Consider the following 46312-nt stretch of genomic DNA (forward strand, 5'->3'; position numbering starts at 1 on the left):
GGGCGGGGTGGGGGAAGGGGTGGGGAAAGGTGTTGAAAAATGGGGCGGTTCCCCATATTATTAATGACGTCGACAGGCGGGGTGGTTCCCCGCGTACGTGCCATCTGAGTAACCGAGGGGAGGGCGCACATGGGAATGACTGGTGCATACGAGCGCAATCTCGATGCAAAAGGTCGTCTGTCCCTGCCTGCACCCCTTCGCGAGGAGCTTGGAGAGCACGTTCGCGTGTTCAAAGCCCTGGATGTCGATGCTCTGTACGTGTTCTCTGCCGAGGCCTTCGATAAGTGGGTCGAAGGACTCTTCGCGGGTCGTGAGGGCCACGAGGGTTTTAACCCGCGTGACATTAATGACCAGAAGCTCATGAGGGCGATCAACAAGCGCACCACGTCGATGGACGTGGACAGCGCCGGTCGTATCGGTCTTTCCGAGTCTCTCCGCAAGCAGGCGAACCTCGACCGCGAGGTCACGGTTGTGGGCAACTACGACCACCTTGAGGTTTGGGATCGCGCCGCGGCCGATGAGGACGATGACGATGAGGCCCTGCTGGACCTCTTCTTCTCGTAAGGGCAAGGCACGGGTAACGGATGGAGCGTGGGATCTTGACACAAGAATATCGGCATGAACCTGTCATGCTCGGCGAAGTGCTTGAGTCGCTGCGGCTAAAGAGCGGCTCCGTTGTCTGCGATTGCACCCTTGGCGGTGCCGGCCATTCGGTAAAGATGGCCGCGCAGGTGGGGGAGACGGGCCTTTTGCTCGGCGTCGACCAGGACGACATGGCCCTCGAGGCCGCTGGCGCCCGTCTGGACCGCGAGGTTCCCGGCGTTCCGCACCAGCTGCTGAAGGGCAACTTCGGCGACTTGGACGAGCTGCTTTGCTCGGCCGAGGTGCCCGGGGTCGATGGCTTCCTGTTCGATTTGGGCGTTTCGTCGCCGCAACTCGATATCCCTGGCAGGGGCTTTTCGTATAACGAGGACGCCCCATTGGACATGCGGATGGATCCGGGTAATAACACCTTAAACGCAGCTGAGGTCATCAACACCTATAACGAACACGACCTCGCCCGGATTCTACGCGTCTACGGCGAAGAGAAGTTCGCCTCGCAGATCGCGCGCGAGATCGTGCGCCGCCGCGAGCAAGAACCGATCGAAACCACCGGCCAATTTGTCGAGATCATCAAGGCAGGTATCCCGGCTGCCGCTCGTCGGCATGGCGGACACCCGGCCAAGAAAAGTTTCCAGGCCATTCGCATCGAGGTCAATCACGAGCTCGATGTGCTCGAACGAGGGCTTGATGCCGCCACCAGGTGGCTCAACCCGGGCGGACGTATCTGCGTCATCTCGTATCACTCGCTCGAGGACCGTATCGTAAAGAACCACTTTAAGGAGATGAGCCAGGGGTGCACGTGTCCGCCGGAGATTCCGGTGTGCGTGTGCGGCAACGTGCCGATACTCAAGGTCATCACCCGCAAACCCTTGGTTGCCCAGCCTGATGAGGTTGAGCGCAACCCTCGGGCGAGATCAGCCAAAATCCGCGTGGCGCAGCGTCTGTAGGCACGACCGCGCGATATTGGACCTCCCGCTCGCACCATAAACGAAGCTTAAACACACTACCAACGTACTCGGGATGGGAGGCGGCATATCATGGGCTACAACACTTCAAGCGCAGCACTCGCCTATGATATGAACGCCATGCCCGCCTATCGTGAGACGCCGCAGGCCCCCGTTGCTCCCCGTGAGCAGCGCACGCCGCGCTTTGATGTCTACACGGGCGCGGGCCGTCAGGCAAACCAGGCGGTAAGCCCGGTTTTCATGAGCGTTCTTAAAACGTTTTGCATCATTGCGGCCATCTTCATGACGATCGGCGTCGCCCGCGTGGCGCTCGCCGGCGTTACGGCCCAGGTGCTCAACAGCAACGCCGAGCTTACCAACACGCTCGAAAAGGCGACCGATGAGAGCTCCGACCTGGAGGTCATGCATTCGGTCTATGGCGCCGACACGCGTATTCGCGACCTTGCGGGCGCTTATGGCATGGTGGAGCCCAGCGAGAGCGTTACACTTGACTTTTCGCAGGATGCAGCCGCGGGCGCCAACGCGACCGCGACCGCTCAGTAGCAAGACGGTAGCTGAGTATGACAAATGACTATCGCCGCGGTTCCGATGGGGGCCGCGGTTCTGGACGTCCCTCGTCGCGGGGACGTTCTGGTTATCAAGGAACGGGTCGGCAATCTTACAACGCCGGGCAGTCCCGTGGCAACGACCCGGCGTCGCGACTTCGCGGCTCGGGCGGCCCTCAAGTGCATAACACCAGGTCGCGCAAGAGTTCGTCGACCGAATGGCTCACGGGCACGCCTCTGCCTCGCCGCAAAGCCGTCATGGGCTTCATTGGGCTTGGCTTGGGCTTGGGCGTCTTTCGCCTTGCCGACTATCAAATTGTCGAAGCCGATAAACTGCGCGAGCGTGCCGATGCGCGCCGCCTGCTTGCGCAGACCCTCTATGCCAAACGTGGCACCATCTACGACCGCAACGGTAACGTGCTGGCGTCGTCGGTCGAATGTCGCAACATCGCCGTGAACCCCCAGCTTGTCGAGGATGTTGACAAGACGGTGTCGGCGCTGGTCAAGGCAACTGGAATCGATAAAAAGACCTGCCGTAAGCTCGTTGAGTCCGATGGAACCTGGGTGTATATCAAGCGCCAGGTGGACGAAGACGACGCTGCGGCGCTGGAGAAGAAGAACCTGCCCGGCGTGCTTTTTGAGCAGGCCATGAAGCGCGTATATCCATACGGCAATCTGGCATCGCAGGTGCTGGGTGTAGTGAATGTAGACAACGACGGCTTGACGGGTCTCGAAAAGCAATACAACAAGCTTCTGACCGGCACGAACGGTTCTCTCGTACGCGAGCGCGCGAGGGACGGCAGCTATATCGCGGGCGGTGCCTATAAAAAGGTGGCTGCGGTCGACGGCGTTGATATCGTGACGACGCTCGACGTCAATATCCAGCGTGCGGCCGAGGATGCCCTGGCAGAGGCTGTCGAGAAGACAAAGGCCAAGAACGGCTCGGCGCTGGTCACCGATCCTACGACAGGCGAGATCTTGGCAGCCTGCTCGTATCCGACCTACGACCAGACCAATTTGGAAAACGCCAAGACCGAGGATATGAACCTGCGCCTGGTCACCGACGCCTACGAGCCCGGCTCGGTCTTTAAGACGCTCGTGGCGGGCGCCGGCTTCGACTTGGGCGTCGTGCGGTCGAGTACGTCGTTTGAGGTGCCGGCGAGCATCAAGGTGGGCGACGATACCGTCACCGATGCCGACAAGCGCGACTACGCCATGACCATGGATGTGCGCGAGATGATGCGCCGTTCGTCCAACGTGGGATTTGTCCTGGTGGGGCGCAAGATCGGTGCCGACGACTTTGCCGCCTATGTGGACAAGTGGGGCATCGGTCACAGCTCGGGTGTCGATTTTCCGGGCGAGAGTCTGGGCATCGTCAAGGAGCGTGACCAGTATGACGGCGCCACGCTGGGCTCGATGAGCTTTGGACAGGCGCTGTCTGTCTCGCCGATTGAGATCGCACGTGCCGTGGGCGGCATCGCCAACGGCGGCGTGATGATGACCCCGCACTTCTATAAGTCCAGCAAAGGCGACGAGAAGGACTGGGGCGAAGGCGAGCGCGCGATTTCGGAGGACGCCGCATCCCAGGTGACATCGTGCATGCAGACGGTCGTGTCGGAGGGAACGGGCGTTGGCGGCGCGGTTGACGGCTATGACGTGGCGGGTAAGACCGGTACGGCCGAACGTGCCGACGAGAACGGCGGCTACCTCAAGGAGAACTACATGTCGTCCTTTATGGGCTTTGCACCGGCACAATCGCCCAAGGTGCTGTGCTATATCACGCTCGACGGAACGCCGAGCGGCTCAGATGCCGCTGCGGTGCCGTTCCAGTCCATTATGGCCAACGCGCTCGACGTGCTGGGTATCCCGCACACGAAGTAGGGGGTTACAATCTTTGGGGCGTGGTTTGTTGTCCCATATGAGGGGTGTTCACATGCCCTGCACCACGCATGCGCGGCGCTGGGATACAATACGCCGATAGCATTATTTAGGTTTACAGGGGAGCTGCAATGATAGAGATCGCCGTCAACAACCTCGCGGCCGCAACAGGGGCCCGAACCGTGACGGGAGAAGTCGATCGGGTATGCCGCGGGTGCGTTATCGACTCGCGCCAGGTCGAGGAAGGGACGATTTTCGTCGCCTTTCCCGGTGAAAACGTCGACGGCAATGATTTTGCTTCCCGTGCCGTCCAGTCGGGTGCCGGCGCCGTCGTGATGACGCGTGAGCCCGAGGCCGAGCTGGTCTCGCTGGCGCAGGACAAGGGCTGTGCCATCTTGCTGACCGATGATCCCGAGGAGTTTCTGCTGCGTTTGGCGCACGTGTATCGCCTGGAGCTTGGCTGCCTGGTCGTTGGCATTACCGGTTCCATCGGCAAGACGACGACCAAGGACGTTCTCGCCGCTGTGCTCGCCAAGCGCTATCGTGTCTGGGCCACCAAGGGCAATTTCAATAACCTGATCGGCATGCCGCTCACGGTGCTTTCCGCTCCGGCCGATACCGAGGTCCTGGTGCTCGAGATGGGCATGAACCATTTCCACGAGATCGAGCGCCTGTCCCAGTCCGCCAATCCCAACCTTGCCATCGTGAGCAAGATCGGCACCTCTCATATCGGCATTTTGGGCAGCCGCGAGAACATCGCCCGCGCTAAAGCCGAGATTGTCCAGGGCATGTGCGCCGCCGGCGACTATTTGCCGCTGCTGGTTTTGGGCGGCGAGGACGATTTTACGCCGTTCATTCGCGATACGTTCGCCCAGCCTGCTGGTATCGACGTGATGCTGGCCGGTGTCTCTGACGATGATGAGGTCCGCGCCCGCGACGTTCGCGTTGATGACGAGGGCCGTCCGGTCTTTACGCTCGATTTTGGTCAGGGCGAGACAATCGATACCATGCTTGCCATCCCCGGCGTGCAGTCCGTTCCTAATGCCGTTAAGGCCGCCGCGGTTGCCTATCGCCTGGGCGTGACGCCCGAGCAGATCGATGCTGCCTTTAGGGGCCTCACGATCACCGGGCACCGCCAGGAGATCAAGCGCGCCAAGAGCGGTGCACGCATCATCGACGATTCCTATAACGCCAGCGCCGAATCGATGGCAGCCGGCCTCGATCTGCTGTGCTCGCTTTCGTGCACGGGGTCTCGCATGGCGATTCTGGGCGAGATGGGCGAGATGGGCGATGAGGCTCCTCGCATGCATGAGCTCGTGGGCGCCTATGCCGCCGCCAAGAAGCTCGACATGCTGGCGTGCGTGGGTGGTGAGCTGGCCCAGCTTATGGCCGATGCCGCGCGCATGATGGGTATGGACGAGGACCGCATCCAGGTGTTCTCCGATTATCAGCAGGTGCTCGAACGCATGGGCGGCGCGCTTGAAAAACATGATGTTGTACTGGTCAAGGGTTCCCGCTTTGTTGAGCTCGACCGCTTTGTGGAAGGTGTGTGCTAGCCCATGTTCGGCAATCCCTCGTATCCAACGTATCAGGCTTTTTTGGGGCTTGGCATCGCCGCTGCCATTGCGCTGCTGCTCATGCCGTGGTGGATCAAGCTGCTCAAGGTCGAGGGTATCGGCCAGCAGGTTCGTGCCGACGGCCCCAAGCGTCATTTGGTTAAGCAGGGAACGCCCACCATGGGTGGCGTTGTCATCCTCGTCGCGATCTCGCTGACCTGCCTGCTGATGGGCAAGCTCACCACCGAGCTCGTGCTTGTGCTGCTCGCCACGCTGGCGACCGGCGTGCTGGGCCTGATCGACGACCTGACCTCCGTTACGCATGGGCGCTCGCTCGGTCTGACGCCTCATGCCAAGATGATCGGCCTAACCATTATCTGTGTCACCTTTACGGTACTTGCCGTCAACTGGTGCGGCGTCGCCCCCGAGATTCGTTTTCCCGGCGGCCTGACGATCGACCTCGGCGTGCTTTCGACCACCATCTGCGGCTTTTCGTTCCCGTGGCTCTACATTGTTTTTTGCTGGCTGATGATCGCCGGTCTTTCTAATGCCGTGAACCTGACCGATGGCCTTGACGGTCTTGCTGGCGGCACCTCCATGATCGCCATGCTCGCCATGGCTGCGATGGCGTTTTTGCACGGAGACGTGAACCTGTCCATCTTCTGCACCGCGTGTGCCGGTGCCTGCTTGGGCTTTCTGTGGTTCAACTGCTATCCGGCGAGCATCTTTATGGGCGATACCGGCTCGCTTGCCCTGGGCGCCGCGTTTGCCTGCACGTCCATCATGACCAACACCGAGGTCGTCTCTCTCATCATCGGCGGCCTGTTTATCGTTGAGACCCTGTCGGTCATGATTCAGGTTGTCTACTTCCACTTTACGCACAAGCGCGTCTTCCTTATGGCGCCCATCCATCATCATTTCGAAAAGAAGGGCTGGGCCGAGACCAAGGTCGTCATCCGTTTTTGGATTATCGCTGCGGCCTTTGGTGCCGTTGGCCTTGCTTTGTTCTTCCAGTTGGGATAGTGGTCTTTCATGCCTCTTGCTGATGTCTTTAGCCTGCTCGTTTTGGGTCAGGGCAAATCCGGTCTCGATGTCGCCCGCTGGGCGCTGGCACATCCCGAGCGCGTAAGTGCCGTTACCGTGTATGGCGGCGGCACCTCTGAGCCCAATGACGCCACACGTGCGCTCGAGGCTGCTGGTGCGTCGTTTGTCTATGGGACCGAACAGGTCGAGGGCGCCTATGACGTATGCGTGACGTGCCCGGGCATCTCGGAGTTCTCGGGCTTCTTTAAGGCCGGGCGCGAGCATGCCGCCCAGATTATGGGTGAGCCCGAGTTTGCCTATCGCCTGTCGCCCGATAACTGGATTGCCATCACTGGCACCAACGGCAAAACGACCACCACGTCGCTGACTGATTATCTGCTCAAGGCTGCCGGCGAGGCCAGCGTTGCTGTCGGCAACATCGGCGAGCCGCCGGTCAACGAGATTGACGGCCGAGCCCACAACGAGTGGTTTGTGGCTGAGCTCTCGAGCTATCAGATTGCTACGACCACCGAGCTCCACCCGCGCGTGGCGGTGCTGCTCAACATCACTCCCGACCACTTGGGCTGGCATAAGAGCCATAAGAACTACGCGCTTGCCAAGGTCAAACTGTTTGACAATATGGTCGATGACGATCTGGCGGTTGTCGACGTCGAAGACGCCGGCATTCACGAGTTCGATGAGTACATCTACACGCCGGGTCGTCGCATCTGCAAGGTCGCTTTTGACGAGCCCGAGGGCGAGGATGCCGCCTTTGTGCGCGACGGCAAGATGGTCGTGCGCCTGAAGGGCGTCGAGACCCCGCTCATCGCTGCATCCGAGCTCAAGATCTCGGGCCATCACAATGTTATCAATGCCCTGTGCGCTGCCACGGCTGCCCTGGCAGTCGGTGCCGATGTCGATGGCGTCTGCCGCGGTCTGGCCTCGTTCCAGCCGCTCGAGCACCGCGTGGAGCCGTGTGGCGAGATTGACGGCGTGCGCTACGTCAACGATTCCAAGGCGACCAACACCGATGCGGTCGAGAAGGCCCTGACGGCATTTCCCGATGACGATGTGATCTTGCTGCTCGGCGGCCACGATAAGGGCACGCCGCTCACGGACTTCGCGCGCGTCGTTATGGACAACGTGCGCTCGGTCGTCTGCTTTGGCGATGCGCGTGAGCGCTTCACCGCCGCTATGGACGAGGCCGATGTCGATGGCGATGTGGATATCGCCCAGGCGGATGACCTACGCGACGCCGTGGACGTCGCCCGTTCGCTGTCGAGCCGTGGTGACGTGATCTTACTTTCCCCTGCCTGCTCTTCGTTCGATGAGTTCTCGGGCTATGAGGAGCGCGGCCGCGTGTTTAAGGACTACGTGGCCCAGCTTGCCGCTGCAGCGAAATCACAAATGGAATAGGGGTTGCGGTGAGAGAGGAGAGCCCCCGACAAGGTATGAGGAGGCCCGACTCGGACCGTGCTTCCTCGCGGCGCATAACACCGCGTTCCGGCCGCGGCGGGCAGTCGTTTAGCGAACGCTATATTGCCGGCGTTCCCGCCCGTATCATGCGCCCCCGTTTGATATTCATGGCCTGCCTGTTTACTTTGGTGTGCTTTGGCCTGCTGATGGTGTACTCGGCGTCTTCGGTCGAGGCGCTGCACGAGAATGGCTCGGCGACGTTTTTTCTGGGTCGACAGGCCGCGTTTGCCGTGGTCGGTGTTCTGGCGCTGATTGCCATCGTGCGCATCTTGCCGGACAGCTGGTTTGGGGAGGATGTGCTCAGGATCTTCCTCATCGGCATGATGGGGCTACTGCTTCTGGTGTTCTTGGTGGGCAGCGGCAGCCGTGGCGCCACGCGCTGGCTCAACATCGCCGGTATTCAGTTCCAGCCTTCCGAGTTTTTAAAGCCATTTGCCATTGCGTATTCGGCCATCATGCTTGATCGCTTCTTTTCGCCCGGTGGCAACATCAACGAATTCCTTCGCAAGATGGGCATCTACCTGGGCATTTCGCTCTTTCTGATCTTTATACAGCCCGATTTCGGTACTGTCCTGATCATCCTGTTGACCCTCATGTGCATGGCGTTGTTTGCGGGTCTCGACCCCAGATTTATCATCGGCGTGCTAATCTTCGGCATTCTCGTGATCGTGATTGCGCTTGTCGCAGAGCCGTACCGTATGGTGCGTATTCAGGTTGCCTTGAACCCTTGGGCCGACGAGTATGGTGACGGCTATCAGGCCACGCTTGCCATCATGGCCTTTGCCTCGGGCGGTCTGTTCGGCCGTGGCATCGGCAACTCAACCATGAAGTACTCGTATCTGCCCGAGGCGCACAATGACTACATCCTGGCCATCATTGGCGAGGAAGTCGGTTTTGTCGGAACCGTGCTGTTCTTCTTGGTGTTTGCGATGCTGATCTACTCGGCGTTTCGCATTGCCGAGCAGGCGACCGATCGTCGGGGCGCGCTTATGGCGTCTGGCTCCGCGGTCATTCTCGCGGTGCAGTTTTTGATTAACGCGCTGGGCATCCTCAACGTGTTTCCCATGACGGGCAAACCGTTGCCGTTTATTAGCTACGGCGGTTCGTCGATTATTGTGTCGCTTATGCTTGCCGGGTTGGTCCTGCGCGTTTCGTACGAGAGCGCCCGTCGCGATGAGTACGACCGTCGCCGCGAGAGCTTTGCCGTTATGGATGAGAGTACCGCCGGCGTGCCCCACGTGCGCGGCGAGCGATCTTCGCGTAACGGTTTTACCGTCCTGGATGGCTCTGCGACCGAGCTGGCAGCCCGCCCGCGTCAGCGAACGGCGCCGCAAGGTCGTCCTCAGCGCCCCAGCCCTCGCAACGCGGGCGGCGGATATAATCGAATCGATTTGAACTCGGACCCGTCGGCGCGTCTGCGCACCGACGACCAGGGACCGCGTGTACGAAGGGACTACCATGACCGATAAGATGACCGTTGCTATTGCAGCCGGCGGCACGGCAGGACACATCAACCCCGCGCTCGCCTTGGCCGAAGAGCTGCGTGACCGTGGCCACCACGTTGTGTTCGTGGGCCAGTCGCGCAAGCTCGAGGGTCGTCTGGTCCCCGAGGCTGGGTTTGATTTTGTGCCCATTACGGTCACGGGCTTCGACCGCTCCCGTCCTTGGACGGCGCTGACCTCGCTGTGGCGTGTCAACAAGGCCAAGCGTGCGCTCGCCAGTCATTTCTCAAAGGTCGGCAAGCCCGATGCCGCCATCGGTTTTGGTGCCTATGTCGAGGTTCCGCTGCTGGGGTGGTGCAAGGGCGCAGGCGTTCCGTATCTGCTGCATGAGCAGAACTCTGTTCCGGGCCTGGCCAACAAGATGATGAACTCCCACGCCGCCCGCGTGTGCATCTCGGTGCCGGCAGCGCGTTCGGTCTTTGAGCGCGAAGGTGACCCTGACCACGTGCTCATGACCGGCAACCCCGTACGTCGCTCGGTAATCGAGGGCGATCGCGCTCGCGGCCGCAAGGCGCTTGGCGTTCCCGAGGACGCTACGCTGCTGCTCGTCTTTGGCGGTTCACTTGGCGCCCAGCACCTCAACGAGCGCGTGGTTTCGCTCAAAAACGAGCTGCTTTCGCGCAAGAACCTCTATGTGTTGCATTCGACGGGTGCCGACGGCTTTGAGGAGACCGAGCGCGCTTTGGCGCTGACGCCCGAGGAGGCGGAGCGTTACCGCGTCCAGCCTTATATCGACAACATGGGCGATATGCTGGCTGCTGCCGATTTGGTGCTCTCGCGTTCGGGCGCATCGAGCGTGGCCGAGATCGCTGCGCTCGCCGTGCCCTCGGTGCTCGTGCCGTATCCGCATGCGACGGCCGACCACCAAACCACCAATGCCCGTTATCTGGTCGACGCCGGGGCCGGTGTGCTCTGCGCCGATGCCGATATCGACGGTTCTGCCTTTGCCGATGAGCTGCTGCACTTGGTCGATGACGCGGCGGCGCGCGACGCCATGCGTCAGGCGGCACGTGGTCTGGCTCAGGATAGGGCCGCCGCTCTTCTGGCGGATGCGGTAGAGGGTTTGCGTTAGTTAGACGGGATATCGTCGGTCGCCCTCGCGCTGATGCGGTAGGTGCGGTACAGTTAACGGGTTACAGGCAGTGTTTACGCAAGGAGTACACGAGCACATGGCTGATTCCCAGACTGCAACCTCCGCGCCCGAGTTTAAGAGCGCCCACTTTATCGGTATCGGCGGCGCCGGCATGAGCGGCATCGCCCTCGTTCTGCACGAGCGCGGTTATGCCGTTACCGGCTCCGACCTTAAGACGTCACGTTATATCCGCCAGCTTACCCGCGCTGGTGTGAAGGTGCATGTGGGCCATGAGGCCGCCACGATCGACGAGGTCAAGCCCGACGTGGTTGTTGTCTCCACCGCTATTCCGGAGTCCAACCCTGAACTTGTGCGCGCTCGCGAGCTTGGTATTCCCGTGTGGCCCCGTGCCAAGATGCTCTCTGCTTTGGGCCACGGCTACACCACCGTCGCTGTTGCCGGCACGCATGGCAAGACCACCACGTCTTCGATGTGCGCCACCATGCTCGACCGCATGGGTCTGGATCCGAGCTTCCTGATCGGTGGCATCGTCGAGGGCTATGACACGAACGGCAAGAACGGCTCGGGCGACTACTTTGTCGCCGAGGCCGACGAGTCCGACAGCTCCTTCCTGTTCCTGAACCCCAACGTGGTCATTGTGACCAACGTCGAGGCCGACCACCTCGATCACTACTCGGGTATCGAGGAGATCGAGGCGACTTTCGCCAAATTCATGAGCCTGGTGGGCGAGGACGGCACCGTCATCGTCTGCGGTGAGGACCCGCATCTGGTCGAGCTCGCCAAGTCGACGGGCCGTCACGTGCTTTCCTACGGCTTTGCCGAGAGCAACGACATCGTCTGCATGCACCCGGATGTCAAGGGCATCCAGAGTGACTTTATCGTTCGCTTTGAGGACGGCACTGAGCACGCTGTGGAGATCAAGAGCAATCCCGGTCGCCACAACATGCTCAACGCCACGGCGGTGCTCACCGTCGCCCATGTCCTGGGCCTTGACATCGACGCCGCCGCCAAGGCACTCTCGAGCTTTGAGGGCGTCCGCCGTCGCTTTACCCACGTGGGCGATATCGATGGCATCACCGTGGTCGATGATTACGGCCATCACCCCACCGAGATCAAGGCGACGCTTGCTGCCGCTTCGTCGCTGGGCTACAAGCACGTCGACGTCGTGTTCCAGCCGCACCGCTATTCGCGCCTGCAGGCCCTGTGCGACGACTTTGCCGATGCATTTGCCAATGCCGATAAACTGCTGCTGATCGATGTGTTCTCGGCTGGCGAGATGCCCATTCCGGGTGTCACCTCTAAGATGCTCGCCGATACCGTGCGCGCCAAGCATCCTGGCAAGGAGGTCGTGTACTGTTCCAGCCGTCTTGAGCTTAATCAGGAGCTCGAGCAGATGGTGGGCGAGGGCGACCTGCTGCTCACTATGGGTGCCGGTGACGTTACGACCGTCGGTCCCGAGTTCATTGAGTATCTGACTGCCAAGAAAGACGCTTAAGTCTAATGGGTCTGTTTAACGCCGTCATGGCGCTCTCGGGCATGATCGACACGGATGTGATCGAGGACGAGCGCCTTGCGCGTCATACGAGCTATCGTATCGGCGGCAAGGCCGACCTCTTTGTGACGTGCCATAGCTATCATGCCCTTCGCCGCGCCGTGGCGGTGCTCGATCGCGAGCAGGTGCCGTGGGTCATCATCGGCAAGGGCTCCAATCTGCTGGTTGCCGATGGCGGCTATCGCGGTGCCGTCATTTCGCTCGGACGTGAGTTTCAGCGCACGGTTGTTGCCGATGACGGTTGTACGCTGACGGTCGGTGCGGGCGTGATGTTTGCGCGCCTGGTCAACGATGCCCTGTCGCGTAGCCTCTCGGGCCTTGAGTTTGCCGTTGGCATCCCTGGCTCGGTCGGCGGTGCGATATCTATGAATGCCGGCACACGGACCGAGTGGATTGGCTCGCTGGTTGAGGATGTCATAACGTTTGACCCGGCATCCGGTATCAAGCATTATGCGGGGTCCGAGATCACTTGGGGCTACCGCGAATGTAGCCTTCCCCGCAACGAGATCATCCTCGAGTGCGTGCTCAAGCTTAAACCGGCGCCCAAGGCCGACATTCGCGAGCGCATGGAGCGGTACCTGACGAGGCGCAAGCGTACGCAGCCCATGGGTCGCGCATCCTGCGGGTCGGTCTTTCGCAACCCGCCCGATGAGAGTGTGGGCAAGCTTATCGAGGATTGTGGATTAAAGGGTTTTTCGATTGGCGGCGCGGAAGTTTCGCCCGTTCACGCTAATTTTATCGTTAATAACGGAACTGCCTCGGCCGATGACGTTGCCGCGGTTATCAGACATGTGCACGGAAAGGTGAGGGAGGCGTATGGCATCGAGCTCAGACCGGAAGTTAAATTCCTCGGCTTCTAGAGCATCGAAACCCACCTTCCGCCGCGCCGGAGGGCGTTCCGGCGCGCCTGCCAAACCTCAACGCAATACCGTCGCGCACTCTAAGTCTGTCGGGCATGTTCGACAGGCCAGTCGTCCGGTCGTCGGCTCGCAGCTCGGTAATCGTCCGGCCGCAAAAAAGTCCTCGCGTCCCTCGGTGACGTCAAAGCCTGTTATGGGCGTCAAGCCTGCCCGTCCCATGGCAACTCCTAAGCCCTCGACGGGAGCTAAAGCGCCGCGTCCAGGTCGTACGCTGGGCGCATCGAAACCGCGCTCGCTGACATCGGTGCCGGCTACCGCCAAGAAGCCTTCGAGTAAAAAAGGCGTCAACCCGTTGTCTTCACTTGGGGCGATGGTAAATAAAACATCAGATGCCGCTTCTGTCGTTACAGGCAAAGGCAAAATCGTGGGCGGCGTTCTGGCCGTCTTGGCTGTGCTCGTCGTCGTTGCCATCGTGGTGATTAACTCTGGATTGTTTACCGCCACTGATATTCAGATTCAAGGCAGCGAGCATGTGACGAAGCACGATGCTATCCAGCTGATCGATTTACCCGAGGGAACGTCGCTTTTTAACGTCGATCCCGAGCAGATTACCGAGGACCTCAAGCAGAACCCGTGGGTCTCGGGCGTGGATGTCCAGCGTCAGTTCCCGCATACGCTCATCATTACGCCGATGGAGCGCAAGGTCATCGCAATTGCCTATATCAGCTCCGATGACCTTGCCTGGGCCATCGGGGATGATGACACCTGGATCGCCCCACTGTCGACGTCGGTCGAAGTGGACGACCAGGGCAACGTCATCACGACAGGGCAGGGCTCAAATACCCTGACCGGCATTGATGCCGCGCTGGCGCTCGCTAAGCATTATGGCGCGGTGTTGTTGACTGATGTCTCGGCGGATGTCGCTCCGGTTTCCGGCCAGGCAGTGAGCTCCAAGGCCGTTAAGGCCGGCTTGGATTATGTGCGTGGTTTTTCGAGCGAGTTCTTGGGACAAGTCAAGGACATTTCCACGCCTTCGGTCGAAGCCATCTCGGCAAACCTCAATAACGGCATTGAGGTGTCGCTGGGCGATTCGGACGATATCGCCAAGAAGGAACGCATAGTCACCAAGTTGCTTTCGCAGGTAGAGGGCGTAACGTATATCAATGTGCGCTCTCCGGGCAACTACACATTTAGGAATGCTCCGACCTCGTAGCGCTGGTTGATGCTTTGTTGAGGGGCCATACCACGCCGTTTATCTGGTTTGTTTGGTTTTCACGGTCAATTATTTGACTGATACGTTCATAATGTGCAAACATAATACGGTTTACCTTTGCATTTACTTTCAACCTGAAGGTTAATGTGCGCAGGGGTCGACCCATGCTATGGCTATAACCTTTGTTCGGAGGACCGACATGCACGAGACAGAGATCAACAACTACCTTGCCGTCATTAAGGTGGTCGGCGTCGGCGGCGGCGGTACCAACGCGGTCAATCGAATGATCGAAGAGGGCATCCGCGGCGTCGAGTTTGTTGCCATCAACACCGATGCTCAGGCACTCGCGATCTCTGATGCCGATATCAAGGTGCACATCGGCACCGACCTTACCCGCGGCCTGGGCGCCGGCGCCAACCCCGAGGTTGGCCGCAAGGCTGCCGATGAGTCCCGCGACGACATTGCCGAGGCGCTCGCTGGCGCCGACATGGTGTTCATCACCTGCGGCGAGGGCGGTGGCACCGGTACCGGCGCTGCTCCCATCGTTGCCGATATCGCGATGAACGAGGTCGGCGCACTGACCGTCGCCGTCGTGACCAAGCCCTTCACCTTCGAGGGCCGCAAGCGCAAGAAGAGCGCCGAGGAGGGCATTAAGACCCTCTCCGATTGCGTTGACACCATGATCGTCATCCCCAACGATAAGCTGCTCGACATCGCCGAGAAGAAGACCACCATGCTCGAGGCCTTCGCGATTGCCGATGGCGTCCTTTCCCAGGGCACCCAGGGCATCACCGACCTCATCACCGTCCCCGGTATCATCAACCTGGACTTCGCCGATGTTAAGACCATCATGAAGCAGGCCGGTACCGCCATGATGGGTATCGGTACCTCTTCTGGGGACACCCGTGCCGTCGATGCTGCCCAGCAGGCCATCTCCAGCCCGCTGCTCGAGAGCTCCATCGATGGTGCCACGCGCGTGCTGCTCTCCATCGCCGGTTCCAAGGACCTGGGCATCCAGGAGATCAGCGACGCCGCCGACGTTGTCGCCAACGCTGTCGACCCCGAGGCCAACATCATCTTCGGTACCGTTGTCGACGAGTCCCTGGGCGATCAAGTGCGTATCACCGTCATCGCTACGGGCTTCTCCGACTCCAACGTCAACCGTCAGGACGAGCTCTTTGCTGCTCAGCAGTCTCAGAGCAAGGCAGCTGCCTCCGCCGAGCCGCAGCGCACCGTTCCGGCCACCAGTCCGGCTCAGGCCGCTCCGACCCGCAACGTCGGTGGCACCGAGCTTCCCAACTTCGGCAACGATCAGTTCGAGCTTCCCGACTTCCTGAAGCGCGGTAGCTTCTAGTTCGTTTATCTCAACGACCTGCACGGGGTGTGTCCATTTGGATGCACCCCGTTTTGATTCTCGTTTGTAAACGAAAGCCTCCAATCTCCTTACGTTCCCTTTACGTTTGGTCCCTACCGCTGCGGGTATCCTTTTAGAGAAGTATGACAGCCGTATAAACGCGGGCTGTAGCGGCGATGCCGCGGTACTTGTGTTATTAGGAGGCTTTAGTATGGCAGCACGTGCGGACAAAGTTTCGCGTGTCGACCATGATGGAGTTACGTTGGTGGAGGGCGCGACACCCGATGTTCGCTTTGCCTTCACCGAGCGCGCCGGTGGCGTTTCCGAAGATGCGTACTCCTCACTCAACTTGGGCTCGCATGTTGGCGATGATCCCTTTGCTGTTCAGGAAAATCGTCGCCGCGCACTAGAGGCTATGGGTGCCGCCGAGTGCGAGCACAACCTGCTCGTTCCCAATCAGGTCCATGGTGACCATATCGTTGCGGTGACCTCGAACGGCGCCGACGATCTTGAGGCTGTTCGCGAGCAGATTGCCGAGGGCTGCGACGCCATCGTCTGTACGGCCCATGACGTGCCCGTGCTGCTCTGCTTTGCCGACTGCGTTCCCGTGGTGCTGGTGGCCCCCAGCGGATTTGCCGTGGTGCACTCCGGTTGGAAGGGCACGATTGCACGTATTTCTGCCAAGGCGTGCCAGGCGCTTTGCGATGCTGCCGGCTGCGATGCGAGCGACGTTTCCGCCTATATCGGGCCCCATATCCTGGGTGACGAGTACGAGGTTTCCCAGGAGCTCATGGATCGCTTTGCCGCCGAGTTCTCTTGGATCGATGCGAGTACCTCTCGCATGCTCGATCTTTCCGCTGCCATTTGCGAGGCGCTGGTAGATGTCGGTGTCGACGCGGATAATATCGTGGATACCCAGCTTTCGACCGTGCGTCAGAACGACCGCTTTTATTCCTACCGTAACGAGGACGGCACCTGTGGGCGCCATGCCGCGATCGGCGTGATGCTATGAGAAAGATCGTATCGGTCCTGAGCGCCGCTGTGCTTACGCTTACGCTGTGCGCCTGTTCTTCGGGATCTTCTACCTCTTCCATTACTGTGGCCGGCTCCACGACCTGCCTTCCTATCGCCGAGATTGCGGCAGAGGGCTTTAAGGAGGAGACCGGCATCGACGTGCTCGTTTCCGGTTTGGGTTCTTCCGCTGGCATCGAAGCCGTCAGCGCTGGCACGGCCGATATCGCCAGCTCCTCCCGTGGACTCAATGCCGACGAACAGGATTTGGGCCTGACTCCCATCGTCATTGCCCACGACGGTATCGCGGTCATCGTGAACGACGATAACCCGGTCGATAACCTCTCGACCGAGCAGCTCCGCGATATTTACGCCGGCAAGATCACCAACTGGAAAGAAGTCGGTGGCGAGGACCTGAGGATTCAGGTCATCAACCGAGATGAGGCGTCCGGCACGCGTGAGGCCTTTCGCACCATCGTGATGGACGGCACCCCGTTCGATCGCCGCTCGGCCGTTCTTTCGGGCACGGGCCAGGTGCGCGACGTGGTATCTCGTTCGCGCGGTGCCATTGGCTACATTTCGCTGGGCTTCGTCGATAGCCTCAACGCCAAGACCTCGGTCAAGGCCGTCTCGGTCAATCATGTTGAGGCGTCCGAGAAGACGGTCGCGAGCGGCGGCTATCCCATCTCACGCGACCTTTACTTCTTTGTGAAGGGTGCGCCTTCGCAGCAGGCGCAGGATTACATCGACTACGTGACGTCCGAAAAGATGGACAAGCAGATTCGCGAGGCGGGCTTTATCCCCGTCACCAACGACGAGAAGGGGAGTGAGTAGCATGGAAGCACAGGAAAACTCCCAGACTGAGCGGAATGTTCAGACGCCCAAGAAGCGCGAGCTGGCGCTCGTATCGCGCAGTACCTATATCAAGGAGAAGGCGCTGCAGTGGATCTTCTTTGCCTGCGCGTTCTTGGCGGTCGTTACCGTCATCCTGATTTTTGTCTTTACCACGTACTCGGCGCTGCCCGTCTTTACCGACATCGGTCTGGCGGACTTCTTTAGCTTTACGTGGGCGCCCTCTGAGGGTCACTACGGCATCGTGTCGCTGCTTGCCGGCTCGGGTCTGGTGACCGTCGGTGCGCTCGCCATGGGTGTGCCCCTAGGCGTGGGCACGGCCGTGTATCTGGTCGAGATCGCCAGCAAGCGCGTGCGCAAGCTCATCAGCCCTGCCGTTGACCTGTTGGCCGGCATCCCTTCTATCATCTATGGCTTCTTTGGCATGATCATCATCCGTCCATTTATCGCGCAGCTGACCGGTGGTCTTGGTTTTGGTGCGCTGACGGCGTGGTTCGTGCTTGCCATCATGATCGTCCCTACCATCACCACGCTCACCATCGATGCCCTCAATTCCATTCCCATGGGCATTCGCGAGGCATCGTATGCCATGGGCGCCACCAAGTGGCAGACCATCTATAAGGTCGTGTTACCTGCCGCCAAGCTGGGTATCGTGGATGCCATCGTGCTGGGTATGGGCCGTGCCATCGGCGAGACCATGGCCGTGCTCATGGTCGTGGGTAACGCCCCGGTTATTCCCGACAGCATTGCGAGCCCCATCTCGACGCTCACGAGCCAGATTGCGCTCGACATGAGCTATTCCTCGGGTCTGCATCGCTCGGCGCTGTTCGGCATGGGCGTGGTCCTGTTTATCATTTCCGCCACGCTGGTGGGCATCGTCCGTCTGATTTCCAAGAAGAAGAGGGGGTAGGCTATGTCCGATTCCGTTGACACGACGGTCGATACGACCTCGTCGCGCGAGCGCATCAAGCGTGCCCTTTCCCACGGCAAGAAGGGCCGCATCAACAAGGACCTGTCCAACAAGATCATGCTTGGCGTGTTCCGTGCCGCGGCATACATCACCACGCTGGTGCTGGTCGCTATCATCGCCTACGTGGTCATCAACGGCCTGCCACACATCTCGCTCGACTTTATCTTCGGTTGGCCCCAGGGCGTCAACGCCGAGGGCGGTATTTGGCCCACGATCGTCTCGACCGTCTATGTGACGGCGCTCGCCATGCTTATCTGCACGCCGATCGCTGTGCTGGCAGCCGTCTATCTGGCCGAGTACGCCAAGCAGGGCAAGATCGTCGAGCTCATTCGCTACGCTGCTGACGCTTTGGCCTCGGTGCCCTCCATCGTTATGGGCCTGTTTGGCTACGCCTTGTTTGTCGAGGCTATGGGTCTGGGCCTTTCGATGGTCTCGGCCGCTCTGGCGCTCGCGCTCTTGATGCTTCCCATCGTCATGCGCACCACCGAAGAGGCCATTCGCGCCGTTCCGCGCTATATCCGTTGGGGCGCGTATGGCCTGGGCGCCACCAAGTGGCAGGTTGTCTCCAAGATCGTGCTTCCTTCTGCCTTTGGCCGTATTGCCACGGGCATTGTCCTTGCCATCGGCCGTGCCATTGGCGAGACCGCCGTGGTGCTCTACACCATGGGCCAGGCCATCAATCTACCTATCTCGCCGCTCGATTCCGGCCGCCCCATGACCGTTCACCTGTACCTGCTTGCCAACGACGGCATCAACATGAACGCAGCCTACGGCACCGCGCTCTTGCTGATGGTGATCATTCTGGCCTTCAACCTGTTTGCGCGCTTCCTGTCGCGCAAGCGTCGCTAGTTAAGGAGTCCCATGTCCGTTTATCAGTCCGCTCCCACGCTGGAGCAAGCGGCCATTACGGCCAAGGATTTCAACTTTTGGTACGGTGACTTTCATGCGCTGACGGGGCTCGACCTCAACATCGCCAAAAACGCCATCACCTCCTTCATTGGCCCTTCGGGCTGCGGTAAGTCGACGTTTTTGCGCTGCATCAACCGCATGAATGACCTGATCGAGGGTACGCGCGTCGAGGGCACCATGACGCTCGACGGCAACGATATCTATGCCGAGGGCGTCGACCCGGTCGACCTCCGTCGCCGCGTGGGCATGATTTTTCAGCAGCCCAACCCGTTTCCCAAATCCATCTACGATAATGTCGCCTTTGGCCCTCGTCTGCAGGGCGTGACTAGCAAAAGCGACCTCGATGACATCGTGGAAGAATCGCTCAAGCGCGCCAACCTCTGGAAAGAGGTATCCAATCAGCTCAACAAGGATGGTTTGGCGCTCTCGGGCGGTCAGCAGCAGCGTCTGTGCATCGCGCGCGTGCTTGCGGTGCAACCCGATGTCCTCCTGATGGACGAGCCCTGCTCCGCCATCGACCCCACGTCCGTCTCTAAGGTCGAGGATTTGATGGCCGAGCTGGCGCCCGAGATGACGATCATCATCGTCACGCATTCAATGCAGCAGGCAGCTCGTATCAGCGACTACACCGCATTCTTCTTGCAGGAAGTTGCCGGTGAGCCTGCCACGCTCATCGAGTATGGTCAAACCGACGCGATCTTCACCAGCCCGGTGGACTCGCGGACGGAAGACTATATCACCGGCCGCTTTGGCTGATCGGTGCGACTAGTCCCAAGCCGATCGGACCTGGTCCGGTGCGTATTCACTGTGCGGGCGGCATGACCGCACCCAACTGATTGGAGTGAACCATGCGTAAACTGTTTTCCCGTCAGCTCATCGAGGCCCGCCACGAGATGCTGAGCATCTACGAGGCCGTCGATCTGGCCCTCCACGATGCCGTTAAGGCCTATGTGACCGACGACCGCAAGCTCGCCACCAAGACCAAGAAGCGCACGCTTTCGATTGACGCGCGCTGCGCCAACTTGGAGGCCGTGTGCTACAACCTGATCGCCACGCAGTCGCCGGTCGCCTCCGACTTCCGCTTGCTGCAGACGATTATCTACGTCGACTTTAACCTGCAGCGCATGACCGATAAGGTTCGCCAGATCTGCCGCGCCACGCGTCACATGGTCAAGGCCGACATCTCGCTGCCCCAGGAGCTCGTCGGTACGGTTGAGGCCGAGGCCGAAGCTGTTTACCAGGTGCTGGGCTCTTCGCTTTCTGCGCTCGTTACCAATGACATGTCCATCATCTGCAACCTGGCCGTCGAGGACGAGCCAGTGCACGCCGCCTACGAGAAGTTCTTCCGCACCTTTAACCGTATGGATACGGGCGACTTTATGGACGACGACGGCAACTATGACGACCTGCGCCGCGCCATCATGGTTTCGCGCTATCTCGATCGCATCGCTTCGATTTCCATCGATGCCGCTTGCCGTCTGACCTTCCTGTTGACTGGTCAGCGCATGAACGCCGGCGATATCGCCCGTGTGGACGAGGATGAGCTCGAGAGCATGCGCGTGCCTTCGGGCGAGGGTGTTATCATGAGGCCCGCCGTCGACGCGCACTACGTTGCCAAGGTGCCCGCCAACGAGCTCAGCGAGGGTCTTCGCTACCTGCTCGATCATCTTGAGGACGAGGACGATGGCGAGGACGACGAGGAGTAACTAGCCCCGTTCGTCGAAAGATTGTAAATACCTAAGTGAGCGCGGCCTTGCACATGCGGGGCCGCGCTCTTGCGTTAGCATGGGACTACTTGTTTGGCTGTCAGCGGAGGCGATTGGCAATGGATAACTATTTGGACTTGATGCGCGCTCGCCGCGAGCAGATTCTGGAACGTTTTTATGCGGCGCTCGATCACGCGGGCCGCCCCCACGACGACGCGCGCCTCATTGCCGTGTCCAAGACCGTTGGTGTCGATGAGACTGTTGCTGCCATCCAGGCGGGGTATCGCCATTTTGCCGAGAACCGCCCGCAGGAGCTGGTTCGCAAGCTCACGGGTCTGGCGGAGCATCCGGAGTTGCCCGAGGTGCGCTTCGATATGATCGGCAACCTGCAGACCAATAAGATCAATGCGGTGCTGGGCTCAGCCGAGCTGATTCACTCGGTGGGTTCGCTGCATCTGGCGCAGGCGATCTCGAGCCGTGCTGTCCGCAAGATTAAGGCAGGCGAGCTCGCCGGCCCCCAGCGTGTGCTCATTGAGGTCAATGTGAGTGGTGAGGAGTCGAAGGGAGGCTTTTCGCCCGATGAGATTCGCGCCGCCGCGGGTGAGCTTGCGGAGCTTGAGGGAATTTGCGTGCAGGGGCTTATGACTATGGCGCCCCGGGGGAATAAGGATGTGGCACGCCGCACCTTTGCGGGGCTTCGTGAGCTGAGGGATGAGCTGGAGGCGGCACATCCCGATTTGAACCTGCCTGAGCTTTCCTGCGGCATGAGCGAGGACTTTGAGCCTGCCCTTGAGGAGGGCTCTACGCTCGTTCGCCTGGGCAGGGTAGTATTTAGCCCGGAGTTTGCAGTAAAATAAGGCTCTGAAGTGCGCACTGATTATCGGGGCGCCTGCACTAAACCGCGAGAGGACACAACCATGGGCTTCCTTGACGAGATTAAAAATAAGATGCACCTGGGCGGCCAGCAGGGTTACGACCAGGGTTATGGCCAGGACGACGACTACGGCTACGATGACGGCTATGACGATGGTTATCAGGACAACGGCTACAGCGGTGCTTCGGGCGAGGGCTTCTACACCCAAGATGAGCCGAGCAACGGCCTGCTTGGTCAGACGCGCCGTGGTGAAGCTGAGTCGGTTGCCGTGTATACGCGCTCCGGTCAGCTGGTCGGCGATGACTCTCGCCATGCCACGACGTATAACCCGCCTTCGCGCTCGCAGGACAGCGTTGCGAGCGGTTATCGTCCTGGTGCCTATGACACGCCGTCGAGCTACGCCGAGAACACCCGCGCCCGTGCCGCCGCTGCGCCCACGCCTGCACCGAGCGATGCCTCGGCCTATGCGAGCAATATCATCAACGCCACGCCGCAGCTGCCGGCCTATGTTCTGCGCCCCGAGAGCTATGACGACGTGGAGACCGTGGTGCGCCGCGTTCGCACCAAGCAGCCTGTCGCACTGATTTTTGTGGGCGTACGCACCGAAGTTGCCAAGCGCGTCTTGGACTTCTCTTACGGCTTTGCCTGCGGTCTGGGCGCCACGGTCAAGGAGGTAGGCGACCGCGTGTTCATGGTGCTGCCCGCCGGTTGCGAGGTCAAAGATTCCGATCTCAAGAAGCTTCGTGCCGACGGCTACCTTAAGTAAAGACAAGACGAGGAGATTCCCATCAACATCTACACTATCGTCCAGCTGGTCAACACGCTGTTCAACTTCTATTCCACGCTCATTGTCGTCTACTGCTTTATGACGTGGATTCCCATGAAGCAGGGTGGTTTACTTCAGGATATTGCTGCGGTGCTCGATAGCGTGTGCGGTCCGTGGCTCAACCTGTTCCGTCGTTTCATTCCGCCGATGGGCGGTATCGATTTTTCGCCGGTCGTTGCGATTATTGCGTTGCAGTTGGTGCAGAGGCTGGTTCTGCAGCTTCTTATAGGTATACTCGTATAGAACTGACTTTGTAACTTACATCGGGCGTGTAGCGCCGAGGCGATGAAAAAGGAGACTTGTTATGGCTATTACCCCTGCTGACATCCAGGCTCAGACTTTCTCTGAGGCCAAGCGCGGCTATGATCCCGCCGAGGTCGACGTCTTTTTGGAGACGCTGTCCTCAGAGGTTGACGCCATGCTTGCCAAGATCGTTGATCTTAAGGGTCGCCTGACCGCCACCGAGCAGCAGCTTGCCGACGCGCAGGCTCAGCTTGCCCAGGCCCAGGATACCGCCGCTCAGGCCGTTCCTGCCGCGCCCGTGGCTGCTCCCGCCCCTGACTTCTCCGCTCAGGAGCGTCAGATTTCCGCTGCCCTGATCGCTGCCCAGCAGACCGCTGAGACCATCGTCAACGATGCCAACGAGAACGCTGAGCGTATCCGCAACGAGGCTGACGCTAAGGCCCGCGAGGTTATCCGCCAGGCTCTGACCGAGAAGCAGGCCGAGCTCGAGGAAATCGATCGTCTCAAGGCTTCCCGCGAGGAGTTCAAGGCCGAGTACCTCAAGCTCATCCAGCACTTCATGGACGATGCCCAGAACTCCTTCCCGGCCGACCTCATGGCCTCCACGCCGGTCGGTTCTGCCGCTTCTCCTGCGGTGACTGTTCCCGCTGAGCCGCTGCCCGTCGCTGACCCGGTTGTCCCCGTGGCCGATCCCTTCGCCCCGATCGACAACTTTGCCGCCGACGACCTGGACTAGCATCAGAGCTACAATCTAGTGTCCTTAAGAGGAGCTCGCACCTGCGGGCTCCTTTTTTGTGGCTGTATACGGGTTGGGAAACAAAACGCCGAGCTCTGCATGCGATAGGACAGAACTCGGCGAAGGGCGCTTGGTAAAAGGTAGATTTTAAGGTATGTCTAAAAACTACTTGAGGAGGAAGTTGGAGAGGGGAATAGTGCGGGCCTCGCGATGCTCGGGATCGGCGATGTGGTCGGCGGGATAGCCACAGACGAGCATGTGATAGGGATAGACGCCCTTGGGCAGATTGAACTGCTCCTCTGCCACCTCAGGCTTAAAATGGCATACCCAGCACGTTCCCAGGCCCTGCTCGGTGGCCTCCATCATCATCTGATCACACACGATGGACGTATCGATTTCACTGGAATTCATCTGGTCATACGGGCGCACCCAAGCATCATCGGTAACGCTGCAAATAAGGAAGACAAGCGGAGCCCCAAAGATGGACCCATCACGAGCAAACCGAGGCTGACAAGCAGCAGCCTTCTCCAACAGCTCAGGCGTATCCAGCACCATCACACGGGCTGGATGATTATTACAAGCAGAAGGAGCAATCCGCCCCGCCTCAACAATGGCATCCACTACCGACTGCTCAACAGGACGGTCCTCAAAAGAACGACAAGAATACCGACCACGAGCCAGATCCAAATAAGACATACAAGCCCTCCTAAAATTAAAAATCAAACAAACCAAAAGTAACCCAAAGAGTACCCAAAGCAGCAATCAGCCAAACGCTCATCAAGGGCCAAAGTGTCCGAACGGATACCAAAGGTCCCTTCAGCCAAACCCCCGTCGCGCTAAATCTATCAGCCAAAGTTCCCAATGGTGGTGCATAAGGGAGCGGGCCCGGCCACTAATAACCTTTTGAACGACTCTGCTTGCAGCCGGAGTGAAAAAGGTTATTAGTGGCCGGGCCCGCGACCGGTGGGACATGTACCCCCAATTAACTGTTCTTCATGACAATCGAATCCACGACATCGGCCACATTCTCGCAGCAGTCGGCGCAGTACTCCAGGAAGGCGTACACGTCACGCCAAGCGATGACCTCGAGCGGGTCCTTGCCGTTAACGTGCAGGTTACGCATGGCGTTGATATAGAGCTCGTCGGCCTCGGACTCGATGGTGTTGATCTGGATGACGAGCTCGCGCAGCGTTTTGGACTTGCGGTAGTTGGGCAGCTCGACCATCAGGTCTTTCATGGCGCGGCAGGCGTCGGTCACCTTGTGGGCGATCACGATGGCATCGGGATGGATGCTCTGGATGTTGGTGAAGTAGACGCGCTGCACGACGCCCTCGATACGGTCGAGCACGGTGTCGAGCGAGCAGCTCATCAGGTTCAGGTCCTCGCGCTCAAGCGGGGTGATAAAGGCCGTGAGCAGGGCGTCCTCGAGCTCATGGTGCTTCATGTCGGCCGCATGCTCAATCGCATGCATCTCCTCGAGCATGTCGTGGATCTGCGCCGGGTCGAAGTTCTCAAAAATCTTGATGAGCAGCTCTGCGGCCTGGACGGCGAGGTCGGCGCAGGCGACGTAGTTATCGAAGTAGAACGAATCGGGTTTCTTTGCCATGGGTGGGTCCTTTCGAGGCGAAGACGGGTGGGCGATGCATTGCAGTCCGGATGGACGCTCGGTGTGGCTAGAGGAACATCATGAACAGCTTGGCCATGACAAAGCTGATGAGTCCGCAGGCGGGGAAGGTGAAGAACCAGGTGAACATCATGTCCTTGACCACGCCGAAGTTGATGGCCGAGAGGCGCTTGACGGCACCGACGCCCATGATGGCGCAGGTCTTGATGTGGGTGGAGGACACAGGGATACCGGTAAGGGTGGCAAGCAGCAGATTCGCGGCGCCTGCGAGGTCGGCGGAGAAGCCCTGATACTTCTCGAGCTTGACCATGCTCTGGCCGACGGACTTGATGATGCGCTCGCCGCCTACACTGGTGCCGATGCCCATGGTGGCCGAGCACAGCAGCATGATCCAGATGGGGATGCCGGCGTCGCCGACGCTCGTCTGGCCGTTGGCGAAGGCGACACCTAAAAAGAGCACGCCGATGAACTTCTGCCCATCCTGCGCGCCGTGCATAAAACTCATGGCCGCAGCACTCGCGATCTGAGCGTATTTAAAGAAGACGTTGGCACGTCGCCTATTGGCGGCGGCAAACAGAATAGAGACGAGTTTGCACAGGATCCAGCCCATGACAAAGCCCAGACCGATGGAGAGCGCCAGGCCGTAGATGACCTTCATCCACTCGTGGACGTTGACGCTGTTCGCGCCGCCGAGGGCGATGGCAGCACCGGTCAGGCCGGCGATAAGGCTGTGGCTTTGCGAGGTGGGGATGCCAAAACGCGACGCTGTGGCGCCGTAGACGACGATGGAGAAGAGCGCCGCGCAGAGGCACGCGAGTGCCATGGTGCTGTTTCCGCCAAAGTCGACGATATGTGAGATGGTGTTGGCGACGCTCGCGTTAAAGTGCGTCATGATGAGCACGCCCAAGAAGTTGAATGCGGCGCTCATGAGGATGGCGGCGCGGGCGGGCATGCAACGCGTGGTGACGCAGGTCGCGATGGCGTTGGGCGCGTCGGTCCATCCGTTGACGAAGATGGCGCCGAGCGCGAGGATCACGGTGACGGCAAGGACTGGGTTCGACACAAGCTGGCCGAGGAAGGTTGAGAACGTTACGTCCATATATGGGCTTTCTCGAAGTTTGCAGACACGTTACAAAAACATGATAAATCGTATCACCTCCTGCGGGTTTCTTTACCGAGTTCTGATGGGAGAAGTGAATTTTTTGGCACTAACATTGAATATTAGCCCTGTTGACCGCGGGTGTTCTTTTTGCTAACACGCCATGAGGACACGTGCGCGCGTCCCAACATCCCAAAACCACAGTCTGTTCGCTTTACAACATACAAACATGCGTTCGATAATAGGGACCATGGAATACCGACAGACAGATGGCAAAACTCGACGCGTGCACAAGCAGTATGTGGACGTCGTGGCCCGCATCCTTGCGGGCGGACAAGTCGTGCCGGTCACCGTCTGCTGGGTTGACGGCCGTTGTTTTACGATCGACGAAATTATCTCGACCACCGGGTTTGGCCTGACGGTTCACGGCATTCGTACGGCAACCTATAAGGTACGTTTTGGCGGACATGCGACCGAGTTGTATCTGGAGGACCAAACGCGTGAGCGGGCGGACGGCTCGCAGGCGCACGTGATGCGTTGGTGGGTCTGGGCTTTTGATCGTACGCTCGAGGGCGAGCGCCGCAGGTAAGAGCGCGCGGCATTCGGGTACAATGGCAGGAATCTTGTCACCTACGGCGCTGTTGTGGCGCTTTTTGAAAGGACGAAGCTATGAACGATATCCAGGGCTATCAGAACGGCCCCGTCGAGACCGGCGCAAGTCGCGCCAAGGAGATGTCGCCGCGCGCGTACAATCTCGCCATATCTGCCCTGATCTTCTTGGGCTTTTGCGCCATGGGTGCCGGCGCCTACTTTACGAGCACCATGTCGTTTGCGCGCATGATGATGAGCGGCGCCGCCCTGCCACTGGTCTTTGGCTCGTTTATTTTAACCATCGTCGGCATGGTCATGATGTCGGCTGCTGCGGGCAAGCAGTCCGTGGGTCTGTCCCTTGTGGGCTACGTAATCTTTGCGAGTACCTTCGGCCTGACCGCGTCGTTTGGCCTTGCCAACTACGACCTGCCCACCATCAACACTGCCTTTATCGCCACGGCCGCCATCACCTTTGTCTTTGGCGCCTTGGGCGTGACGTTCCCCAAGTTTTTCCAGCGCGTATATGGCATCGGCTTTGGCATTCTGCTCGCCACTATTCTGGTTGAGATCGTGCTGATGTTCATGGGCGTCTCGCAGACCATCACCGACCTGATCGTGATCGTGGTGTTCGCCGGCTTTATTGGCTACGACACCTATGTTGCCACGACGGTGCCGCCCACGCTGCCCAATGCGGTGCTCATGGCGTCCAATCTGTTCGTGGACATTATCAACGTGTTCCTGCGCATCCTGAACATCCTCGGTCGTCGCGACTAGCGCGGTGGATTGCAGCGTTTCTTGTCGGACGCGGTAAAACGATGTGAAAGGCGGTCCTTCGGGGCCGTCTTTTTTGTACGCGGCGGGGTATCATGGATGGGAAAAGCCGATAGCGGCAGCGACAGGAAAGGTGGCCACGTATGGCAGACGTCGACAACAGGAACCGTAACCGCAGGTCCAACCGAGCGGGTCAGCCCAATCCCAAGCGCGAGGCCCGTGCCAAGGCCGCCGAGCGTCACGTGGCAACTGTGTCCGAAGCGTGCGCCAAGGATATCGAGCGTTCGCTTGCCGGTGTTCGCGAGTTTGACGGTATGCCTGCCGGCTTTGTCGCGGCGATGAAGGCCAAGGTTCAGAGTGCTGTGGCCGCCGAAGAGCAGGTCGCCGAGGACGTCGAGAACGCGGAGACTGCCGAGGTCGAGGCGGCGCCCGAGCCCGTCGAGGAGCCTGCCGAGGAAATCGCCGAAGCTGAGTCCGCGCCTGCTGAGGAGCCCGCTCCGGTCCTGCCCGAGGTCACTGTGCTTGATGCCTCCGCCACGCAGGCAATCCTCGATAACGGTCGCGGCTATGCGCAGTTCTGCGATATGGCCGTGCTTGCCTTTGCCTCGTTTACCAATCCGGGCGGCGGTTATATCCAGGGCTACCTGGGCCAGGAGGCGACGCTCTGCGCCGATTCGTACCTGTACAACGTGCTCGACAAGCAGCGCAAGTGGTACGGCGAGAACCGTCGCCGCAACATCAACTGCGAGCTCTACCGCAACCGTGCGCTGGTGGTGCCCGCGGTGCGCTTTGACCGTAACCACGTGCATGCGTATGCCGACGTGATTGTGGCCGCTGCGCCCAACGTCAAGCGTGCCCGCCAGGAGTACCGCGTGAGCGACGACGCCCTGTTGGATGCCCTGCGCGACCGTATCCGCTTTGTCCTTGCCATCTGCGATGAGCTGGGTCGCGAGAAGCTCGTGCTGGGTGCTTGGGGCTGCGACAATAACGGCTTTGACGCTGAGGCGGTAGCCGAGCTCTTCCGTAAGGAGCTCGCGTCGGGCGACTTTAAGGTCAAGCAGGTGTTCTTTGCCGTGCCCTCTACGCGCTGGGATGAGGACTTTGCCAAGTTCGAGCACGTGCTGGCAAAGTTCCCCGAGCGCAACGAGGAGTCCTATGCCCAGGTTGCCGCCCGCGCCGCAGCCGCTCGTGCCGCCGAGCAGGCCCAGGCTGCCGCCGAGGATGATGAGGATGAGGACGACTGGCGCAAGTACCTGTAAGCGGCGCGCGTGATGTGATATGCCAAGCCGACGGGAGGGATCGCCCCGTCGGCTTTTTACTGAATGGGGAGCTCAAGATGAAAAACGTTCTGTGCTTTGGTGACAGCAACACCTATGGCTATGATCCGGCTGGTATGCGCGATGGCACTGCGGTGCGCTATGCGCAGGATGTGCGCTGGTGTGGTGTGGCCCAGCGCGACCTGGGTGAGGGTTGGCATGTGATTGAGGAGGGGCTCAACGGCCGCACGACGGTGCGCGACGATATGTGCCATCTGGACACCAACCTCAACGGCATTCGCGCGCTTCCGATGCTGCTCGAGGCCCATAAGCCGCTGGACGCCATTGTGATCATGCTAGGCACCAACGACTGTAAGACGGTCTTTAACGTGACAGCTTCCGATATCGCCCGTGGCGCTATGGCGCTGATTCGCGCCGTCCGCGCGTTTCCGTGGACCAACGCCGCGCCTTGTCCACGCATTCTGCTGATGGCTCCTATCAAGATCAAGCCGCAAATCGCCGATGTGTATATGACCGACTTTGACGAGCATTCCGTCGAGGCCTCGGAGCATTTTGGCGAGTACTACGCGCACGTGGCCGAGCAGTTTGGCTGCGACTTTTTGAATGCCGCCGAGTTTGCCGAGCCGGGCGATATCGACTACCTGCATATGATGCCCGAAAGCCACGAGAGCTTGGGACATGCCGTGGCAGCCAAGCTCCAAGAGATGCTCGGTGAGTAGCACGGCCCCAAACCACCACAGAGTTCCCCTTGCGGGGGCTTGTTTCGTTTGTTTGTCTTGATCTGTAACAGTTCCAAGGCCGAAAACGGGCTAGATGTTACAGATTAAGATTATTTAGGTCGATATCGATTGTTTGTCTTGATCTGTAACATCTAGGGTCGATTTTGCCGAGTTACTGTTACAGATCGAGATGTTTGTGGGAGCCACCGCAAAGGTGCCTGTCCCCTTTGCGGCGGTTTTGGGCTGCGAATCTTAATATTGCCACATGTGGTTGACGGGGCCGGAACCTTTGCCCATGTCAAAGCCGGCGGCGAGAGCGCCGGTTAGGTAGGCCTTGCCCGCGTTGACGGCATCGGCAAGATCCATACCCTGGGCCAGCGCGCAGGCGATGGCGGACGAGAGCGTGCAGCCGGTGCCGTGTGTGTTGTCGGTCTCGATGCGCTTGTGGCGGAACCACGTGGTGAGTGGATCTCCCAGATGGTTGCCCTCGTCATCGAGTGGCGCGGGTTCGGCCAGTACATCGTTGGCCTCGTTGACAAGATGTCCACCCTTAACGAGGGATGCGCAACCAAAGCGGCGGGTGAGGAGCATGGCAGCATTTTGCTGCGTGCGCTCGGAGTCGACCTCGTAGTCGAGCAGGGCCATGGCCTCGGGAATATTGGGCGTGATAACCGTCGCTAGCGGGAACAGGCGGCGGGTGAGCGCCTCGGCGGCATCTTCGGCAATCAGCCGCGCGCCCGAGGTGGCTACCATGACGGGGTCGACTACCACGTTTGTCGCGTTCCAGGCGCTCAGGCGGTCGGCGATAACATCGATAATCTCGGCAGAGGAAACCATGCCAATCTTGACGGCGTTGGGGCGGATATCGTCAAAAACGGCATCGATCTGCGCCGCGACAATATCCGGGGAGATGTTCTGCACGGCGGTGACGCCCAGGGTGTTCTGTGCGGTGATGGCGGTGATGGCCGTCTCGGCATACAGGCGGTGCGCCGTGATGGTCTTGATGTCGGCCTGAATGCCGGCGCCACCGCTGGAATCGGATCCTGCGATGGATAGAACGGCAGGTACCTTACTGCGATCCATGTTCGCTCCCTTGTTCGGTCGGAATCAAATGGGTCTATAAGCCAGCATTATAAAGATGCCCGGGCCGACTCTATGTCGAACCCGGGCGGGCGATGCAATCTTTACGCAAATGCAAGCAAATGTTCACACGTCAACAATTGACAGGCACCGGCTCGCCGCCAGAAGCGGCCGCGGCGACAGGGCTAGTCCTCCATGCCAAGGTCGATCGTGGTGCCCTCGAAGATCTTGTTGACGGTTCGGACGGCGCACATCTTGCCACACATGGTGCAAGTGCCCTCGGTGGCGGCGGGGGACTCCTCGTAGCGCTTCTTGCCCGTAACCGGGTCGAGCGCGCACTTCCACATGGCGTCCCAGTCGAGCTTGCGGCGTGCCTGGCCCATCCTGTCGTCCATGTCGCGGGCGTGGGGCACCTTCTTGGCGATATCGGCGGCGTGTGCGGCGATCTTGGTGGCCATGAGGCCGTCGAGCACATCCTGGGCGTTAGGCAGGCATAGGTGCTCGGCCGGTGTCACGTAGCACAGGAAGTCGGCACCGGAGCTGGCGGAGATGGCGCCGCCGATGGCGGCGGTGATGTGGTCGTAACCCACGCCGATATCGGTCACCAGCGGTCCGAGCACATAGAACGGAGCATTGTGGCACAGGCGCTTCTGCAGTTTCATGTTGGCGGCGATCTCGTCGAGCGCCATGTGACCCGGGCCCTCGACCATGACCTGGACGCCGGCGGCCCAAGCGCGCTTGCACAGCTTGCCCAGCTCGATCATCTCAGCGGTCTCGGTGGCGTCGTTGGAGTCGTAGAGACAGCCCGGGCGGCAGGAGTCGCCGAGCGAAATCGTCACGTCGTACTCGTGGCAAATCTCGAGCAACTCGTCGTAGAACTCATAGAACGGGTTCTCGTTACCGGTGACCTCCATCCAGCCAAACAGCAGTGAACCGCCGCGGCTCACGATGTTCATCAGGCGGCCGGTCTCCTTAAAAGTCTTGGTGACCGACTTGTTGATGCCGCAGTGGATGGTCATAAAGTCCACGCCGTCCTCGGCGTGCGCGCGCACGACCTCGAACAGGTCGTCCTTGGTGAGCTTGACCAGCGGCTTTTCCATGTAGCCGATGGCGTCGTACATGGGGACGGTGCCCACCATGAGCGGCGTCTCGTCGATGAGCTGCTGGCGGAACTGGCGCGTCTTGCCCGAGTTGGAGAGGTCCATGATGGCGTCGGCGCCGTAGTCCTCGGCGATCTTGACCTTCTTCCATTCCTCGGCGGCATCGGCCTTGTCGCCCGAGATGCCCAAGTTCACGTTGACCTTGGTGGACAGGCCTTCACCGACGCCAAAGGCGCGCATGCCTTTTTTGATGTGCACGATGTTGGCGGGAATGGCGATACGGCCGTCGGCCACGCGCTCGCGGATGTACTCGGGGTCGCGATGCTCGCGCTCGGCGACTTCCTTCATCTGCGGCGTGATCTGCCCGGCACGGGCGAAGTCGATTTGCGTGACGAGCTTGGGCTCGGTCTGTGTGCTCATTGGCACGGCTCCCTTCGTTGGCATTACCCATATCAGGTTTGCGGGTCAGGGCGGGCGCGCCCAGTCTCAGCCTGCCGTCTTGTCCTGCAAGCTCCCCGTTTATGTAATGGGCTCAAGTATAGCTCGAATGGGTACGATTGGCCTAACGAGCGTGCCTGTGGGGAGACGTACATGGAAGACAAGCATCTATATCGAGAGACACAATGGGATGTATCGGCCGAGGAAAGCCGTGCGCACCATGGGTTGGTCGCGATTGGTTTTGCGGTGCTTGCCGTGCTGGTGATTGCCTTTTGTATCTGGACGTTTGGTGGTCGCGGCGGCGCTGCATGGGAGTTCGAGGCCGACGATGCCCTGCCGATCATGACAGTGAAGGTTACGGGCGGCAATACCGTTGCCGCGCCGGGCGACTATTGGTATCCGCGCGACGAGTTTGTGCAGCTGCAGCTGAGCGGCGGGTCTATTCCGGGCGAAGAAATCGAACGCGTGACGTTTGATGCGACGCTCAAAACGCTGACGGTGAAGCTCAAAGATCAAGGGGACGTGCCCACGACCATGGACATTGCGCTGACGGAATGGCGCTTGGAGCCCCCGGCGGGCGCTGCGGTATCCGAGGTGGAGCACGTTAAGATTACCTACCAAGATGGCTCGACGAGCGAGATTGCAAAGGCCGATGGCTTGGCGGAGTAACGAGGTGTTTGGAAACGGCGGGTCTATTGTGCCTGCGCGTTCATGAAAACCAGGGTGTTTTTGTCTGAAAGCTCGGGGATGTGTCGATAGCCGATGTTGAATGCGGTAAGTTCGCTTGCATCCTCGAGCTTGTTTTCTGCCATCCAGCGCACCATGGAGCCGCGTGCCTTTTTGCTGGCGGTCGAGCGCTGGATGGGCTTGCCGTTGCGGATGCCTTCGCCAAAGAGGCATGTGACGACCGTGGCATCGGTGGTGAGGCGGGGCAGAACGGCTTTGGCGTATTCCGCGCTCGCGAGGTTGACGATCGTAGCGTTGGAGCCCGCCGGAGCGATGGCCCGTGCGAGCTTGTCGCCCCAAAACGCATAGAGGTCTCGGGCATCGTCGACGGCAAGCTTCGCGCCCATCTCCAGCCGATACGGTTCAACGGCATGAAAGGGGCGTACGCATCCGTAAAGGCCCGAGAGGATCCACAGATGGTCTTGCAGCCATGCGAGCTGCGCGGAATCCATCACCTCGGGCGCCATGCTCTGGTATTGAATGCCGTGGTAGGACATGACGGCAGGGGAGAGGTGACGGGCGAGTGCGGGATTGTCGAGATCGCCGTTTTTCAGGATGGGCCCAAATTCATGCAGGGTGTTGAGGCAAGGCCCCAGCAGTTTGTCACTCACGTTCCATAGCGCCTGCAGGCCGCCGCTGCCTTCATTTCGTTCGATATCTAGCAGTGCGCGGTGGAGGTGAGTCGTCTCGCGCGCAAAAGGTGGAATGCCCAGGACTTCAAAAGCATCTTGGGCCGCACGCATCTGCTTGGCGGGCGAAATGATGACCTGCAGCATGGACTCTCCTCTGCCAAAAAAGAAGTTGCGGTGGAATACGGTCTGTTTTGGCCGTTTAGGGGCCAGTTTAGTCCGTATTTCACCGCAACTGATGAAGGGTTGGTTAGGCGCGCTCGATGAAGGCCTTGTAGCCGCGATAGGCCTCGTAGATGTCGGCCTTGTTGGCGACCTCCCACAGGGCGTGCATGGACAGGACGGCAACGCCGGAGTCGATGACGTTCATGCCGTACTTGGCCATGATGTAGGCGATGGTGCCGCCGCCGCCCGCGTTGACGCGGCCGAGCTCGCAGGTCTGGAAGTCCACGCCTGCCTCGTCCATGATGTCGCGGATGAGGGCCACATACTCGGCATCGGCGTCGTTGGAGCCACCCTTGCCGCGGCTGCCCGTGTACTTGTTAAAGCACAGGCCACGACCCATAAAGGCTGCGTTCTTGGTCTCGAACTTGCCGGCGTAGCCCGGGTCGAAGCCGGCGGACACGTCAGAGGAGAGCATGCGGCTGTGGGCGAGTGCACGGCGCAGGGCCAGCGGGCTATCTTCGCCGGCGAGCGTCATGATCTCGGCGACGGTGTTCTCGAAGAAGCGGCTCGTCATGCCGGTGGCACCCACGGAACCGATCTCCTCCTTGTCGACGATGAGTGTGATGCTCGTGCGCTCCACGTTGGCGACGTTGATCTGGGCGACCATGGACGGATAGGCGCAGACACGGTCGTCGTGGCCATAGCCCAGAATCATGGAGCGGTCGAGGCCCATGTCGCGGGCCGGGCCGGCGGGTACGACCTCGATCTCGGCGGAGAGGAAGTCCTCCTCCTCGACGTCGTACTGCTCCTTGAGGATATCCAGGAACATCTGCTTGACGGGTTCCTTGGGGGCGTCCTTGTCGTCCTCGTCAAACTTGACGGGGCGGCCGCCCACGATCACGTCGAGGATCTCGGCATCGACGGCGTCCTTGGCGGGCTTGGCCATCTGCTCGCTCGAGAGGTGGATCAGCAGGTCGGAGATGGTAAAGACCGGGTCGTCGGCCTTGTCACCGATGTTGATGTCGACGGTGGTGCCGTCCTTTTTGCAGATGACGCCCACGAGTGCGAGCGGGGAAGCGACCCAGTGGTAGCTCTTGACGCCGCCATAGTAGTGCGTGTCGAGATAAGCCATGTCGCCGGCCTCGAAGGCGGGGTTCTGCTTGAGGTCCAGGCGCGGCGAGTCCACGTGGGCGCCCAGGATGTTAAAGCCCTGCTCGAGCGGGGCGGTTCCCAGGTTGACGAGCATCAGGTCCTTGCCGTGGTTGGCGGCGAACACCTTGTCGCCGGCCTTGAGCTCGCGGCCCTCGGCGATCACAGTCTCCAGGTCGACGTAGCCCGCCTCCTCGGCCATCTTGATGCCGGTCTTGACGCACAAGCGCTCGGTCTTGTTCTCGCTCAAAAACTGCTTATAGCCGCGGCAAAGCTCCTCGAGCTCCTCGATTTGCTGTGGCGTGTACTTTTTCCATGCGCAGGGACGCTCCATGACGCAGGCTCCTTTCGGATCGATCGTGCTGGTTGATGTACCGTGAGCCATCGTATCACGCGCGGGCCCGCGGCGGCGGGGAAGCTTGATGTGCTGTGGCTGTGGGGCGGGGAGCGTGTAAACTGGTGTGAGCAAGCCGTGCCCAGCCCAAAGCGAGGTATTCAATATGTCTGACAAGCGCCGTACCTTTGCCGTCATCGACGGCAACTCGCTCATGCACCGCGCCTTCCACGCCGTGCCGCCCACCATGAACGCGCCGGACGGTCGTCCCACCAACGCGATCTTTGGCTTTTTGAATATGTTCCTCAAGATGATTGACGCCTTTAATCCCGACGGCGTTGTCGTGGCGTTTGACAAGGGCAAGCCGCGCGTGCGCATGGAGATGCTGCCGCAGTACAAGGCTCAGCGCCCGCCCATGGACCCCGATCTGCACGCACAGTTTCCCATGATTAAGGAGCTGCTCGCCGCACTCAACGTGCCGATTTTGCAGTCCGAGGGCTGGGAAGGCGATGACATCTTGGGCACTATGGCGCGCCTGGGCGAGCAGGCCGGCTGTGATATGTTGCTGGTGACCGGTGATCGCGATATGTATCAGCTCGTGACCGAGCACGTTAACGTGGTCTCGACCCGCAAGGGCCTGTCCGACGTGGCGATCATGACGCCCGAGAGCGTGGACGATCTGTATCACGGCATCACGCCGGCGCTCGTGCCCGATTTTTATGGTCTGAAGGGCGACACGTCCGACAACATCCCCGGCGTGCCGGGCATCGGCCCCAAAAAGGCGAGCGCGCTCATTGCGCAGTACGGTAGCCTGGACGAGGTCATCGCACACGCCGACGAGGTCAAGGGCAAGATGGGAGAAAACCTGCGCGCGCACATCGATGATGCGCTGCTGAGCCGCAAGGTCGCAACCATCCGCACCGATGCGCCTGTCGAGCTCGACTTTGACGAAACATCCTTCCCGGCGTTTTCTGCCGATGAGGTTTCCGCGGCGCTGGGTACGCTTGGTATCACCGCCATGCAGAACCGTTTCTTGGCACTGATCGGTGACGAGGGTGGCGCTGCTGCCAGCACGTTTGAGATTCCCGCCGTTTTGCGCGCAGCCGGCGGCGATGCTGGCGCGCTTGGTGCCGTTGCGGCTGAGGTCTCCCGCGTGATTGATGCCGGCGAGTGGGTCGCCGCCGTGGTGGACGATGACAAGGAAGAGGGCGCGCTCTTTGGGCTGACGCGCACGCTGTGGTTGGCGACGTCCAAGGGCCTGTTTGCGCTCGAGGAGGGCGACAGCGGTGCGGCGGCTGAGGTTGAGGGCTTCAACTTCGCCCACGGCGTGATTGCCGGCGTGCTCGCGCGTCTGTTTATGGAAGGCCGTGTGGCGAGCCCGGATATGAAGGCGCTTCTGCATGAGCTTTCGCCCATCGATTCTTCTGAGCTCGAGCTCATGGATCCGCTGGCAGTCGATTCCACGCGCATCTTCGATACCGTTGTTGCCGCCTACCTGTTGGATTCCGACCGCTCCGAGTTTGACGAGGTGTATCTGGCCGATACGTATCTGCAGATGGCGCTGCCTGCGGCGCGCGGCGCAGAGGGTGCTGGCGAGGACGCTCCTGCGCCCGCCGCTCGCACGGCGGCCTTGACGCTGGCGCTGGTTGCACCGCTGCGTGACCGCATGGCCCGCGAGAACGCCGCCAACGTGTTCGATGGCATCGAGATGCCGCTCGTTCCGGTACTTGCCAAGATGGAGCGCGCGGGCATGCTCGTGGACCCCGACCGTCTGCACAGTCTGTCCGAGGGTCTGGCGACCCAGATTACCGAGGTCGAGCGCAGTATTCGCGACCTGGCGGGTGACGAGACCTTTAATATTGGCAGTCCCATGCAGCTGTCGCACGTTCTCTTTGATGTGATGGGGCTTCCGACCAAGGGCCTCAAGAAGACTAAACGCGGCTATTATTCGACCAACGCCAAGGTACTGAGCGACCTTGCCCGTGACCACGAAATCGTGCGTCTGATCTTGGACTGGCGTGAGAAGTCCAAGATCAAGTCCACCTATCTGGACACGCTGGGTCCGCTGCGTCGAGGCGACGGCCGCGTGCACACCACGTACAACCAGACCATCACGGCAACGGGTCGCCTGTCCTCGAGCGACCCGAACCTGCAGAACATCCCGACGCGCTCGGAGCTGGGTCGTACCGTCAAGACGGCGTTTTCGGCAGGCGAGGGAAGCGTCTTTTTGGCGGTGGACTACTCGCAGATCGAGCTGCGTCTGCTGGCGCATCTCTCGGGTGACGAGCACCTGGTGCGCGCCTTTAACGAGGGCGAGGACTTCCATGCCGAGACGGCAGCGCGCGTGTTTGGCGTGCCGGTGTCCGAGGTAACGCCCGACCTGCGCAGCCGCGCCAAGGCCGTGAACTTTGGCATCGTGTACGGTCAGCAGGCCTATGGTCTGTCGCAGTCGCTGCACATCTCGATGGCCGAGGCGCGCGACATGATTGATCGCTACTACGAGGCCTACCCGGGCGTGCGCACGTTCCTCGACAATGTGGTGGCGCGAGCCAAGCAGACGGGCTATGCCGAGACCATGTATGGCCGCAGACGCCATATTCCCGAGCTCAAGGCCAAAAACCCACAGCTCCGCGGCTTTGGTGAGCGCACGGCCATGAACCACCCCATGCAGGGCACCGCCGCCGACATCATCAAGATCGCCATGGCCCGCGTAAGCCGCCGCCTGGAAGAAGAGGGTTTTGCCGCCCACATGATCTTGCAGGTACACGACGAACTGGATTTTGAGTGCCCCGTCAACGAAGTCGAGCGCCTAACCACCATGGTCCGCGACGTCATGGAACACGTCGTAGACCTCCGAGTACCCCTAATCGCCGAAGCCTCAACCGGAGTAACCTGGGCCGACGCCAAATAGTAAAGCACTCGGTAAGGCAAGCTCGCCCAAGACGCAAGCCCCCACATACTTAAGATTTGGGACAAACATTGCTGATTAATTTGTCCCACAGTAACCAAAACAGAGGGGAGCCCCTTCCAACAAGGGGCTCCCCTCTGCTCAAATCATTTCAGCTAAGTATCTAGACACTCAAGACGCCATCTTGGCGGCAGGAAAGTAAACCTAGGACCTGGCCGGGCGGCGCGGATTAGTTTTTCGTAGATTCCGCACGAGCCGGAAAGCACTTAATGTGCTTTCCGAGCGAGCCCAGGACCTGACCGAACGAAAAACTAATCCGCGCCGCCCGGCCGGGTCCGACGAGCCCCGTTAACGAGCCGCCAAGATGGCGTCGATGAGCGTCAGTACGCCCCCGTCGTTGTTGCTCGGAATGCGCCACTTGGCATGCGCGTTCATGTGCTCCTCGGCATTGTCCACGATAAAGCTATGCCCGACGCGCTCGAGCATGGGAATATCGTTGTAGGTGTCGCCCACGGCGGCGGCGTCGGCGATATCGATGCCCAGGTGGTCGCACAGGTGCGCGACGCCCGACCCCTTGTCGACGCCCAGGTTCATGAAGTCGATCCACTCGCGCCCGGCGTTGGTGACGTAGAGCTTGTCCGAGAACTCGGGGCTGTAGTCCTCGCGAAACGCTGGCTCGGCATCGTAGGCGGGGAAGAAGATCGAAATCTTGTTGGACTCGATATCAAGGCACTCAAAGCTATCGACGTAGTTGATCGTGTTGTAGTACACGCTGATCTCGTCGTGGTACTGATGGTCGCGGGCGAGCACATAGAACTCGTCGTAGCAGCACAAGACGGGAACGGCACGCGGGTCCTCCGAGGCACGGGCGAGCACCTGCTGATACAGCGCCACATCGATGTTGCTCTTATAGATATAGCTGCCGCGATAGATGACGCAGGCTCCGTTGTCGGGACAAAAAGCAAGGCGGTTCTTAATGCTCTCGAACATTTCCTCGAGTTTGGGGGCGGGGCGTCCGCTGGCGGGGCAGAATACAATGCCTGCGTCGGCGAGCTTGTCCAGGCGCTCATCAAGACCCTGCGGCAACACGCGCTTGTCGGTGAGCAGCGTCTTGTCCATGTCGACGGCGAGAATCTTAATGCTTCCGATATTGGTGTCCGATTCGTAAGTTTGCATAAAAGCGCGCCTTTCGTTTCGAAATTGTTTCAGACGTTATAACCATCAACCAGTAACTGAGCGTATTGTCGCAGGAACGGAGCGTATTTGCACCACGCTTCACAAAGTAATGAAAAAACTTTTCAGAAATTTGAATTTGTCGCTTGTGCTGCGGGCACTTTAGCGTAATATAGCGACCATCGAAAACGGAGACGGAAATACAACCGCTTACCGAAGAAAAGGTACCGTTTACGATATTAGAATTGCGCCCGGCGATAGGTGAAAGGAGAGGCAGATGCAGTTCGTAAAGATCATCACCACTGCAGATAATGCCATCCGACGCCAGCGCGCAATTTCCCGACGACGATAACAATCGTCTCTGTTCGTATGGGGTGAAATGCCCCAACAGAGTCATTTTGAGGTCGTTGGGTTTTAGCACGATATAAACGCATGTTTCTAGGGCATGCTGTGCTGCTTTTTGCTATTTAACCTGATATTGCACGGTTTTTGACCTCGAAATGACTTGCAACTGACCGATGTTATAACTAGCTACCAAGGGCGAAAGGAAACAGCCATGAGCAAGGAAAAAGTCGTTCTCGCATATTCCGGTGGTCTTGATACATCCGTATGTGTCAAGTGGCTCCAGGACGAGAAGAATCTCGATGTCGTTTGCGTCTGCGGCAACGTGGGCCAGGAGGAGACCGGCTTGGATGCCAAGAAGCAGAAGGCGCTTGACCTGGGCGTTCTCGATTGCCAGGTGCTCGACCTGCGCGACGAGTTCTCCGATGAGTTCCTGACTAAGGCCATCGCCGCAAACTCCATGTACGAGAACAAGTACCCGCTGCTCTCCGCGCTGTCTCGCCCGCTGCTCGCCAAGAAGCTTGTCGAGGTCGCTCACGAGTTTGGCGCGACCTACGCCGCCCACGGCTGCACCGGCAAGGGTAACGACCAGGTTCGTTTTGAGGCTGCCGTCAAGGCCCTCGACCCCGAGCTTAAGGTTATCGCCCCGGTTCGCGAGTGGGATCTGAAGTGCCGTCCCGATGAGGTTGCCTATGCTCACGCCCACAACGTGCCGGTTCCCGAGGGCGCCAACGACAACCCCTATTCCATCGACGACAACCTGTGGGGTCGCGCCATCGAGTGCGGTCACCTGGAGGATCCCTGGAACGAGCCGCTCGACGACGCCTGGGTTATGACCAAGAACCCCGAGGACACGCCGGACACCCCGACCTACACCGAGATTGAGTTTGAGGCGGGCAAGCCCGTCGCCGTCGATGGCAAGAAGATGAAACTCTCCGAGATCGTCATCGCCCTCAACAAGATTTCGGGTGACAACGGCTTTGGCCGTCTCGACCTGGTCGAGGATCGTCTGGTGGGCCTCAAGAGTCGCGAGTGCTACGAGGTTCCTGGCGCCCTGACGCTCATCACCGCCCACAAGGCGCTCGAGGACATCTGCGTCGAGGGCGACCTGCTCAAGACCAAGATTAAGCTCGAGCAGGATTGGGCCACTGCCGTGTACAACGGCCAGTGGTACAGCCCGCTCAAAAACGCGCTCGATGCCTTTATGGCCGACACCCAGAAGTTCGTGACCGGCACCGTCCGTCTGAAGTTCTTTAAGGGCAACTGCCATGTCGTCGGCCGCAAGAGCCCGTTTAGCCTGTATGACTACGGTCTGGCTACCTACGACCGCGACACTACGTTTGACGAGAAGGCCAGCGCCGGCTTTATCGAGATCGATACGCTGTCGCTCAAGACGTGGGCTAAGGTCCAGGGCCCCAGCTCTGCTGCCGCCCAGGCCTAGCGCCTCCTTCCTTTGGTATCCGCGCGGCCCATCCGCGTGATACATAACGGGCGCATGGGGTCCCTACCTTTCGTTATGCTTGCTGACACTTCTTAACATCGGTGGCCCCTACGTTCCGCCCGCATATATGATGCCGCGTCTGCGGCTGAGTCCGAGCCCCGCCGGGGTTGTCCGGCGGGGCTCTCTCTATCAATTTGAGGGCTTTACACCTTTATATATCCGAGGAGTATCCATTATGTTCAATGCGGTTGGCGGGAGTCGAAGGGCGCCAAGTGCCAGGTGCGTCACTTCTTTGCAAATTAGCTGCATGTTCCCGTGCACGGTGGGGAATGTGTAAAACTAGCGGTTGAAAAATCGCTTTAGCGACATGGCTCATTGCTTTGGGCGCTTTTTTTGGTATTTGGAGAAAGGGGACGGTTCCATGGCTCTTTGGGGCGGTCGTTTTGAGGCGGGAGTGGCCGAGGTCACGCAGGAGTTTGGCGCGTCGCTGCCTGTCGACAAACATCTCTATAAGCAGGATATCGCCGGTTCTAAGGCGCATGCCAAGATGCTGGCGGCCCAGGGCATCATCAGTGCCGAGGACGAGCAGGCGATTGCCGAGGGCCTGACCGGAATCGAACAGGATATCGATGCCGGCAACTTCACCTTCGATATCAACGATGAGGACATTCATATGTCCATCGAGAGCGAGCTGACGCGCCGCATCGGCGAGGCCGGTAAGCGCTTGCATACCGGGCGTTCGCGCAACGACCAGGTGGCGACCGATACGCGTCTGGGCGTCAAGGCGCTGGCCAAGGAACTCATGGAGGCCAATCTTGAGCTGCGCCATGTGCTGGTGGATGCGGCCAAGAAGTACGACAAGGTGATTCTGCCGGGCTACACGCACATGCAGCATGCTCAGCCCGTGCTGCTGTCGCATCATCTGCTGGCGTATTCCTGGATGTTCGCGCGCGACTTTACACGCCTGAAGGCCGCCTTTGATGCCGCTGACAACTGCCCGCTGGGTGCCGCCGCGCTTGCCGGTACGAGCTATCCGCTCGATCGCCAGATGACGGCTGCCGAGCTTGGCTTTGCGGGTGTGATTCCCAACTCGCTCGATGCGGTTTCCGACCGTGATTTCCTGCTCGATCTGCATTACGCCGGCTCCGTCATGGCCATGCACCTGTCGCGTCTTTCCGAGGAGATCGTGCTGTGGTCGAGCTCCGAATTCGGCTTTATCACGCTTTCCGACTCGTATTCCACCGGCTCGTCTATCATGCCGCAGAAGAAGAACCCCGACTTTGCTGAGCTTATCCGCGGCAAGAGCGGTCGCGTGTACGGCAACCTGGTGCAGCTGCTCGTGACCATGAAGGGCCTGCCGCTTGCTTATAACAAGGACTTGCAGGAGGACAAGGAGGGTGCGCTCGATACCGCCCATACGCTCATGCAGTGCCTGTCGGTTATGGCCGGCATGATCTCGACCTGGACTGTCAACGAGGACGCCATGGCGCGCGAGTGCGGCGTGGGGCATCTTGCCGCCACCGATGTTGCCGATTACCTGGCTAAGCGTGGTCTGCCGTTCCGTGAGGCACATGCCGTGGTGGGCCATCTGGTCCTGATGTGTGAGAAGCACGGCTGCAATCTTGAGGACCTGCCGTTTGAGGTGTTCCAGGAGGCAAGCCCGCTCTTTGAGCGCGATATTACCGAGGCGCTCGACATCCCGTCGATCGTTGCCGCGCGCACGACCGAGGGCGGCACCGCTCCTGCCGCCGTTGCCGTGCAGTTGGGGCGCGCCGAGACGCAGCTTGCGGCCGATGAGGGCGTGTTTGGCTCGTTGACCAAGGTCGTCGAGATGGGCCACGGAGCTAATTAGCTTATTGGATGCGTCTGTCTGGTGCGTTCATCATATCTTGCCTTTACGGGTGCCTGCTACGGTGGGCGCCCGTTTTGTTATAGAGAAGGAAGGAGCTTGTCGAGAACTTCTGTAGGACCTTTGGGCAGGTTGTGAAGGGGGCACGTTCGCGGGTGGCAACCGACCGCCCGCTCTGTTCGATGTGGTTGATGAGCGGTCGGATGGTACTCTAATCGGGCTTCGAAACAGAAGTGACACATATGGAGCGCTTTAATAAATTGCAGCGTTTCAATAAACAGCTTTTTGTTTAACTGCAGCTAAAACTCTGTTACGATGCAGTCCAGGCGGGTGCCGGAATGGGACTTGGGCACGCGCGAACCTACTTGAAAGGCTACCTTATGGCTATCGAGAAGACCTTCATCATGATTAAGCCCGACGCCGTGCGCGATCGCAAGATCGGCGAGATCGTTGCTCGCATTGAGCGCAGCGGCCTTGTTATCGAGCGCATGGAGATGACCACGCTCGAGCGCGCTACCGTCGAGGAGCACTACGCCCATCTGGCCGACAAGCCCTTCTTTGGCGGTCTCTGCGACTTTATGACGAGCGGTCCGGTCGTCAAGATGGTCGTTTCCGGCCTCTCCGCTGTCTCCAAGATGCGCACCCTTATGGGCGCCACCAACCCGCTTGATGCTGCCCCCGGCACCATTCGCGGCGACTTTGCTGTCGATGTCAACGCCAACGTGATCCACGGCTCCGACTGCCTGGAGAACGCCGAGATCGAGATCAAGCGCTTTTTTGGCTAAACCAGCTTTGACTCCTTAAAGCTGTTAGCGTGTGGCTTGGGCGCCGCGGAACTTCATCCGCGGCGCCCTTTTTATTCCAGTAGACTTTTGGTAAACCCCCACAAATCTACTAAAGAGCCCCCGTCCGGATGTTTCTTCCGGGCGGGGGCTGGCGTTAGCGTCGTATGGCTTTGTGAATCTTTAGGCCTCGTCGACGATCTTAAGGCCGCGCGTGTGGTCGATCTCGTTGAGGAGGTTAACGCGACGCTCGTGACGGCCGCCCTCAAACTCGGCGTCGAGCCACTCGTCGACGATCATCTTGGCGAGCTCGGAGCCAACGACGCGGGCGCCAAAGGCGAGCACGTTGGTGTTGTTGTGCATGCGGGAGAGCTTGGCGCTGAAGGGCTCGGAGCACACGACGGCGCGTACGCCCTCGACCTTGTTGGCAGCCAGGCTGATTCCGACGCCGGTGCCGCAGATCAGGATACCCAGGTCAACGTCGCCGTTGGCAACGGCCTTGCCCACTTTGTAACCGGCGATGGGGTAGTCGAAGCTCTCGGAGGTGTCGGTGCCAAAGTTCACGACCTCGCAGCCGCGCTCCTTCAGGTGCTCGGAAATGATGTTCTTGAGCTCGACGGCGGCGTGGTCGTTACCGATACCGATCTTCATGGATGGTTCCTCTCTGGTCTGTGCGGCGCAAATGCTAAAGGTGTTTACCGCGTTCGACTGCATGATAGCGCGACTTTTGTGTAAACGCTCGGGCGTTTTTTGATCAAACGCTTTAGCAGGCAACAAGACCCGCTTTTCATGAATGAATGCCGCCAGTTTGTGCTTGAGCGCCGTCCGCCGGAACCATGGTTGCGGTTTTTGATGCATTGTTATCAAATAAAGGAGCCAACTTTTTTGAGAGTCCAGCCCGTTATGCAAGCAGGAGATACCTATGCCTACCGATTCCATCCGTGATGCCGCGTTTTGCGATGTTTTGAACCGCGAGCTTGTCTGTGCGCTCGGCTGCACCGAGCCTATTGCCGTTGCCTATGCAGCGGCGTTGGCGAGCCAGACGCTCGGTTGCGAACCCGATCATATGGACGTTGCCTGCTCGGGCAACATCATTAAGAACGTTAAGAGCGTGACCGTGCCCAACTCGGGCGGTATGCACGGTATCGAGGCTGCGGCCGTGCTGGGTGCCGTGGGCGGTGACGCCAAGAGCGCGCTCGAGGTGCTCGAGAGTGTTGACGATGCAGACCGCGCTCGCGTGACCGAGCTGCTCGCCGACGCTGACTACTGCGACGTGTCGCTTGTCGAGGGTGTGCCTAACCTCTATATCAAGGTAACTGCCACTGCCGGGGGCCATACCGCGGTCGTCGAGATCACCGACCACCACACCAATGTTACGTGCCATACGCTCGACGGTATTCCGGTGTGTGGCAAGTCGGCGGGGGAGTGTGCCGCCTGCGCCGAGCGCGTCGTGGCCGAGCGTGCCGCCGATAAGGCCGACACGCCCATGTCGATCGAATCCATCATCGACTTTATCGAGGACGGCGACATCGAGGGTGCTCGCGCCGCCGTTGAACGTCAGATTGAGCTGAACGGCGCAATAAGCGCCGAGGGCCTGGCGCACGCTTGGGGCGCCGAGGTAGGCCGTACGCTGCTGGGCGCTCGTGCCGACGACGTCGCCTGCCGTGCCCGTGCCCGTGCGGCCGCCGGGTCCGATGCCCGCATGAACGGCTGTGCGCTGCCGGTCGCCATTGTGTGCGGCTCGGGCAACCAGGGCATCACCTGTGCGCTGCCCGTTATGGAGTATGCCGACTACCTGCGTTGCGACAACGAGCGCCTGGTGCGCGCCGTGATGCTGTCCGACCTTATCGCCGTGCATATCAAGAGCTATATTGGTGCGCTCTCGGCGTTTTGCGGCGCTATTTGCGCCGCGTGCGGTGCCGGTGCCGCGATTACCTGGCTGTGTGGCGGCACGCGCGAACAGATTGGTGCGACGGTCTCGAACACGCTCGGCAACGTGGGCGGTATCGTGTGCGACGGCGCCAAGGCGAGCTGTGCCGCCAAGATTTCCGCTGCCGTCGATGCGGCGATTCTGGGCCACGATATGGCCATGCAGGGCCGCGGCTTCCGCGCCGGCGAGGGTCTGATCCAGGATACCGTCGAGGAGACGATCGCGAGCATGGGCTATGTGGGCCGTGTGGGCATGAAGGATACCGATGTCGAGATTCTCAACATCATGATCGGCAAGACCATCGTCGACTGCTAGGGGCTCTGGGGCACTGCATCTTGTTGTTGAAACTATCGCGCTTGTGGCTGTAAAGCACCTGTCTGCATTGCGGACAGCGAGGATCTCGCGGTATGTCACCAGGTCGTTCTCGCGCTTGATGCG

General features: G+C 60.0%; 42 protein-coding genes and 1 riboswitch. Of the genes, 33 read left to right on the forward strand and 9 right to left on the reverse strand.

The window, feature by feature from the left end; genetic code table 11:
• Window positions 1-129: 129 nt before the first annotated feature.
• From DW171_RS07835 to DW171_RS07945, 23 genes are all read left to right on the forward strand, one after another.
• Window positions 130-564: a division/cell wall cluster transcriptional repressor MraZ gene (locus DW171_RS07835; protein ID WP_006234269.1), complete on the forward strand. Its 435-nt coding sequence runs from the start codon at window positions 130-132 to the stop codon at window positions 562-564.
• Between the two features lie 20 nt (window positions 565-584).
• Window positions 585-1550, forward strand: a complete 966-nt coding sequence (rsmH, locus tag DW171_RS07840; RefSeq protein ID WP_006234266.1) for a 16S rRNA (cytosine(1402)-N(4))-methyltransferase RsmH — start codon at window positions 585-587, stop codon at window positions 1548-1550.
• 90 nt (window positions 1551-1640) lie between these two features.
• Complete coding sequence (locus tag DW171_RS07845) at window positions 1641-2111, forward strand: hypothetical protein (RefSeq protein WP_022094483.1); 471 nt, start codon at window positions 1641-1643, stop codon at window positions 2109-2111.
• Between the two features lie 182 nt (window positions 2112-2293).
• Window positions 2294-3994 (forward strand): penicillin-binding protein 2, encoded by a 1701-nt coding sequence (locus DW171_RS07850; RefSeq protein ID WP_332068160.1) that lies wholly within the window; start codon window positions 2294-2296, stop codon window positions 3992-3994.
• A 128-nt stretch (window positions 3995-4122) separates the two neighbouring features.
• Complete coding sequence (gene murF / locus DW171_RS07855; RefSeq protein WP_117854949.1) at window positions 4123-5547, forward strand: UDP-N-acetylmuramoyl-tripeptide--D-alanyl-D-alanine ligase; 1425 nt, start codon at window positions 4123-4125, stop codon at window positions 5545-5547.
• Window positions 5548-5550: 3 nt separating this feature from the next.
• Window positions 5551-6570, forward strand: a complete 1020-nt coding sequence (mraY, locus tag DW171_RS07860; RefSeq protein WP_118270900.1) for a phospho-N-acetylmuramoyl-pentapeptide-transferase — start codon at window positions 5551-5553, stop codon at window positions 6568-6570.
• Window positions 6571-6579: 9 nt separating this feature from the next.
• Entirely contained in the window at window positions 6580-7986 is a 1407-nt protein-coding gene (gene murD, locus DW171_RS07865; RefSeq protein ID WP_118270901.1) for a UDP-N-acetylmuramoyl-L-alanine--D-glutamate ligase, read from the forward strand.
• A 167-nt stretch (window positions 7987-8153) separates the two neighbouring features.
• Window positions 8154-9515 carry a putative lipid II flippase FtsW gene (gene ftsW, locus DW171_RS07870; protein WP_158571038.1) on the forward strand — a complete coding sequence of 454 codons (1362 nt, stop codon included), beginning with the start codon at window positions 8154-8156 and terminating at the stop codon, window positions 9513-9515.
• On the forward strand, window positions 9505-10620 hold the full coding sequence (murG, locus tag DW171_RS07875; RefSeq protein WP_118270903.1) for an undecaprenyldiphospho-muramoylpentapeptide beta-N-acetylglucosaminyltransferase: 1116 nt from the start codon (window positions 9505-9507) through the stop codon (window positions 10618-10620). The genes ftsW and murG overlap by 11 nt, the downstream gene beginning before the upstream one ends.
• Before the next feature lie 97 nt (window positions 10621-10717).
• Window positions 10718-12136 carry a UDP-N-acetylmuramate--L-alanine ligase gene (murC, locus tag DW171_RS07880; protein ID WP_055286074.1) on the forward strand — a complete coding sequence of 473 codons (1419 nt, stop codon included), beginning with the start codon at window positions 10718-10720 and terminating at the stop codon, window positions 12134-12136.
• 5 nt (window positions 12137-12141) lie between these two features.
• Entirely contained in the window at window positions 12142-13053 is a 912-nt protein-coding gene (gene murB, locus DW171_RS07885; protein WP_118270904.1) for a UDP-N-acetylmuramate dehydrogenase, read from the forward strand.
• A gap of 424 nt (window positions 13054-13477) precedes the next feature.
• The gene (locus DW171_RS07890; RefSeq protein ID WP_233539140.1) at window positions 13478-14266 is read left to right on the forward strand and encodes a cell division protein FtsQ/DivIB; all 789 of its coding nucleotides are present in this window, start codon (window positions 13478-13480) and stop codon (window positions 14264-14266) included.
• Between the two features lie 199 nt (window positions 14267-14465).
• Entirely contained in the window at window positions 14466-15620 is a 1155-nt protein-coding gene (gene ftsZ, locus DW171_RS07895) for a cell division protein FtsZ (RefSeq protein WP_118270906.1), read from the forward strand.
• Window positions 15621-15831: 211 nt separating this feature from the next.
• A complete protein-coding gene (locus DW171_RS07900) occupies window positions 15832-16632 on the forward strand; it encodes a polyphenol oxidase family protein (protein ID WP_118270907.1) in 801 nt (266 codons plus the stop codon).
• A complete protein-coding gene (locus DW171_RS07905) occupies window positions 16629-17465 on the forward strand; it encodes a phosphate ABC transporter substrate-binding protein (RefSeq protein ID WP_055251678.1) in 837 nt (278 codons plus the stop codon). The genes DW171_RS07900 and DW171_RS07905 overlap by 4 nt, the downstream gene beginning before the upstream one ends.
• 1 nt (window position 17466) lies before the next feature.
• Complete coding sequence (pstC, locus tag DW171_RS07910; protein ID WP_117757006.1) at window positions 17467-18393, forward strand: phosphate ABC transporter permease subunit PstC; 927 nt, start codon at window positions 17467-17469, stop codon at window positions 18391-18393.
• A gap of 3 nt (window positions 18394-18396) precedes the next feature.
• Entirely contained in the window at window positions 18397-19302 is a 906-nt protein-coding gene (gene pstA, locus DW171_RS07915; protein ID WP_055251684.1) for a phosphate ABC transporter permease PstA, read from the forward strand.
• A 12-nt stretch (window positions 19303-19314) separates the two neighbouring features.
• Complete coding sequence (pstB, locus tag DW171_RS07920) at window positions 19315-20118, forward strand: phosphate ABC transporter ATP-binding protein PstB (RefSeq protein WP_117786670.1); 804 nt, start codon at window positions 19315-19317, stop codon at window positions 20116-20118.
• A gap of 92 nt (window positions 20119-20210) precedes the next feature.
• A complete protein-coding gene (locus tag DW171_RS07925; protein ID WP_117786669.1) occupies window positions 20211-21068 on the forward strand; it encodes a PhoU domain-containing protein in 858 nt (285 codons plus the stop codon).
• A 119-nt stretch (window positions 21069-21187) separates the two neighbouring features.
• Complete coding sequence (locus tag DW171_RS07930) at window positions 21188-21925, forward strand: YggS family pyridoxal phosphate-dependent enzyme (RefSeq protein ID WP_117786668.1); 738 nt, start codon at window positions 21188-21190, stop codon at window positions 21923-21925.
• A gap of 60 nt (window positions 21926-21985) precedes the next feature.
• Window positions 21986-22708 carry a cell division protein SepF gene (locus DW171_RS07935; protein WP_117786667.1) on the forward strand — a complete coding sequence of 241 codons (723 nt, stop codon included), beginning with the start codon at window positions 21986-21988 and terminating at the stop codon, window positions 22706-22708.
• Window positions 22709-22765: 57 nt separating this feature from the next.
• Window positions 22766-23011 (forward strand): YggT family protein, encoded by a 246-nt coding sequence (locus tag DW171_RS07940; RefSeq protein WP_227790178.1) that lies wholly within the window; start codon window positions 22766-22768, stop codon window positions 23009-23011.
• 61 nt (window positions 23012-23072) lie between these two features.
• Complete coding sequence (locus DW171_RS07945; protein WP_117786666.1) at window positions 23073-23747, forward strand: DivIVA domain-containing protein; 675 nt, start codon at window positions 23073-23075, stop codon at window positions 23745-23747.
• Window positions 23748-23912: 165 nt separating this feature from the next.
• On the opposite strand, the gene DW171_RS07950 is transcribed toward DW171_RS07945, so the two are convergent.
• The 3 genes from DW171_RS07950 to DW171_RS07960 all read right to left on the reverse strand — a co-directional run bounded on the left by DW171_RS07950 (window position 23913) and on the right by DW171_RS07960 (window position 26470).
• Window positions 23913-24443 (reverse strand): nitroreductase family protein, encoded by a 531-nt coding sequence (locus tag DW171_RS07950; protein ID WP_117786665.1) that lies wholly within the window; start codon window positions 24441-24443, stop codon window positions 23913-23915.
• Window positions 24444-24729: 286 nt separating this feature from the next.
• A complete protein-coding gene (locus tag DW171_RS07955; RefSeq protein ID WP_117786664.1) occupies window positions 24730-25353 on the reverse strand; it encodes a DUF47 domain-containing protein in 624 nt (207 codons plus the stop codon).
• Window positions 25354-25420: 67 nt separating this feature from the next.
• On the reverse strand, window positions 25421-26470 hold the full coding sequence (locus DW171_RS07960) for an inorganic phosphate transporter (RefSeq protein WP_117786663.1): 1050 nt from the start codon (window positions 26468-26470) through the stop codon (window positions 25421-25423).
• A gap of 250 nt (window positions 26471-26720) precedes the next feature.
• On the opposite strand from DW171_RS07960, the gene DW171_RS07965 reads away from it, so the two are divergent.
• The 4 genes from DW171_RS07965 to DW171_RS07980 all read left to right on the forward strand — a co-directional run bounded on the left by DW171_RS07965 (window position 26721) and on the right by DW171_RS07980 (window position 29828).
• Window positions 26721-27059 (forward strand): hypothetical protein, encoded by a 339-nt coding sequence (locus DW171_RS07965; protein ID WP_147346257.1) that lies wholly within the window; start codon window positions 26721-26723, stop codon window positions 27057-27059.
• Between the two features lie 80 nt (window positions 27060-27139).
• Window positions 27140-27835: a Bax inhibitor-1 family protein gene (locus DW171_RS07970; protein ID WP_117786661.1), complete on the forward strand. Its 696-nt coding sequence runs from the start codon at window positions 27140-27142 to the stop codon at window positions 27833-27835.
• 140 nt (window positions 27836-27975) lie between these two features.
• Window positions 27976-29091: a TIGR02452 family protein gene (locus tag DW171_RS07975; RefSeq protein WP_117786660.1), complete on the forward strand. Its 1116-nt coding sequence runs from the start codon at window positions 27976-27978 to the stop codon at window positions 29089-29091.
• A 77-nt stretch (window positions 29092-29168) separates the two neighbouring features.
• Window positions 29169-29828 carry an SGNH/GDSL hydrolase family protein gene (locus DW171_RS07980; RefSeq protein ID WP_117786659.1) on the forward strand — a complete coding sequence of 220 codons (660 nt, stop codon included), beginning with the start codon at window positions 29169-29171 and terminating at the stop codon, window positions 29826-29828.
• Between the two features lie 252 nt (window positions 29829-30080).
• Here DW171_RS07980 and thiD read toward each other — a convergent pair whose 3' ends face one another.
• Complete coding sequence (gene thiD, locus DW171_RS07985; protein ID WP_117786658.1) at window positions 30081-30911, reverse strand: bifunctional hydroxymethylpyrimidine kinase/phosphomethylpyrimidine kinase; 831 nt, start codon at window positions 30909-30911, stop codon at window positions 30081-30083.
• A 182-nt stretch (window positions 30912-31093) separates the two neighbouring features.
• Complete coding sequence (thiC, locus tag DW171_RS07990; RefSeq protein WP_117786657.1) at window positions 31094-32428, reverse strand: phosphomethylpyrimidine synthase ThiC; 1335 nt, start codon at window positions 32426-32428, stop codon at window positions 31094-31096.
• Window positions 32421-32536: riboswitch (TPP riboswitch) on the reverse strand. Its footprint overlaps the gene before it by 8 nt.
• A gap of 63 nt (window positions 32537-32599) precedes the next feature.
• On the opposite strand from thiC, the gene DW171_RS07995 reads away from it, so the two are divergent.
• On the forward strand, window positions 32600-33115 hold the full coding sequence (locus DW171_RS07995; RefSeq protein WP_117786656.1) for a hypothetical protein: 516 nt from the start codon (window positions 32600-32602) through the stop codon (window positions 33113-33115).
• 23 nt (window positions 33116-33138) lie between these two features.
• Here the strand turns inward: DW171_RS07995 and DW171_RS08000 are convergent, their stop codons facing one another.
• Both DW171_RS08000 and DW171_RS08005 read right to left on the reverse strand, forming a co-directional pair.
• The gene (locus tag DW171_RS08000) at window positions 33139-33948 is read right to left on the reverse strand and encodes a YaaA family protein (protein WP_117786655.1); all 810 of its coding nucleotides are present in this window, start codon (window positions 33946-33948) and stop codon (window positions 33139-33141) included.
• A 103-nt stretch (window positions 33949-34051) separates the two neighbouring features.
• Entirely contained in the window at window positions 34052-35449 is a 1398-nt protein-coding gene (locus DW171_RS08005) for an aminopeptidase (protein WP_117786654.1), read from the reverse strand.
• Between the two features lie 166 nt (window positions 35450-35615).
• Between DW171_RS08005 and polA the strand changes: the two genes are divergently transcribed.
• On the forward strand, window positions 35616-38360 hold the full coding sequence (gene polA / locus DW171_RS08010) for a DNA polymerase I (RefSeq protein WP_117786653.1): 2745 nt from the start codon (window positions 35616-35618) through the stop codon (window positions 38358-38360).
• A gap of 345 nt (window positions 38361-38705) precedes the next feature.
• Here polA and DW171_RS08015 read toward each other — a convergent pair whose 3' ends face one another.
• On the reverse strand, window positions 38706-39533 hold the full coding sequence (locus DW171_RS08015; protein WP_117786952.1) for a Cof-type HAD-IIB family hydrolase: 828 nt from the start codon (window positions 39531-39533) through the stop codon (window positions 38706-38708).
• Between the two features lie 553 nt (window positions 39534-40086).
• Here DW171_RS08015 and DW171_RS08020 point away from each other — a divergent pair.
• The 3 genes from DW171_RS08020 to ndk all read left to right on the forward strand — a co-directional run bounded on the left by DW171_RS08020 (window position 40087) and on the right by ndk (window position 43947).
• Window positions 40087-41313 (forward strand): argininosuccinate synthase, encoded by a 1227-nt coding sequence (locus DW171_RS08020; protein ID WP_117786951.1) that lies wholly within the window; start codon window positions 40087-40089, stop codon window positions 41311-41313.
• A 421-nt stretch (window positions 41314-41734) separates the two neighbouring features.
• Complete coding sequence (argH, locus tag DW171_RS08025; RefSeq protein ID WP_117786950.1) at window positions 41735-43165, forward strand: argininosuccinate lyase; 1431 nt, start codon at window positions 41735-41737, stop codon at window positions 43163-43165.
• A 377-nt stretch (window positions 43166-43542) separates the two neighbouring features.
• Window positions 43543-43947: a nucleoside-diphosphate kinase gene (gene ndk, locus DW171_RS08030; protein WP_055251725.1), complete on the forward strand. Its 405-nt coding sequence runs from the start codon at window positions 43543-43545 to the stop codon at window positions 43945-43947.
• Window positions 43948-44127: 180 nt separating this feature from the next.
• Here the strand turns inward: ndk and rpiB are convergent, their stop codons facing one another.
• Window positions 44128-44595, reverse strand: coding sequence for a ribose 5-phosphate isomerase B (gene rpiB, locus DW171_RS08035; RefSeq protein WP_035138007.1), 468 nt, complete (start codon window positions 44593-44595; stop codon window positions 44128-44130).
• A gap of 271 nt (window positions 44596-44866) precedes the next feature.
• Between rpiB and DW171_RS08040 the strand changes: the two genes are divergently transcribed.
• The gene (locus DW171_RS08040; protein ID WP_117786949.1) at window positions 44867-46189 is read left to right on the forward strand and encodes a serine dehydratase subunit alpha family protein; all 1323 of its coding nucleotides are present in this window, start codon (window positions 44867-44869) and stop codon (window positions 46187-46189) included.
• The last annotated feature ends 123 nt before the right edge of the window (window positions 46190-46312 follow it).

The organism is Collinsella sp. AM15-2 (assembly GCF_003471985.1).
Classification (GTDB): Bacteria; Actinomycetota; Coriobacteriia; order Coriobacteriales; family Coriobacteriaceae; genus Collinsella.

Coding starts and splice junctions, on each gene's coding strand:
- DW171_RS07835 (WP_006234269.1), top strand. CDS start 130: ATGGGAATGACTGGTGCATACGAGCGCAATCTCGATGCAAAAGGTCGT.
- rsmH (WP_006234266.1), top strand. CDS start 585: ATGGAGCGTGGGATCTTGACACAAGAATATCGGCATGAACCTGTCATG.
- DW171_RS07845 (WP_022094483.1), top strand. CDS start 1,641: ATGGGCTACAACACTTCAAGCGCAGCACTCGCCTATGATATGAACGCC.
- murF (WP_117854949.1), top strand. CDS start 4,123: ATGATAGAGATCGCCGTCAACAACCTCGCGGCCGCAACAGGGGCCCGA.
- mraY (WP_118270900.1), top strand. CDS start 5,551: ATGTTCGGCAATCCCTCGTATCCAACGTATCAGGCTTTTTTGGGGCTT.
- murD (WP_118270901.1), top strand. CDS start 6,580: ATGCCTCTTGCTGATGTCTTTAGCCTGCTCGTTTTGGGTCAGGGCAAA.
- ftsW (WP_158571038.1), top strand. CDS start 8,154: ATGGCCTGCCTGTTTACTTTGGTGTGCTTTGGCCTGCTGATGGTGTAC.
- murG (WP_118270903.1), top strand. CDS start 9,505: ATGACCGATAAGATGACCGTTGCTATTGCAGCCGGCGGCACGGCAGGA.
- murC (WP_055286074.1), top strand. CDS start 10,718: ATGGCTGATTCCCAGACTGCAACCTCCGCGCCCGAGTTTAAGAGCGCC.
- murB (WP_118270904.1), top strand. CDS start 12,142: ATGGGTCTGTTTAACGCCGTCATGGCGCTCTCGGGCATGATCGACACG.
- ftsZ (WP_118270906.1), top strand. CDS start 14,466: ATGCACGAGACAGAGATCAACAACTACCTTGCCGTCATTAAGGTGGTC.
- DW171_RS07900 (WP_118270907.1), top strand. CDS start 15,832: ATGGCAGCACGTGCGGACAAAGTTTCGCGTGTCGACCATGATGGAGTT.
- DW171_RS07905 (WP_055251678.1), top strand. CDS start 16,629: ATGAGAAAGATCGTATCGGTCCTGAGCGCCGCTGTGCTTACGCTTACG.
- pstC (WP_117757006.1), top strand. CDS start 17,467: ATGGAAGCACAGGAAAACTCCCAGACTGAGCGGAATGTTCAGACGCCC.
- pstA (WP_055251684.1), top strand. CDS start 18,397: ATGTCCGATTCCGTTGACACGACGGTCGATACGACCTCGTCGCGCGAG.
- pstB (WP_117786670.1), top strand. CDS start 19,315: ATGTCCGTTTATCAGTCCGCTCCCACGCTGGAGCAAGCGGCCATTACG.
- DW171_RS07925 (WP_117786669.1), top strand. CDS start 20,211: ATGCGTAAACTGTTTTCCCGTCAGCTCATCGAGGCCCGCCACGAGATG.
- DW171_RS07930 (WP_117786668.1), top strand. CDS start 21,188: ATGGATAACTATTTGGACTTGATGCGCGCTCGCCGCGAGCAGATTCTG.
- DW171_RS07935 (WP_117786667.1), top strand. CDS start 21,986: ATGGGCTTCCTTGACGAGATTAAAAATAAGATGCACCTGGGCGGCCAG.
- DW171_RS07945 (WP_117786666.1), top strand. CDS start 23,073: ATGGCTATTACCCCTGCTGACATCCAGGCTCAGACTTTCTCTGAGGCC.
- DW171_RS07950 (WP_117786665.1), bottom strand. CDS start 24,443: ATGTCTTATTTGGATCTGGCTCGTGGTCGGTATTCTTGTCGTTCTTTT.
- DW171_RS07955 (WP_117786664.1), bottom strand. CDS start 25,353: ATGGCAAAGAAACCCGATTCGTTCTACTTCGATAACTACGTCGCCTGC.
- DW171_RS07960 (WP_117786663.1), bottom strand. CDS start 26,470: ATGGACGTAACGTTCTCAACCTTCCTCGGCCAGCTTGTGTCGAACCCA.
- DW171_RS07965 (WP_147346257.1), top strand. CDS start 26,721: ATGGAATACCGACAGACAGATGGCAAAACTCGACGCGTGCACAAGCAG.
- DW171_RS07970 (WP_117786661.1), top strand. CDS start 27,140: ATGAACGATATCCAGGGCTATCAGAACGGCCCCGTCGAGACCGGCGCA.
- DW171_RS07975 (WP_117786660.1), top strand. CDS start 27,976: ATGGCAGACGTCGACAACAGGAACCGTAACCGCAGGTCCAACCGAGCG.
- DW171_RS07980 (WP_117786659.1), top strand. CDS start 29,169: ATGAAAAACGTTCTGTGCTTTGGTGACAGCAACACCTATGGCTATGAT.
- thiD (WP_117786658.1), bottom strand. CDS start 30,911: ATGGATCGCAGTAAGGTACCTGCCGTTCTATCCATCGCAGGATCCGAT.
- thiC (WP_117786657.1), bottom strand. CDS start 32,428: ATGAGCACACAGACCGAGCCCAAGCTCGTCACGCAAATCGACTTCGCC.
- DW171_RS07995 (WP_117786656.1), top strand. CDS start 32,600: ATGGAAGACAAGCATCTATATCGAGAGACACAATGGGATGTATCGGCC.
- DW171_RS08000 (WP_117786655.1), bottom strand. CDS start 33,948: ATGCTGCAGGTCATCATTTCGCCCGCCAAGCAGATGCGTGCGGCCCAA.
- DW171_RS08005 (WP_117786654.1), bottom strand. CDS start 35,449: ATGGAGCGTCCCTGCGCATGGAAAAAGTACACGCCACAGCAAATCGAG.
- polA (WP_117786653.1), top strand. CDS start 35,616: ATGTCTGACAAGCGCCGTACCTTTGCCGTCATCGACGGCAACTCGCTC.
- DW171_RS08015 (WP_117786952.1), bottom strand. CDS start 39,533: ATGCAAACTTACGAATCGGACACCAATATCGGAAGCATTAAGATTCTC.
- DW171_RS08020 (WP_117786951.1), top strand. CDS start 40,087: ATGAGCAAGGAAAAAGTCGTTCTCGCATATTCCGGTGGTCTTGATACA.
- argH (WP_117786950.1), top strand. CDS start 41,735: ATGGCTCTTTGGGGCGGTCGTTTTGAGGCGGGAGTGGCCGAGGTCACG.
- ndk (WP_055251725.1), top strand. CDS start 43,543: ATGGCTATCGAGAAGACCTTCATCATGATTAAGCCCGACGCCGTGCGC.
- rpiB (WP_035138007.1), bottom strand. CDS start 44,595: ATGAAGATCGGTATCGGTAACGACCACGCCGCCGTCGAGCTCAAGAAC.
- DW171_RS08040 (WP_117786949.1), top strand. CDS start 44,867: ATGCCTACCGATTCCATCCGTGATGCCGCGTTTTGCGATGTTTTGAAC.